This window comes from Pseudoalteromonas sp. 2CM36K (assembly GCF_023161865.1).
Lineage (GTDB): Bacteria > Pseudomonadota > Gammaproteobacteria > Enterobacterales > Alteromonadaceae > Pseudoalteromonas > Pseudoalteromonas tetraodonis.
On the sequence record NZ_JALNTK010000001.1, the window covers coordinates 173,552 to 231,222 of the forward strand.

Genomic DNA, 57,671 nt, shown 5'->3' on the forward strand with positions numbered 1-57,671 from the left:
GATCACGTAAGCTGGGATTTATCAGCTAACTACAAAATCAACGATGACGTAAACTGGTATGGTCGTATTGCTAACAGTTTCCGTGCACCAAGTCTTCAGGGTCGTATCTTATTTGGTGATGAAGTAACCGTTGCTGATTCAGAAACTGTTACGTCATACGAGACAGGTATTAAATCTGATGTGTTAGATGGCCAAGGCCGCGTAAATGCAACCGTATTTTATTACACTATGGATGACCAACAGCTAACTGCTGTAGGTGGTGGTGCTAACTTTAACCGCCTATTAAATGCTGATAAAACAACTGGCTACGGTTTCGAAATTGATTCTGAGTGGGTGTTAACGGATGAACTAAATGCTACATTTAATTTAAGCTACAACAAAACAGAGCTTAAAGACAAAGATTTAGCCGTTGCAGTGTGTGCACAGTGTACTGTTACTGATCCTACCTTCCAAGTACTAGGTGAATTTGGTCCTGAAGATCGTGCTATTTTAGATGGTAACAGCTTACCGCATGCACCAGAGTGGATCTCTAACATCACACTTCGTTACACTAAAGAACTCACTGAAGGTGATTTCTTTGCTTACGCTGATGTTTCGTACCGCAGTGAAATTGACTTTTTCTTATATGAATCAGTTGAGTTTGAAGGTAAGCCACTAACTGAAGTTGGTCTACGTGCCGGTTATGCATGGGCGCAAGGCGACTACGAATATGAAGTATCAGCATTCGTGCGTAACCTATTTGACGAGCAACAAGCAATTGGTGGTGTTGATTTCAACAACAACACAGCAATGGTTAACGAAGAGCGTTACATTGGTGCTGAATTTAAAGTTAACTTTTTCTAATCGAAAAGTTTAACGTTAAATTGTAATTATTGATAAAAGCCTGCCTAGTGCAGGCTTTTTTATTTTGGTAGAGCTGCTACAGTAGCGCTCATATGTTTATTAAAGAGAAAAAGTAATGGCTGGATTTTGGAATTACCGTGTAATTTTTTGTGAAGCAACCAAAGATGAAGCTGCGCAATATCAAATACACGAAGTGGAATATAACCTAAATGGTAAAGTAACTAACTGGTCAGAAACTGGTGCAGCACCATTTGGAACCACATTAGATGCGTTAAAAGATGATGCTGAGCGCTTAAAAACCGCCTTCGAAAAGCCGATACTTAAAGTAATGCGCAAAGCCCGAGGTTATGAGTTAGTTGATGTAGATACCGGCGAAGACGCTTATGCTGAGCCGCCAGCAGGTTTGGCTGAGTAACACAAATTATTAAAAGGTGCCTAGGCACCTTTTTTATTACCCAAAGTTTAGGTTAAATAACTAGGAGAAAAGAATGTCAATTGAAGCGGTATTATTTGATATGGATGGCACTTTGGTTGACTCGGAAAGTGTGCACTATAACTGCTGGAGCCAATTACTTGCGCCTTTTGGTGTGTGTTATAAAGAAGATGATTTTTGTAGGCGCTTTTCGGGACGTCCCACTATTGACGCTGCAAAGGAAATAAAACAAGTTCATAACTTGTCTGTAAGTAGCCGCTATTTAGCGGATGAAAAATACCGTTTGTTTAAGGGTCTGTTGACCTTTGCAGATTTAAATTTGTTCAAGCTAGGGGCGATTTAATCGCGGCGCGAGGTTTGTAACCTAGTGGGCTCGATAACTGCTCCTGCGTTATTCTATTGGCTTACATCCATGTAAGAATAAGTCAAAGCCGAGCAACAAAGAGTTAATCGCCCCTAGGCAGAACCCTTCGGGCAACGCCTATTTGGCATTGATGCTGCGTTATCGCCTATTTATGGGGAGTAACCACACCACATAGGCTCTGCCTTGCCTAAATACCAAATAGTCTGCTGCAAATTTAACCTTGAAAGATCAACAGACCCTAGCAAACGTTAAAACCAATTTACCGCCTTTAATGCCTTATGCTGCAGATATTTTATTCGCGGTTAAAGAGCAAGACTTAAAAATGGCGTTAGTAACAGGCAGCGCATGCCATGAAGCTGAGCCAATACTAAAAGGATTAGGGTTTTATGATTTATTTGATACGGTGGTTACAAAAGACGATGTAACCAATCCAAAGCCAGCCGGTGATCCCTATTTATTAGCACTTAAAAATATGCAGGTCGCTGCAAAAAATGCGATTGCCGTTGAAGATACCTTCACTGGCGTAACAGCAGCAAATAATGCAGCCTTATCCGTTGTAGCGATTGCTAATTAGCACACCGAGCAGCACGACTTCAGTAAAGCAACACAGCAAATGCATAACCTTGAAGAATTTTGGCAATGGCTTCAATCTCAACTATAGTTTAAGCCATATTTAAATTTGCAAGGATGCAGTTATGGTTACTATTCAAAGATACCTATTTATTTTTTTAACGCTTTTTAGTGCGAGTTTATTAGCGCAATTGCCGCAGGTGCAACTCGCTGATGTTTATGATGAAACTAAGCATAACGATATTCGCCAATATTTGGTGAGTGAAAAGTTTGACGGCGTTAGAGCAATATGGACGGGGAAACAATTTGTTACCCGCCAAGGTAATCCAATTAATCCTCCTAAGTGGTTTACCGCCCCTTTGCCTGATGTTTGGTTAGACGGTGAGTTATGGACCAAGCGGGGGCAATTTTCTGTTCTCAGTGGTATTGTTAGAACAAAAATACCCAACGACTTACTCTGGCAAACAGTGATTTATCAAGTATTTGATATGCCAGATACAAGCACGCCTTTTCATCGTCGCTATCAAAATTACCTGTCACTCATTACTAAGTTAAATAGCTCACATATTAAGGCGGTTAAGCAATATCAATTTAGCGACAATCAACAACTAAGTGATTACTTTAATGAGGTCACCAAACAAGGCGGGGAGGGCGTTATGCTTCATTTAGCAGAGGCTAAGCATTCGAGTGGTCGCTCTAGTGCATTGTTAAAACTCAAACCTTATTTGGATGCTGAAGCGCTAGTTATTGAACATTTACCAGGTAAAGGTAAATACACTGGTATGCTCGGGGCATTGCGAGTGCAAACCAAGCAAGGCGTAACCTTTTCTATTGGCACGGGCTTTAGTGATGAAGAACGCAAGCGTCCGCCAGCTATTGGTTCAACAATCACTTATCGATACCACGGATACACTAAAAATGGTTTACCGCGTTTTGCTAGCTTTTTGCGAGAAAGACCCGAAAAATAAAGAGTGTAGGCCAATTCAGTATATATTTTTTAGCAATTATGCTAAATTGCGCGGCCTTTTTGGTAATGTTTGGTGATCTATGTTTGTTGGTTTTGATTATGGTAGTTCTAATTGTGCTATGGGTGTTTTAAACGAAGAGCGTGTTCAGCTTATCCCTTTAGAGCAAGGCAAACATTATCTTCCATCAACTTTATACACTCATCATAGCGCCTTAGTCGTTGATTTTGTTGCGCAGCATTTGCAGGGCTCAGAGCATGAGCATGCCTATAAAACCGCGCGCCAACCCTTACTTAATACACTCCCGCGAATTAAATCAGACCTAGACTTACAAGCCGGCGACGACACCTTATTCATTGGCCGTGAGGCGATTAGTGAATATGTGCAATTTCCTGAAGAAGGTTATTTTGTAAAATCCCCTAAATCATTTTTTGGCGCAACGGGCTTAAAGCAAGGTCAAATCAATTTTTTTGAAGATATTGCCACAGCAATGATTTTAAAAATAAAACAACGTGCTGAATTATCGTTAGGGTATACGCTGAGCCAAACTGTTATTGGGCGCCCAGTGAATTTTCAAGCGGTTGGTGGTCAACAGTCAAACCAACAAGCCGTGGGTATTCTAACACGCGCAGCAAACCGGGCGGGCTTTAAAGATGTTGAGTTTTTATATGAGCCACTCGCCGCTGGTATTGATTATGAAAGTGATTTAACGCAAGACCAAAAAGTATTGGTGATTGATATTGGCGGTGGTACCAGTGACTGCTCATTTGTACAAATGGGGCCAAGCTTTAGAGGAAATAGCCAGCGAGATAGTGATTTTTTATCTCATAGTGGTAAACGTGTTGGCGGAAACGATTTAGATATTGCTTTGAGCTACCATGGTTTAATGCCGTTACTCGGGCTTGGCAGTACGTTTAAATCAGGTTTACCACTACCTAATCAAGCATTTTGGCAAGCTTGTAAAATTAACGATGTGAATTTACAGAGCCAGTTTTATAGTGCCCAGCATTATCGTGAACTCAGTGCGCAGTTACGCGATGTCAGTGTCCCTGAACTTTATAAACGACTTATTCACTTACAGCAAAATAAGCAAGGTCACCAATTAGTTCAACAAGCTGAAGCGGCTAAAATTGCATTAACATCCGCAAATAGTTTTAATTGTGATTTAGCCTTTTTAGATAACTCATTAAGCAAAGATATTTCAGTCGCTGATTTAGCGCTTGCTGTTGACGATAGCATTAGTCAGATTGTTACCTTAGCTAAACAGGCAATTACTGATGCGAATACCACTCCCGATGTGATTTACTTAACGGGAGGGAGTGCACAGTCTCCATTAATTAAAGCGGCGTTGAGTGAGCATTTAGGTAACATAAAAATGGTGAACGGTGATCACTTTGGTAGTGTAACTGCTGGCCTTACTAAATGGGCCAGCATGCTTTATAAGTAAGCTGCTATAGAGGTATTTGTCGGGTTGCGAGGTATTTTTCGTAATCTGGCAATGTTCGCTCAAGCTCTATATCCATTAATGGTGAGCTAAGTAGCATATCGGCACTCACTTCATTACACGCCACAGGAATATTCCACACAGCAGCTAAACGTAGCAGAGCTTTAACATCGGGATCATGAGGTTGCGAGGCTAAAGGGTCCCAAAAAAAGACTAATACATGTATTTCATGCTCCGCTATTTTCGCCCCGAGTTGTTGATCGCCGCCCATAGGGCCACTTAATAATTGAATAACATCAAGCCCTGTTGTTTTCTCAATTAAATGCCCAGTAGTCCCTGTGCCATATAAAGTGTGTTTACTTAGAATGGCCTTATGTTTTTCGCACCATAACTTAAGCGCGGCTTTTTTGCCGTCATGTGCTACTAAGGCTATATTTTTTTGCGCAGGTAGAGATTGTATTTTTTGATCCATGCTGATTCTTATTAGTTAGAGTAATAAATTGATAGCCAAGGCAATAAATACAATGCCTGTGAGCCTATCAATCCAGAGCTGGCTATTTGGGTGATTTTTAAAAAATTGAGCTATTTTATCGCCGAAATAAATATACGTGCAGTCTATCGGAAAAGCAAAGATTGGATACAGTAGCCCAAAAAACGCCAGCTGAAAGGTTGCAGATGACAAGCTATGGTCAACAAATTGTGGGATAAAAGCAATAAAAAATAAAGCCACCTTAGGGTTAAGCACTTCTGTCATCATAGCATGAAACATGACATTTTTGTTTTTATTGGTTGTAACATGCGGTTTATCGCTTTGCTCACAAGATGGTGGCATAAACGTGCCTTTAAGCATCATAAAACCTAAGTAACATAAATAGGCTGCACCTGCATATTGTACGCTGGCATAGGCTGTTTCAGAGGCTTTTAAAATAGCACTTAAACCAATAACTGCAAAAAATGTATGTACTACGCCACCTAAGGCAAAGCCAAAAGCACTTTGCATACCTGCTTTTCGCCCGTTAGCAAATGTTTGTGCCATTAAGAACGCGTTTGATGGCCCAGGCGCGACGGCCATTAAAAAGCTGGCGAGTAAAAATGAAAGTAAAAAATCAGGATTGATCATTGCTCTGAATCAAAAAGGGTTTGGTGGTTAATGTTATCAAGCATATAGAAAAATAAAAAGCGGGCATATTGCCCGCTTGGTAAAGAGTTTTAACTACAGTACTAATTGACTGTGATGATTATAATTCACAGGCTCAGTAAACGTGCATTTTATTAGGCATATTTAGCATAACGAAACAGTAAGTAAGAAAAGGGAATTAATAATAAAAAGTGTGTGCCTATAAGCTCTGGGGTTGATAAATTTAAATATTGAGTAATAAACACCAATAAACTTGCTCCACTCATTTGCATTGCTCCCAAAAGGGCAGAGGCGGTGCCTGCTTGTTTAGGAAATAAACTCAAAGCACGCCCGGCGGCAGAGCCAAGTGTTAAAGCAAAACCAAATGCTGCAATGAACATAGGGATCATTAATGCCAATGGCGTTTTAAATTGGCTTAATAACACCATAAGTAAGCCGGCACTCACTAGCACTAAAAGGCCTATTTTTAAGGCTCTTTTAGGTTGGCGTTTAATGTAAATAGGCATAATAAAACTAGCAAGAATACTAAGCACTGCATTGAGTGAGAACCAAAAGGTAAAGTCGGCTACGCTGCCACCTAATTCAGTAATGAGCCAACCGGGAGCCAGTGTTACAAACACCAATATAGCTGACATAGTGACCATACATAACAAGCTATTAAATAAAAATAATGGAGTTGAAATGATGGGGAGAAAGCGTCTTAAATCTAAAATATGCCCCTGGTAATGACTGTCTGCTGGTCGTGTTTCCCTAAACAAGAATAAGGTGACAATAAACCCCAGTAATGCAAAACCGGTTAAAAATAGAAAGTTCATTTGCCAACCAAACTGTACGGTTAGCCAAGCACCTAAAATGGGCGCTAATGCTGGAATAAAGCAAACTATACCGTTTAGATAGGTAATTATTTGGCCACTGCGTTCACTACCAAACTTATCTCTTACTATTGCAAAAGCAACAACAAAGGTAGCGCACGCGCCTAATCCTTGAATAGCACGAGCAAACATCAGTACTAAAAAGCTAGGAGTATAATATGCCCCCAATGCCGCCAGTCCGTACAAAGCGACCCCAGTTAAGGCGATGGGCTTTCTGCCAAAACGATCAGCGAGTGGACCTGCAATTAATTGCCCCAAACCAACAGTAAGCATAAAAATAGCCACCGTTTGCTGTACTTGCTTTTCGCTCACTGAGAATTGCTCTGCGATAGTGGGAAAGGCAGGCAGGTAAATATCAATGCCCATCGGACAAAAAATGACGAGTAACGCTAAGATAAGTAATAAAGTAAAATTAGGTTTAGCGGGCTGTGTATGCATCAGGTCTCCTTTTGTTAGTATTTTAAGTGGCGACTGATGAAAAAGAAAGGGCTTATGGCCGATGTATCAGCCAAGTTACCTACTTTGAACCTTATTATGATTATTTTTGTTTAAGTATCACACTTCTTTAAACTGATCCGATGTGTTAATTTGCTTTTTAAGCAAAGACAATGGAAAAATAATAATGAGTAATGAGTCTGCATTAATAAAAACATGGCATAAATTTAAAAAGTGGCCATGCGGTAACTGGCTTTTCAGTAAAGCCGTGTGTTTCAAGGCACCATATTTTGGCTCTATGAAACCCACTATTTTAGATTTAAAAGCAGGGCACTGTAGTGCTGTGGTTAAAAACACACGCCGTGTACATAATCACATTGGAACAATTCATGCTATTGCTCAATGTAATTTGGCTGAGCTGTGTGCGGGAGTGATGGTGGATGCGACGGTACCGCATAAAACACACCGTTGGATACCTAAAGGTATGACAGTACAATACTTAGCTAAAGTAGACACAGACGTTACTGCGATTGCTGAAATTGAGTTACCTCATCAATGGATTGATAAAGAAGATTTAGTGGTGCCGGTAAAGCTTTACAATACCCGAAATGAGTTGGTGTTTACTGCAGATATAACCATGTACATCACAAAGAAGAAGTAATTGCTAAATTATATTTTTTATATAAAGTATTAAAAACAATGGTTTAGTTTATTGACTAAACCATTTTTTGTTTAGGTTTAACCTTTTGCAGTAGACGACTTGTTTACAAACGAAAGGCCATTGTCTTCATTATCAACAATGGCTTTTATATCGTTAACCGGTTTTGGTTTATCTTTAGCATGCTCAATGACTTCTTTTTCAAAGCGCTGCTTTAAACTACCTTCAATAATCGCACCGGCTTCTATGCTCAGGGTGTCATGAAATATATCGCCAAGTACATGAGCGTTATTTTCGATCTTTACTTCACTTGCATTTAAAGAGCCGATGATTTTACCTTTAACAACAACGCTGCTTGCCTCAACAACGCCCTCAACAACACCTGAAGTGCCAATCACTAAATGTTCGGCCTTTATATCACCGTCTATTCGTCCATCTAGTTGTACTTCACCTTGGCTTACCAAAGAGCCCGTTATACGCACATCATTAGAAATGATTGAGGGAGTATGACTTACTCGCTTGATTGATGAGTCTGTTTTTGCTTGTTTATTTTTACCAAACACGAGAAAGCGCCTTTGTTATTTTTAGTGGATTGACATGCTTGTCGTCTATTAATACTTCATAGTGTAAATGAGTACTTGTACTTCTTCCGGTACTGCCCATTAAGCCAATGACATCGTGCTTTGTGACTAATTGACCTTTTTTAACATTAATTTTGTTTAAGTGACCAAAGCGCGTTACAACACCGTTTTTATGCGCTAACTCTATAAAGTTACCATAACCGCCATTACGGCCCGCTCGACGAACCGTGCCATCGGCAGGGGCAAAAATTTCTGTTTTATGCCAGCCAGCTAAATCAACGCCTTTATGAAAAGCGCGCCTTTTATTCATTGGGTCTTTTCTAAGTCCAAAATTACTGGAAATATAATATTTTGCGGCAGGTAAGGGTAATGTGTTCGGCAAGGCGGTTAAAAAGTTTTCTAGCTGATTTAACAGTAGTAGCTTATCGGCAATAGCAAGAAAAGTACTTGGAATTTTACTTTCATCGAGTATATCTAGCGGGCCACCTTGCGCCGTTGTCTGCGTGCTTAACGCGAGGTGCTGTGCCAGTGCATTTTCGAGACCTGTGTCTTGCAATATCTCTAAAATAGCGTCGTGGCGTTGATTAATTTGCGCAGCTAATAAGGTAAAATTAGTATCGTATTGCTGATTTAATAAAGTGTAGCGCTGCTCAAAACTGGTTAAACTGTTTTGTGCGTGTTTATTTTGTGTTTTATCTTCTTCGAGCGGCTCATGAAATTCGCTTTCGTTCTCATTAATAGGAGAAGATTCAAGCTCACCCTCTAATTTTATTACATCTTTGCTGATAGAAGCTGGGAGTGATTCAATCATACCTTGTAATAAAGCTTGTTTTTGTTCGAGTTCAGCTAACTGCTCTTGCTGCAATGCGTAGCGTTGTTGCTGTTGCTTTACTTTTTGTTGCCATTGTACTTGCTTATCAAGCTGAGTTTGCTCGATATGAGAAATTTGGTGTGTTTGCATATACACACGAATACTAGAGACACTCATCCACACAATAGCAATGAAAATAATAGCAAGCACAGAAACCTGTAGCCAAGGCGTCAAAACAACATGTTTTACTTCACCATTTTGGCGAATGAGCAGCTGACGAGCTGGGAAATGTTTATTAAAAAAAGACTTTATAAATAAAGGCATGTCACATAAATACTGGCTATTAAGGGGTTCAAGATAGCAATTTGAACTAAAAAAGCCAGAAAAAAATTGTAACTTCGGCTTAATTAATAGAAAAGGGCGGCTGATTCAGCAACCCTTTTTTACTAGTTTATTGATTTTATATATTATTTTGCTGGTAGTACGGTGCTCTCTACAAAGCCAAAGCCAATACGTGCAAAGCCTTCTTTTTCACACCAGCCACGCATTATAACGTTGTCGCCATCTTCCAAGAAGCTACGCTGCTCGCCGTTACTTAAAGTGATCTTTTCTTTACCACCACGAGAAAGCTCAAGTAATGAACCCGCTTCTTCATGAGTAGGTCCTGATTGCGTGCCAGAGCCCAGCATGTCGCCTGGCATAAAGTTACACCCGTTTACGGTATGGTGAGTTACCATTTGCGCTACAGTCCAGTATGAGTGCTTAAAGCTAGACTTAGACACTTGAGTTGGGTTGTAGCCTTCATCACGCATTTTTTGTGTTTGAATTTTAACATCCATTTGAATATCAAATGCACCTTGATCACGGTTAGCCGTTGATTCTAAATATTCTAATGGTTGCGGATCATTTTCATCACGCGTCCAGCTTGTTCTGAATGGTGCAAGTGCTTCGGTAGTTACAATCCATGGTGACACGGTTGATGCGAAATTTTTCGCTAAAAATGGACCAAGCGGTTGGTATTCCCATGCTTGTAAATCACGTGCTGACCAATCGTTGAAAACACAAAAGCCGAATACATGCTTTTCAGCATTTTCAATTGAGATTGCATCGCCCAGATCATTACCTTTACCTAGGTAAATACCTAGTTCCAGCTCATAGTCAAGGCGCTTACACGGACCAAATGAAGGAACTTCTGCATCTGGCGCTTTAGTTTGTCCTTTAGGGCGATGAAACTGCTGACCAGACACGCCAATAGATGACGAACGACCGTGATAACCAATCGGTACCCACTTGTAATTCGGTAGCAGTGGGTTATCAGGGCGGAATAAACTACCTACGGCAGTCGCATGATAAATCGAGGTGTAAAAGTCAGTGTAATCGCCAATGCGACACGGCAGAGCAAACTCAATCTCGCTTTGCGCAATAAGTGCGTGTGTAAGTTGTTCTTGATGCTCAGAACCTTCACGTAATGCTTTCGATAATGCTAAACGTAGGGCTGACCAATATTGCTCACCCAGACCCATAAATTCATTTAATGTAGCTTGGCTTGCAGCTTTAACGGCAATCTGTGCATCACCAGAGAATAAACCAAGTTCATTTACTTTTGCTAAATCAATAACCTGATCACCAATAGCTACAGCGCCACGGAACGCTTCATCTGAATTTTTACGACGTACTTCTGCAAAAGGAAGGTTTTGAATTGGGAAGTCACAGTTCGCTTCGTTAGCAGATGCAACCCAGCTTTTTAGATTAATATCGTGGGTTTCGTTAATTAGGCTCATACTCTTTCCTTATTGGTTCGCGCTGATTTATTAGTTATCTATATGGAGGCAATCAACGCAATTTAAACAGTTAGTTTAAAACAGAATTTAAAACGACAAAAAGCAGCGTGTTAAACGCTGCTTTTTAAGCGCAATATGGCGGTTTAGATTACACCACGACGCTCTTGATCACGTTCGATTGATTCGAACAGCGCTTGGAAGTTACCTTCACCAAAGCCACCATCGTCAACACGTTGAATCATCTCAATGAAGATAGGACCAAATAGGTTCTTCGAGAAAATTTGCAGTAGATAACAGTTTTCGCTTTGGCTATCTACAAGGATTTGATGCTCACGGATCTTCTCTTTATCTTCTTTAACCCAAGGCACACGGTCAAAAATGGTGTCGTAATATTCAGGAATGATATCAAGCGTGGCAATCGTTGATTTATCTAACTTATCAAGTGAGCTTACTAGGTCATTAGTTAGGAATGCTAAATGCTGTACACCCGGACCATTGTACTCATTTAAGTACTCATCGATTTGGTTGTTGTTGTTATCTTTACCTTCATTGATTGGAATCGAGAAAGTGCCGCACGGAGATTTAAGTGCGTAAGATAATAACGCTGTTTTTTGACCTTTAATGTCGAAGTAACGCACTTCTGTAAAACCAAATACGTCTTTATAGAAGTTAGCCCATGTTTCCATCGTGCCTTTATATACGTTATTGGTTAAATGGTCGATACGGATGAAGCCTTTGTCTTCAACAATGTTTTGCTCGCTTAAGTCTTCGAAATCTGACTCATAGATAGAACCTTTGTCGCCAAACTGTTCGATGAAGTAGATTAAGCTGTCGCCGATACCGTAAATAGCAGGGTATGGTAAATTTTTATGTGTTGAGTCTGTCGCAGGTTTTGCACCACGTTCAACAGCAACCTCGAATGCTTTTTGCGCATTCTCTACACGCCAACCCATTGAACAGATTGCTGGGCCATGGCTTTTAGCAAATTCAGCAGAAAAACCTTCACGCTCATTATTTAGTAAAAAATGAATATCGTTTTGGTTGTAATAAACAATGTCTTTACCCTTGAATTTTTTTAGCTTAGAAAAGCCAAAATCAGTAAACACTTTGTCCATGTAATCTGCATCCGGTGTTGCATATTCAGTGAATTCAATGCCCATTAGGCCTAACGGATTATTTACTTCGCTCATTGTCATTACTCCCGCAATTAAGCACTGCGATTATTAGTTATCGTATTGCCTTCATGATTAACCAGATTGGTGTTTTGGGGAAGAGGGTGTTGTTATTTAGTAAATAGCGCGTGTGTAAATTTTACGAGACGGTTATCAAAGTATGTTGTTTATTTACATACGAGCAGGTGAAAGTAAAAATTAGGAAGCGAGATAGAAGTGCAGACTTTATTATTAAGTTATTGATTATTAATAGTTTAATTTAATTTATTTATATGTGTTTTTAGTTTTTTTTCGCTAAAAAAAGTGCGGTTTTTGTATTTTATTATTTACACTTTTAATGAGTTTGGTTAGCTGCGATATATATAAAAACAAAGAGTATTGATGCTTTGCTGCTATAAACTCGTTTATGCACAGTGATGAGGTATAAATAATATACGGCTGAATGTAAAAATTGTGGGGTTTAATCTAGCGGCCATAAAAATACCCCCTGCAGTTAACTACAGGAGGTATTTGATATCATTTATCAAAGCTCATAATTATGCGTGTGATAAATCTAAATTATTGTGTTGGTGCGGTTTGTTCTAAACCTTGTTTTTCCCATATTTTAGCTTTAAAACTCATCAGTACTAAGATGATACCTACACCGATACTAAATAAGGCAATTTGTAGGTAAAGGTTCGGGATTTCTTCAACATTGTTAGGATCAAAGTTACCAGCAAGTAATCCTGAAATTACGTTACCAATAGAGTATGTAAGTACAAATACACCCATCATTTGACCAGTAAAGCGGCGAGGCGATAACTTACTTACAGCACTCAATGCAACTGGGCTTAAACAAAGCTCACCCACTGTGTGTAAGAAATACGTAGTAACAAGCCAATAAGGTGCTACTTTTAAGCCTTCAGCGGCATAGTGTGCTGCCATAAACATTACTAAAAAGCCTGAAGCCATAATAACGAGGCCCAACGCACATTTTACGCTGTAAGTAGGCGAGACCATTTTTTTAGATAAATTAATCCAAAAAGCGGCAAAGAATGGCGATAGCGCAATAATGAACAATGAATTTAGAGATTGGAACCAAGTCGTTGGAATTTCAAATGTGCCAACCAGACGGTCTGTGTAGTCACGAGCAAACAGATTTAATGAAGAACCGGCTTGTTCAAAGCCAGACCAAAAACAGGCTGAAGCGACACAGACTAAAAATAGCGCCCACATTCTTTGTTTTTCAGCATCGGTTAGTTTGCCTTTGAAGTATATAAGGCCAAAGTAAACGAAAAAGATAACAGTAAATATAACTGCGGTGTACCCTGCAACAATCGATGGGTTAATGACAATAGCACCTGTCATCGCAGCAGCGGTAACACCGGCGGTCGCGATAACAAATGCGGCAATACCACCCCATGCGCGCGAAGTACCTTTAGGACTTAATGGGTTAGCAGGTAAGGCGCTGTGATCTGGTAAGTTTTTAAGTGTACGCTTGTATTGAATTAAACCAATACCCATACCGACAGCCGCGGCACCAAATGCCCAGTGCCAACCTACGTTTTCCATAAAGTAACCACACACGTAGTAACCAATTAAAGAACCTAAGTTAATACCCATGTAGTAAATAGCGAAACCACCATCACGGCGCTCATCTTCGTCAGTATAAAGCTGACCAACCATGGCACTGATATTAGGTTTAAGTAAACCAGTACCAGTTGCAACAAAGATCAAACCAATAAAAAATGAATATTCATGTGGCACGGCTAAAATAATATGGCCACACATGATAATAATACCGCCATACCATACTGCTTTTTGACCACCAAATAATCTATCTGCTAACCAACCACCAGGTAAACCTAAAAAGTATACTGAACCTGTGTATAAGCCATAAATTGCAGCAGCAGAAGCAACGGTAAATCCTAGGCCTTCTTGTTGTAAACTTGCTGTCATAAATAATACGAGCATCGCTCGCATACCGTAGTAACTCATTCGTTCCCACATTTCTGTGAAAAACAGGGTTGAAAGTCCTTTAGGGTGACCAAACCAGCCACTGTCAGAATTTGAACTCATATTTACTTCCTAATTCATTATTGTTTTGATGACCTTGTGGTTTTTTATTTAGCTAAATTTTTACTTATAAAAAGTATAATAAATGCTCGATCATCAGTGTTTTTTATGCAGCTAAGGTAATGGTTTGCTAAACGCAGCTATACGTTTAGGTAAGAGTCACACCCTTATCCTAGTTACAATTGCGCCTAAGTATACATAGACCTTTGTGCTAGGGGAAGCGTTGAGCGCGCTATCATACATCGGTTATGTAATTGTTAAATACCAGTGTGTGAACCCCTATTTGCTGTAGTAAACACCTAAACTTATTAAAAAATATCTTTAACAGCATAGGTAATATTGTCATACCAACGTTATCTTTAATACCGCTTGAAAATAAATAAAAGCTTTCTTTTACGGGTAGTTACAGCTACTAATTTTTCAATAATAGTTAACCTTTACTACTTTAATTTAATAATCACCACTTAGATTAAACATGAGCGAATATTGGCGTATGGACAGTAATGATTCGCTCATTGCTGCATATAATTTATACAATGCCAGCTTGACGAAATTGAGTTGCAACAACCCCAACTTTTAGTGAACAGCCAAGCTTGAATGCGTTAAGTGCTTGAAAAAGCCCTCTAGTTAGTAAAAAACATTTTTTCGTCCAAATTTCTTTACAATAAACTATGCTCGTAAACAGAGTTAGCGTATTATTCACGCCAACTAGTTTTTCCTTACCTGAGGGTGTATGCGTTTAGATATTCACTGTGCAGACCGAGTTGGTATTGCTCAAGAGATTCTTAATATTTTAGTTAGCTACAATGTTGACTTAAAGGGGATTGAAGTCGACTCAGTAAATTGTCGTATATATGTGAGTTTTCCTGAGATTGAATTTGAACAATTTCAAAAAATTATGCCGTCTATTCGCTTAATCGATGGTGTACATGATGTACGAACAACCGCGTTTTTACCGTCTGAACGTGAGCACAACGAACTTAACACTTTATTAAGAGCACTTCCTGATGGCGTTATATCTATTGATGCTAAAGGGTGGGTACGCCTGTGTAACGACGCAGCCTGCAAAGATTTACAATTAACAGAAAAAGAAGTCACCGGTGCTAATATTAATAATTTGCTCAAAGGCTTTAACTTTACCCGTTGGTTAGAAGGCAAAGAAGTACTGGGGCAAACCACGCGTGTTGAAGTAGCTGGTGAAGATTTTATTGCTGATATTCTGCCTATTGCGGTCCCTCAAGGCAGCGAAGGCGATGTGTTAGCGGGCGCGGTAATTAATATAAAATCGCAAAGCCGTTTAGGCCAGCAAGTGAGTGCTTTTAGGCGTTATGGCCAAGAAAGCTTTGCGACTATTCATAACTTTAGCACGGCGATGCGCCGTGTTGTTCGCGAAGCGCGAAAAATGGCGCAACTTGAAGCCCCCATTCTTATTACGGGTGAAACAGGGACGGGTAAAGAGTTACTAGCGCGAGCTTGTCACTATGCATCTAACCGCTCAGTAAAACCATTTATTGCTCTATCGTGCGCCTCGTTACCAGATGATGTTGCTGAGTCCGAACTATTCGGTTATGCCGGGTATGAAGAAAACGCAGCGCCTAAACGTGGTGTACTCGAACAAGCGGATGGTGGAACGGTATTTTTAGATGAAGTAGGTGAAATGTCGACGCAGCTACAAACTAAATTGCTACGTTTTTTACAAGACGGTACATTTAGAAAAGTTGGCGACGAAAACGAAGTTAAAGTGAACGTGCGTATTATTGCTGCCACGCAAAAAGATTTACCAGCAATGGTGCAAGAGGGCGTATTTAGAGAAGATTTATACTACCGAATTAATGTATTAACACTGGAAATTGCGCCGCTTAGAGATCGTAAAGCGGATGTTGGGCCACTTGCTGAACACTTTATTCAAAAATATGCGCAGCAAAATGGCCATACAGTCCCCGAGTTATCTGAAGAATGTTTAACGTTTTTACAAGATTACCCGTGGCCTGGCAATGTACGCCAATTAGAAAACGCGATTTACCGTGCGGTATCGTTGTTAGAAGACAGTGAACTGCGCGTTGAACATTTACAGTTACCCACGTTTACCCATGATTTAGGCTATTTAGAGTCTGATTTTGAGGGCTCGCTTGATCAAGCGGTTAAGCGTTTTGAAGCCACCTTACTGCGTAAGCTTTATCCTGCCTATCCTAGCTCTCGTCAGTTAGCTAAACGCTTGGGACTAAGTCATACTGCAGTGGCTAATAAATTGCGTGATTACGGAATTAACCGCAAAACGGTTAAAGTTTAAAGATAGATACCCAAATATCCTCATTTAATGATTGATTCCTTGGTTTAAAAACAACTAAAGGAGTCAATCGCTATGATACACTGATAAAAACTCAACTGGTAAGACCTCTACTGTGAACTTATATTTTAGACTGCTGCTGTTATTTTTTAAAATTAAACGTAATCGTGACTATCAATCGTTGTTAGATACGGTTGATATAGACTACAAAGCATTACCAAGTGACTGCGATATTAATTTGCATTTAACCAATTCACGCTATTTAGCGATGATGGACTTGTCGCGTACCTGGATGACTGAACGGGTTGGTTTGCTTAAGCAAATAATGAAACGTCGTTGGTTTCCTATTGTTAATGCGACAGCTATTACCTACATCCGCGATATTAAGCCAATGCAACGTTTTACTATTAGTACGCGTTTGGTTGGCTGGGATCATAAATACTTTTACATTGAACAAAAGTTTCATTCTGAGCGGGGCTTACATGCCATTGCTTATGTGCGCGGCGTGTTTAAAAGTAAAAAAGGGGTGGTAAGCGTTGAGCATATGCTCGAGGTTGCAGGCTTTGACGGGGTTGCCCCCATTTTACCGGCTGAAATAATTCACTGGAAAGAAATGCTTGAGCAAAAAAAAGTAAATAACTTACCTCGCTAAACACAGGCAAAAAAAAAGGCCTAACGGCCTTTTTAACACACATAAACGTTATTAGAACGAGTATTTAAGACCAAACATAGCAACAACAGGGTCAAGTGACACGGTTGAAGTTAATGCTTTTGCACCATTAGCATAAACAGTCGCATCAGTATCAATATCCATGATAGATACCATAGCGTGTAGGCCCCATTTTTCATCAATCTTGTAGTTAGCACCTACTTGAGCAACAAAACCAAATGAATCATCTAGTTTTACTTCTACATCGTTAGTTCCTAACGTTGCTTTAAGTGCTGCAGAAGGCTGTTCGTCAAAGAACGTCGTATAGTTAATTCCCACACCTACAAACGGACGAAGTGCATAGCTGCTATCTAAAAAGTGGTATTGTGCAACCAGTGATGGTGGTAAATGTTTAATATCAGCAATTTTATTACCAGCTAAACCACCAGTACCTTCTACATCATGAGAAAACGGCGTTGCTGCAATAAGCTCTAATACCCATTGGTCGTTAAATGCGTAATCTACAGTAATACCTAACTGAGTATCTGAGTCGCCTTTTAAGCCTAGAGTGGGTGCTTCGTTAATTTTTGAACCATCGTTATCTGGATTAACATTAATTGCACCAACATTAACACTAAAGTTTGCGTGTGCTGCAGGAGAAAGAGCCAGTAAAGAAGTAAGTATTGCAATGCTTAGTTTAGTTTTCATGTTGTTCTCCGTGAACTACTGTGTGACTATTTGTTGATTGAGGCTATTATTGCTCGAGGTTAAAAATAAAAACCTGTTCTAGATCAAAGTTTCAAAAGCGGATGAGTAAAGAGCCTCTATTTATTGATTTAGATTAAACTTTTACTTAATTAGTGCTTAAAAATTATTGACTGATCACTTAAATACAAGCCGCAAACGAAGTATTCATAATATAATCAGCTAGTTTTGTTAAACTAAGGCTATGTTCACGGTTTAATAAAAGTAAGCGACCTCATGACTCCCTCTGGTCAACTATTTCTTCAAGGCTCCATTGCTAAAGCGCTGTTGAAATTAGGTATTCCTATTATCCTCATTAATATATTGCAGTCGGCTTATCAGCTTACGGATGCATTTTGGGTTGGGCGATTAGGAGCAACCCAAGTCGCTGCAGTGTCTATTAGTACCCCGATCACTTTTTTAGTCATTGCTATAGGCTCTGGGCTTGCAATGGCCGGTGTTATATTATCGGCGCAATACATGGGCGCAGGTCAGCAAGATAAAGTGAACCATGTTGCAGCGCAAACTGTGTTAATGGTTGCATTTACCGCCTTAGTGTTAGGGCTTCTAGGTTATGTACTTTCCCCATACTTTTTAAAACTGCTAGGCGTTGAGCAGGCGGTTTACAGTGATGCGCTTAAGTTTATGCATGTGTCCTTTATTGGCGTTATTTTTGTGTTTATTTACGCCATGTTCCAATCGCTAATGCGGGGCATTGGGCAAACTAAAGTACCTTTAATCATAGTTAGCACCACCGTGTTACTTAATTTTATTCTCGATCCGCTATTTATTTTTGGTTATGGCCGCTTTGAAGGGCTTGGCGTTATGGGCGCTGCGCTGGCGACTTTGGTTACACAAAGTTTAGCGGCACTGGCGGGCATTATTATATTTTTACGCGGTCGCCATGGTATTCAATTACAGCTAAAAAGCTTCTATCCCGATTGGCAATATATGAAACGGGCTTTTTTCTTAGGAGCGCCAGGCTCTATTGAATTATCAACACGTGCTTTTGGCTTGATCATCATGTCATTTTTAGTGGCAAGCTTTGGAACCGTTACTATTGCGGCTTATGGCGTGGGTTCTAATATTTTGCAAATGGTGATGATCCCTGCCATGGGTTTATCAATGGCGGTATCAACTTTGGTGGGGCAAAATATGGGTGCCGGAAATATTAAACGGGCTGAGCAAATAACGAAGCTTGCCAGTATGTGGGGATTAATAGGCCTTTCTTTTGTTGGGGGCATTGCTTATTTGTATGCAGATACGCTGGTGGCATTTTTTATTCCCGAAGATAGCAGTGTAATAAATAAAGGCGCGCAGTTTGTTCAAGTGATGTGTTTAAGCTGGGGGGGAATTGGTGTTCAGCTTTGTATTGTTGCTGCTTTTCGTGCCTCTGGAAATATGCTTAATGCCATGATTATCGCGTTATTATCACAATGCGTGGTGCAGTTTCCTGCCGCTTATATTCTTTCTAATCACACTTTGCTTGGCGATCAGGGAATATGGTATTCGTTTGCAATTACGAACATAACCATCGCACTGATAGCGTTCGCTTGGTTTATGCGTGGCGCATGGAAAAAAACCAGATTAACCAAAGAAGATAAACACATTGTGCAGGTGACACGAGAAACATTAATAGAAGAGGGCACACGTTAGCCTGTATTTTCATAATGCGGTCATAAAAAGTCGTTGTAATAAATACACTGCTAAAACGAGGTGTGTTTATTATGACAAAAGCTATCAACAAAAAAGTACCCGCGCCGTACTTAACTATTCCACAGTTAAAAACGCTCAGTCACTTACAAACGCTGGTCCGATTTAAGTCAATTACGCCTAATTCCGCAGGTGGTATTGAGTGGCTGGTACATCAGCTAACTGATTTAGGTTTTAGCATTGAGCAGTTTAGTGCCCATAATGTCACTAATTTAATTGCTAAAATATCTTTTGGAGCAGGCCCTGTGGTGGCATTTTCTGGTCATATTGATGTGGTCCCTGCTGCGCAAGGTGGCTGGTTAGCTGATCCGTTTGATGGAAAAATAATTAATGATGCGATTTATGGACGTGGTGCCGCCGATATGAAAGGGGGGATTGCAGCCATGCTCAGTGCAACGCAGTCGCTAATACATAGTGCGCGGCAAAAGCAGGGCACCTTGTATTGGTTGATCACCTCTGATGAAGAAGGTGAGGCAGAGCATGGCTCAGTGTTGATTGCGAAACGCCTAGCACAACAAGGTATTGTACTTGATGGCTGTATTGTTGGTGAGCCAACAAGTCATTTGCAAGTGGGCGACACCATAAAAAATGGCCGACGTGGCGCGGTGTCAGCGCGTTTAACCATTCAAGGAAAAGCAGGACACGTGGCCTATCCTGAAAATACCATCAATGCTGCGCATATCAGCGCTGAAATAGTGAATAGATTAACCCAAATTGATTGGCTTTTAGATGAGCCAAGCTCAAAAACAAGCTTGCAAGTAACCGGTATTAATATTGATAACGTGCTGGATAATTTAGTGCCTGCTCAATGTAATATTACGTTTAATATTCGCTACAGCCATGGGTATAAAAGTACAGATGTGAAACAGCTGGTACTTACTGCACTGAATGATTTAAACGAATATTTAACGGTGCAATGGGAGCGTCCATGTGAACCTTATTATACAAGCCATAGGGCAGAGCGCTGCTTACTCGCCCAGCTAGAGCAGGCAATATTTAACGTGACCGGAAGCTATCCGGTACTTAGTACCAGTGGCGGGACTTCAGATGGGCGGTTTTTTGCAAGTAAAAACACGCAAGTGATAGAGTGCGGGGTTTTAAACCAGACCATTCATCAAGTTAATGAACATGTGCCCATTAGCGACTTGTTACAAATAGAGAAAATATACACCCAACTATTAGTACATATATTTAGCCAATCTAATAATGAGGAGATTAGATAAATATTAAATTGCCTAAGTTTAAGTATTTAAGTTTAAGCGCCCAAGCTTAGGCGCTTAAGTTAATATTTAAACGGCAAAGCTTAGTTTATTGAGGCGGTGTTTTGTGCTCCCAAATAGCGTTTTGCTTTACTCGGTTTTACTTTCTCAAGGTCGACCAATACCAATCCATCAATACAATTATTAAATTGCGGATCAATACTAAAACTTAAAAACGTTACCCCATTTGGCTCACATAGCTCGGTGTATTGTTTAAATAGTGTGGGTACATGGGTGCCCATATTAGCCAGTATGTGTTTAAGTTCTACAAAGTCTTCTTTGATGTTGTTACCCATAAACAAATTAGTGCATTGAATCTGCTGCTCACGGGTGTGACGAAATGCATTGTTAGGCGTTGCGAGTGACTTTTCAGAGCCATAATAGTGCTGATAATAATGTACCAGTAAGGATTTTGCTTGCTCTGGCAGTGCGTTTGACACACTCACGGCACCAAATAAGTAACGATACTGGGGGTGGCGATTAATAAAAGCACCAATGCCATACCATAAATAGTCGAGGCTTTTTCTGCCCCAGTATTTGGGTTGTACAAAACTACGGCCTAATTCTATGCCTTGCTTGAAGTATGGCGTCATCTCTTGGGTATAATTAAATAAGCTATCGGTATAAAGCCCACGTTGAGAGTGCTGTTCAATCACATCCTGCGCGCAGGCTAATCTGTAAGCGCCAACTAGTTCGAGTGATTGTGCATCCCATAAGACTAAGTGTTGATAATGCATGTCGTATTTGTCTATATCACGGCGATTGCCACTGCCTTCACCTACTGCACGAAAGGCAATTTCCCGCAGGCGACCCAGTTCACGAAATAACGGTGAGCTGCCTTGGTATTGGTATAAGTAAATAACCATGCCATCACTGGTTTTACCTAAATGTTCGCAGCTTTCGATGGCTTTTTTTAATTCTTTTTTACACTCTGGTGAGGCAATAGGAGCATGAGTTTTTAGTGGCAGTGTTTTTTTAGTGGTTAAACGGTACAGCTGTTTTCGTATAAGCTCGACCACTTCCTTGTCTTTTAAATCGGGTATTAAATAAGATTCAGGAGCAATGGAGGCGCCTATTTCAAATTCGAGCGATTTTTGGCGCTGTTTAAACATTTCTTTGACTAGTAATAAACTAGCAAGCGGTTTATATAGCATAGAGGCTCCGTAAAAAAGCGGGCTGTTTCTGGCTTTTATATGTATGGGTAAAATTGGGCTATTAGCTTTTTTAGCGATACGTAAAAACCCGCTGTTCCATTTACAGTCTTTGATCCCTGTTGGTCGAAGTCGAGAAACTTCACCCGCTGGGAAAATAAGTAATGCTCCTTCATTTTTTAAATGCTGGTGGATATTACTCAACTCTTGTTTTTTACTTTGCCCCGACAAATTATCAACGGGTAGTAATAATGAATGCATTGCATCAACGGTCATTAGCATTCGGTTAGCCACGACTTTTAAATCGGCACGCACCGTCGATAACACATTAATTAATGCAAGCGCATCTAAGGATCCAATTGGATGATTAGCAATAATGACAATTTTCCCTTCACTGGGAATATTTTCTATTTGTTTTGCTTTGTATCGAGTGTCAAAATCAAGTTCATCAAGTACTTGCTCGACAAATTCTATTCCTTGAAGATGGGGATAAGTTGTTGCAAAGTTTGTAAACTCTTGTTCATGTAATAAGTAGCTAAGGCTCTTTTTTACCAGTTTTTTTATTTTAAATGAGTTAGTTAACTGTGGTAAGTTAGTCGCAATTACCTTATCTACACTGATCATACGCACCTCTTTGTTATACTAGGCTAAAGCCAATATGTTTAGCTTAGAGTGCGGATATGACAATACGCGGTCAGTTGTGTGACTTTTTAAAACCGTTTACATACTATTGAATTGAACCATACCAGTACTATTATTTAGGGTTACTTTTTAAGGAATCATCATGTCAGTTTTGGTGACTATAACAGGTCGAGACAACACAAAATTAATAGCAAAAATGAAATCACGATTGCCTAGTATTCGAATTGAAGAACTTGATGATTGCCAAAATTTAGAGAGTGTAGAGTTCGTTTTAGCGTGGAATGCGCCTGCATCACTGTGGCCCACGTTACCAAATTTAAAGGCTGTGTCATCATTTGGCGCAGGCGTTGATAGCATTGATTTAAGTTTATTACCTGCGGATGTAGAGGTCGTGCGTATTGTTGATAAACAGTTAGCCAACGATATGGCAGAATACGTACTTACCCATGTATTAGCACAAAAATTGCGATTAAAAGAATATGCAATAAAGCAACAGCAAAGTATATGGAAACCTAAAAGAGCGCATAAACATAATCAAGTAAGCATTTTAGGGTTTGGCGAACTAGGTCAAGCATGTGCACATAGGCTGGTTAATAACGGTTTTAACGTAAATGCTTGGAGCCGAAGCCCTAAAACATCAAACATTGCAACACTCTATCATGGTGATGACGGCTTAACACAGATGCTTGCGCAAACCGATTATTTAGTATGTTTATTACCGCTTACCAGCAGTACCCAAGGCATTATTAATAAACAGTTACTTGAGCAACTGCCTGAACATGCTGTGGTGATTAATGTGGCCAGAGGTGGGCATATAGTAGAAGCTGATTTACTTGATGCACTTAACAATACACGTATACGCGCAGCAGTGCTTGATGTGTTTGCCAGTGAACCACTGCCAAGCGAACACCCTTATTGGTTGCATCCAAGTATTACTTTAACACCGCACTGTGCTGCGTTGTCAGATCTGGATAGTGTTATTGAACAAATAGCAGAAAACATTTTGCGTTTAAAAGCGAAACAGCCATTAATAAATTGCATTAATAAGCAGCAAGGTTATTAATTAGCAGTTGTTGGCCTTCAAGGATTAAAATTTGTTTAATTTTTAAAAGAAACAGCTTGTTAACATTTGTAATTTTTATTATTGTTAAAAACAGTTCTAACAATAATAAAAAAAAGGATGAATTATGAAACCCAATCAAGGGGGCGCAAAAATTAGCATCGTGGTTGTATCTATCATTATATTAGGAATATCTGCCTGGTTTAATCAAGCCAATGCGGCAGCGCTGCTGATCTGACCCTTATTTTCACAGCAAGATTTAGCTACGCTTGCTGTGTATTTCTCTGTTTTGATGCTTTTTATCATCACTTTTCTTCAATAAAACATACGTCGCACCACTTCCCCCATGCTGCCTAAGTGCAGTATGAAACGCTAAAACGCATGGAATTGTTTGTAACCACTGATTTACGTAACTTTTTAATATCCCTGGCTTGGTTTTATTTTTAATACCTATGCCATGGCGAACGAGTACCATTCTTATATTGCGCTGATGGCAGTCTTGAACAAAGGCTAATAATGATGCGTGTGCATTTTTTAAAAGTTGCCCATGTAAATCAAGCGTCGCATCAAGCTGATATTTCGCTAATCTTACATTTTTAAAAACCGCGCTTTGTACGCCCTCTTTTTTAAAGCTTAATATGGCAAGTGGATCGAGTAATTCAAGTGGTTCATCCAACGGATTGAACTGTTCAGAAACTAAACCTGATTGTGCTGCTTTATTTTTTTCTTGCTGGGCGATGACCGCTTTATGGTTTTTAGGTGGTAAGGTCACAGTGTCATGCGTTATGGGGGTAACATCTTCCATAGAAGATAAGAATAAATCGAAATCTGACAATGGCATGGGCTTATCTCAAATTAGGCTAATACGAGATAAATTTTAACTTAGTTCAAACCCAGACCCAAGATTTTTAACAGTGAGATATAAAAAAGCCCAGAAAAACTGGGCTATAAAATATTCTAAGGGGAAGTAATTAATGCTGAGATACGCTAAATTGCCCAAACGTATAAACTTTGAACAAGTAAAATGTGTTGATCAACACTAAACTCATATTTGAAATAATACTCGACGACATAAGATCTAAGCTAAATGATAGGAATAACAAACCACACGCACTAATCGCAGCAACGCGAAGCAGTGTCAGCTGGTTGATAAAAAATGCACCTAAACCTAGTGCAAGTAGTAATGTATTTAAAAGCCAATCTAGCTCGTTTAGCATGGTCGTTTCAATAGTTCAGTTGTTGAAAAAAGGAGCGCCATTATGTTGATCTTTTGCACAGCTTTCAACCAAGTAATTTTAAATTTTCAGATTAGTTTTTTTAATGCTAAAAGTAGGTTATTAATACCGAAAATAATCTCTCTTCAACAATAACATGATATTTTTGGCAGCTTTGTGGTTGCTGAAGATCTACACAGAGGTATAGTGTTCTGCGATGCTTATCTAGTCTAGGGTGCAGCGTTGAATCCAGTAGCTTTGGTTTATTGGCAAATAGCCCTGGCCAATACACACTTTTGCTTACCATAGATGATTTTTTATAAGTAAGTAAACTCGGCTTTGGTATTAAAACAAGTATAAATAATAATATCGCGAAAATAAAAAGCATGGTCAACTTGATGCCACGCTTTGTGCTACTTGAGTGTGATTTTAATTGTGAACCAGGGTTTGCAAGCTTATTACTGGATCTTTGTTTAACAGTAGCGGCTTTATTTTTTGCGACGACTCTTTTTTGTGGTTTTCGACATAAAGCAAATCTGGTCTTTTTGGCTTAGCTCTCTATAATAAAGTAAATATCTGTATTTTAAGCAAATCACCAATTTCGCAGACACGGCTTTTAGCCTATAAGGATTATATATGAATACGCAGCTATCTATTTTAATAGTTGATGATGTTAGCACGGTGCGCAGCTTTCTAAGTCAAACATTGATGCATTTAGGGATAGAGAATGTAAAAGAAGCGTCTACGGCCGCGCAGTGCATAAGTGAATGCCGTGCAGCAAACTTTAACATTATATTTTTAGATATAGAGCTACCTGACGGTGATGGTAGAGAGCTTATTGCGCAGATAAATGAGTTATCACCAGAGACAAACGTGGTGATGGTGTCGGCGCATTCAGGCGTTGAAAATGTGAAGGATGCAATAGATAGAGGAGCAAAAGGATTTGTGGTTAAGCCATTTTCTCCGAAGAAAATTGCGGCGATGCTGAAAAAGTTTTATCCAGAGCTCGATAACGTTTAAAAAGCGTATTTATTTTGGGCAAAAAAAAACCGGCAAAAGCCGGTTTTTTTAATCTTGCAAAAACAATTATAGCGCTTTGATTTTAGCAGCTAAACGGCTCTTATGACGAGCAGCTTTGTTTTTGTGGATTAGACCCTTAGTTGCGTAACGGTCTAGGATAGGTGTAGCAACAGAAAAAGCTTGCTGTGCAGCTTCTTTATCGCCAGCTTCAATAGCTACGATTACTTTTTTGAAGTAAGTACGCATCATTGAACGACGGCTTGCGTTGTGCTGACGATTTTTTTCGCTTGTGATAGCGCGTTTTTTTGCAGACTTGATGTTAGCCAAGGTTTGCTCCTAACAATCTTAAATAAAGCTTAAATTAAAGGCCGTGGAATATGCCTGTTTTTATCATGAATGTCAATTTAATTTTAACAATCCAAGAAAAACTGCTCCTTATAACGAACATCAATTTGCCGCTTTAGCAGTTAATGGCGCTATTGTAACAAAGCAAGGGGTTCCAGCCTAGTGCTTTAAAGCGATTTATAAAAAAGACTATGGCATAATTAACTTAATTGCTGATTTTTAATATGGATTTATAGTGTCAAAAGGTTTGTTTCGTTCCGGGATGATTGTAAGTGCAATGACAATGATCTCGCGTATTTTAGGGCTAGTGCGTGATGCTGTTGTTGCTAACTTGTTGGGGGCAGGGGCTGCTGCCGATGTGTTTTTATTTGCAAACCGTATTCCTAATTTTTTACGCCGTTTATTTGCTGAAGGGGCTTTTGCACAGGCGTTTGTACCTGTATTAAGTGAAATCAAAGAACAACAAGGCGATGATAAAGTCAGAATATTTGTTGCGCAGGCGGCAGGTACACTCGGCACAATTTTACTACTCGTTACGCTTTTTGGTGTTGTGGCATCCCCCGTTATCGCCGCTTTATTTGGTACTGGTTGGTTTATTGATTGGTGGCAAGGTGGCCCTGACGCAGAAAAGTTTGAGCTTGCCAGTTCACTATTAAAGCTGACCTTTCCTTATTTATTTTTTGTAAGCTTAGTGGCGCTTAGTGGCGCAGTAATGAATGTGTACAACCGTTTTGCAGTTGCCGCATTTACTCCTGTATTACTTAATGTTTCTATTATTGGTTGTGCCATTTTATTGCATGACCAATTTTCTGTTGGTGCATATGCATTAGCAATAGGCGTATTTTTAGGGGGCGTGGTACAGCTATTATTTCAACTGCCGTTTTTATACAAAGCAAAAATGTTGGCCCGCCCGCGTTGGGCGTGGCAAGACGAAAATGTTAAAAAAGTGCGTAAATTAATGCTCCCAGCGTTATTTGGTGTATCAATTAGTCAAATTAACTTATTACTCGATACGGTAATAGCTTCATTATTGATGACAGGCTCTATCGCTTGGCTGTATTACTCAGATAGACTGATTGAATTCCCACTTGGTTTATTTGGTATTGGTATTGCGACGGTTATTTTACCTGCGCTATCAAAATTACACAGCAGTAAAAAAAGTAGCGACTTTCAACATACCCTAGATTGGGGAGTGCGATTTGTGATTTTTTTAGGGCTCCCGGCCATGATAGGGTTGATGATTATTAGCCCGTTGATTATTACTGTGCTGTTTGATCACGGCGCATTTAAAGGGGCTGGCATTGATCACGTTAAGGCTGTGAGCTTAGGGGTGGTTGCCTACTCGGTGGGATTAGTCAGCTTTATGTTAATTAAAGTGTTGGCGCCTGGGTTTTATTCTCGCCAAGATACGAAAACACCGGTGCGCATTGGCATTGTCACTTTGGTGCTTAACATGGTGTTTAATATTATGCTGGCCCCCTTTATTGGCTATTTAGGCTTAGCACTGGCAACCTCTATGTCGGCTAGTTGTAATGCCTACTTACTGTACCGACAGCTTAAAAAAGAGAATGTTTACCAGTTCTCCAGCATGAGTGGCTACTTCACTTTGAAGTGTTTGCTGGCGAGTGTGACGATGGGCGCACTAGTGTGGTTTACCAGTAAACACTATGATTGGCCTAGCTGGCACTTTAGTGAACAAGTTATGTTGTTGGTTGTGTTATTAATTATTGCGGTTGTTAGTTACTTTTTTATGTTGTTTTTGATGGGCGTTAGACTAAATACGATAAAAAGTGTAGCAATTACTGAATCAAATTAAAAAAAAGATTATAATCGGACACTCTGCGACCCAAGGTCGCATTTTATCGCTCGCTGAAAAAGGCATTAGGTGGCATGGAGTTAATTAGAGGTATACACAATATACGCCCACAACATTTTGGTTGTGTGCTAACCATTGGTAATTTTGATGGTGTTCATTTGGGTCATGCTGCCGTATTAAAAGGGCTGTTAGCGGATGCCAAAGAAAATAATTTACCCAGCACTGTAATGTTATTTGAGCCTCAGCCACAAGAGTTTTTTGCAAAAAACAATGCCCCGGCTAGGCTTACTCGACTGCGTGATAAACTTCGTCTATTGAGTAACTTGGGGATTGAGCGCGTTATTTGTATTAGCTTTAATCAAGCGTTTGCAAATATGCATGCAGAGCAGTTTGTGAGCGATATTTTAATTAAAAAGCTGGGCGTTAAAGCATTAACGGTTGGCGATGATTTTAGATTTGGTAAACAGCGCCAAGGAAATTTTAGCCTATTGGCTAATATGGGTACTCAAGCGGGAATGAGTGTTAAAAGCACTGCCAGCTTTAGGCAATTAAATGCTAGAGTAAGCAGTACCTTAATACGAGAAGCGCTTGCTGAGGGTGACTTGGTTAGTGCAAAAGTCATGCTTGGGCATAATTATGCGATATCTGGGCGAGTTATTCACGGCTGGAAAAAAGGCCGGGAACTAGGTTTTAGAACGGCAAATATTGCGCTAAAGCGTCAAGTTTGTCCGGTTAATGGCGTATTTGCGGTTCAAGTAATGATCGCAGGAAAACACGTTTTTGGGGTAGCTAACATTGGAAACAAACCCACATTTAATGGAACTCGTGCCTTATTAGAAGTACACCTTTTTGATTTTGCACAAGATATTTATGGACAATTTATGCATGTGGAGTTGATTGAAAAACTCCGCAACGAGAAAAAATTCGAGACATTAACACAACTGACGGCACAAATAGCAACCGATGTTGCCGCCGCTAAGCAGTGTTTTGGTTTAAATTAGGTAGCCGATAGAGACGGAAAGTAGGATTAATGAGCGACTACAAACATACTTTGAATTTACCGGAAACAATGTTTCCAATGCGTGGCAATTTGGCACAACGTGAACCAAAAATGCTTAAAGCATGGTATGAAGACGACCTGTATGGTCAAATTCGCAGCGCAAAGAAAGGTAAAAAAACTTTCATTTTGCATGACGGCCCTCCGTATGCAAACGGCGATATCCATTTAGGCCATTCAGTAAATAAAATATTAAAAGATATTATTGTTAAGTCTAAAACCTTATCAGACTTCGATGCGCCATACGTACCGGGTTGGGACTGTCATGGTTTACCAATCGAGTTAATGGTTGAGAAAAAAGTCGGTAAACCCGGTGTTAAGGTAACTGCTGCAGAATTTCGCGAAAAATGTCGTGCCTATGCTAAAAAGCAAGTAGAAGGCCAAAAAGTAGACTTTAAACGTTTAGGCGTTTTTGGTGATTGGGATAAGCCTTACCTAACCATGAACTTTGACTTTGAAGCCAATGCAATTCGTGTATTAGGTCGCATTATAAAAAATGGCCATCTACATAAAGGCGCAAAACCTGTGCATTGGTGTACAGATTGTGGCTCTGCATTAGCAGAAGCAGAAGTTGAATACCAAGATAAACAATCGCCAGCTATCGATGTACGTTTTACTTTTGCTGATCAAGACGCAGTAGTAAATGCGTTTAACTTAGCTGATGGTCATCAAGGCACTGGCAGTGTAGGGACTGTTATTTGGACTACGACACCGTGGACTTTGCCAGCTAACCGTGCGGTTGCTGTGCATGCTGATTTAGAATACGCGCTAGTACAAGTAGACGATGAAGGTGCTCAGCAGCGTCTGATTTTAGGTTCTGAGCTTGTTAAAGATGCGATGGATCGTTTTGGCTTTAACCACTTCCATATCCTTGGCTATGTTAAAGGTGCAGCACTTGAAAACTTAAACGTTGCACACCCATTTTATGACTTTAACGTACCGGTTATTGTAGCTGAACACGTAACCACAGATTCTGGTACGGGTGTTGTACATACTGCACCTGGTCATGGTCAAGAAGATTTCGTGGCAGGCCTTGAGTATAATCTTGAAGTAGCTAACCCAGTTGGCGCAAACGGAGTGTACTTACCTGACACTGAATTATTTGCCGGTCAGCATGTGTTTAAAGCCAATGCGAGTGTAATTGAGGTATTAAAAGAAAATAATGCCCTAATGCATCATCATGCATTAACTCACAGCTACCCACATTGTTGGCGCCATAAAACGCCTATTATCTTCCGTGCCACACCACAATGGTTTGTTAGCATGGATCAGGCTAACTTACGCAAAGATTCACTGGCTGAAATTAAAAATACTCAATGGTTACCTGAATGGGGCGAAAGCCGTATTGCCAACATGGTTGAAGGCCGCCCTGATTGGTGTATTTCGCGTCAACGTACGTGGGGTGTACCTATTGCATTGTTTGTTGATAAAGACACGGGTGCATTACACCCAAATACTCAAGAGCTGATTGAACAAGCAGCAGTACTTGTGGAAAAATCAGGTATTCAAGCATGGTATGACCTAGAGCCTGCTACTTTGCTAGGTGAAGAAGACGCTAAACAGTACATGAAAGTACAAGACACGCTAGATGTGTGGTTTGACTCAGGTGTGACTCATGCCTGTGTTGTTGATGCGCGTGAAGATTTAGTTGGTCCTGCAGATTTATACCTTGAAGGTTCTGATCAACACCGTGGTTGGTTTATGTCATCAATGATGACTTCAGTGGCAATTAATGGTCATGCACCATACAAGCAAGTGCTTACGCATGGCTTTACGGTTGATGAAAACGGCCGCAAAATGTCTAAGTCATTAGGCAATGTTATTTCGCCACAAAATGTGATGAATAAACTGGGCGCTGATATTTTACGTTTATGGGTAGCATCAACTGATTACACGGCAGAAATGACCGTATCCGATGAAATATTCAAACGTTCGGCAGATCGTTACCGTCGTATTCGTAACACCAGCCGTTACTTACTTGCTAACCTAAGTGGTTTTGATCCAAAAACGGATCAAGTTGCTGTTGATGATATGGTTGAGCTGGATAAGTGGATTGTAGGGCGCGCAGCACAGTTACAAGATGATATTTTAGCGGCTTACGATAGCTACCAAATGCTATTAGTAACGCAAAAGCTAATGAACTTCTGTACCGGTGAGCTTGGTTCGTTCTACTTAGACGTTATAAAAGACCGTCAGTACACGGCAAAGAGCGACAGCCATGCACGTCGTTCTTGTCAAACAGCGCTTTATCATATTGCTGAAGCAATGACGCGTTGGATGGCGCCAATCATGAGCTTTACTGCTCAAGAAATTTGGGAGGCACTGCCGGGTGAGCGCAGTGACTATGTATTTACTTCAACATGGTATGAGGGATTACAAGCACCAACTACGACCAAGTTTAGTAATGAAGACTGGCAAGCTATTTTAAATGTGCGTGACGAAGTGAACCGTCTGTTAGAAGCTGCACGTAAAGAAGAAGTGATTGGCGCAACATTACAAGCAACCGTAAACCTGTTTGCCAGCAAAGAGCTTGCAGCAAAACTTGCGGCGTTAGGCGATGAGCTACGTTTTGTGTTGTTAACCTCTGCGGTTAACGTTACCGAGGTAGATAGTCAACCTGCAGATTCACAAACTACTGAAATTGATAGTTTATACATTAGCGTATCAGCAACAGATGCTAAAAAGTGTGAGCGTTGTTGGCATTACAGTGAAGATGTAGGTGTTGAGCCAGCTCATCCTGAAATTTGTGGTCGCTGTGTAAGTAATGTTGACGGTGAAGGTGAGAAACGTCAATTCGCTTAGGAGTTGTTTTTAGTGAGCAAACTAGCCCAAAAAAGTGGTTTAGTGTGGCTTTGGTTAAGTCTATTACTGCTTGTAATAGACTTTGCCAGTAAAACACTGGTTGTTAACACCATGGCCTATGGCGAGTCAATTAATTTGCTGCCTGTTTTTAGCATTACTTATGTGCATAACTACGGTGCAGCCTATAGCTTTTTAAGCGAAGCAGGAGGCTGGCAGCGTTGGTTTTTAAGTGCAATAGCAATCGCGATTAGTTGTTTGTTGGTGTGGTGGTTAAAACGTCTTCCAGCGTCTAATAAAGTATTATGTGGTGCTTACTCGTTAGTTTTAGCCGGTGCTATTGGTAACTTGTACGACCGCATTGCCTATGGTTACGTTATTGATTTTTTACATGTGTTTTACGAAGACTCACATTTTCCCGTATTTAATATTGCAGACTGCGCTATTTGTATTGGTGCTGCATTATTACTATTTGACGCCTTTACAGGCGAAAGTCCGAAGGAGCATAAAGCATGAGCCAAGCTGTAATTGGTGAAAACTCAGAGGTTATTTTTCACTTTTCTATTAAACTAGAAGATGGCTCTGCCGCAGACTCAACCAAGGTGCATAACAAGCCGGCTAAGCTCACTATGGGTGATGGCAGCTTAACGGCTAATTTTGAAAAGTGCTTACTAGGTTTAAGTGCAGGCGAAAGCAAAACGTTTGAGCTTGAGCCAGAAGACGCCTTTGGCCAACCTAATCCAGATAATATTTACTATGTAGAACGCAGTAAATTTGGTGCAGAAACACCCGCTAAAGTCGGCGCTATTATTGCCTTTACTCAGCCAGATGGTACTGAGCTGCCAGGACTGGTTCGTGAAGTGCAAGGCGAGTCAGTTACTATCGATTTTAATCATCCGTTAGCAGGGCAACGTTTAACGTTTGAAGTAGACATTATTGAGGTGCAAGGCTAATGGATATTTTATTAGCTAATCCACGAGGCTTTTGTGCAGGGGTAGACCGCGCAATTAGTATTGTTGAGCGCGCTTTAGATATTTTTGAGAAGCCAATTTACGTACGCCACGAGGTCGTTCATAACCGCTATGTAGTAGATGGTTTAAAAAATCGTGGTGCCGTGTTTGTTGAAGAGCTAGACCAAGTACCTGATGACAGCATTGTTATTTTTAGCGCCCATGGAGTATCGCAAGCAGTTCGTTCTGAAGCGAAGCGTCGTGATTTAAAAGTATTTGACGCAACATGCCCATTAGTGACTAAAGTGCATATGGAAGTAACGCGCGCAAGCCGTAAAGGCATTGAATGTATTTTAATTGGTCACCATGGTCACCCAGAAGTAGAGGGGACTATGGGCCAGTATGACAATAACGACGGTGGTATTTACCTTGTAGAGACCGCAGAAGATGTTGCCAAACTTAACGTTAAAAATGCTAATAACCTATTTTATTGTAGCCAAACCACGCTTTCGGTTGATGACACTGCAGATGTAATTGATGCGTTGCGCGAAAAATTCCCCGCAATTGATGGCCCGCGCAAAGATGATATTTGTTATGCCACACAAAACCGCCAAGATGCTGTACGTGATTTAGCAGATAAAGTTGATGTGCTATTAGTTGTGGGGGCAAAAAACAGCTCTAATTCCAATCGTTTACGAGAACTAGCTGATAAAATGGGCACGCGTGCGTACTTAATTGATGATGCCAGCAATGTTGAAGCGCCATGGTTTGATGGTATCAATAGTGTGGGGGTTACCGCAGGCGCGTCAGCACCTGAAGTGCTAGTTCAGCAAGTGATTACCCGCTTAAAAGAGCTCGGTGGTAACCAAGTAACAGAAAACCCTGGTGAAGAAGAAAACATTGTTTTTGCTGTACCAGTAGAGCTGCGTTAATTTAGAGATAAATCATAAAAGGAGGGTTGGAATGGGTAAGCAACTGTCACCAGATGCGTTACTTTTTTCGGCCCTTTTTAATGAGCGTGGTGTGCTTGCATCCCTCGTAGTAACACAAGTTGTGGCTATTATATTAGCTTTTGCTCCTAATGCTGGCGGTGATATATGGCTGCATTTGGGGGGGATCAGTTTGTTTCTTCATGTAACTGTGCTGGTCAGTACCTCTTTTTTATATCTTTGCCGTCGACTTCTTGCAAAACAGACTCAGTTTATTCAGATCAGTTTTTTTATTGCTTCATATAGTCTCAGTACTGCTGTATTTAGTCTGGTGTTTTCTCATATTGCTTTTGATATTGAAAACGAAAAACTACTGACGTTATTTGTGCTGCGTAATTGCATTATTGTATTTTTGCTTACCTTACTGTTTGTACAATTTTTGCTTATTCATTTTGAAAAAGAGCAGCAAACCAAAGCACTTTCTCGTGCAGAACTTGATGCTTTGCAGGCACGGATCCGACCCCACTTTTTATATAATAGTTTGAATACGGCGGCAGAGTTAACGCATCATGACGTTGAGGCTGCAGAGCATGCAATTTTAGCACTGGCAGCGCTGTCTCAAGCTGCAATGCGTTCAGGTCAAAGTGTATTGCTCAGTGATGAAATAACATTAACTAAACAGTATATTGCGCTTGAATCATGGCGATTTGCAGAGCGCTTAAAGGTTGAGTGGTTATTACCAGAACATCTCCCTGCGCTATATATTCCATATCTAACATTACAACCTTTGGTAGAGAACGCAGTATGTCATGGCATTGAGCCAAGCCAAAGTGGTGCTACTATAAGTATTGAACTGCATGTGACAACACATTATTTAACCTTAATTGTAACTAATCCTGTACCTACTGAAACTGAAAATACTAGAGAGCATAACGGTATGGCTCTTGATAATATTCGTTCTCGTTTAAGTATTTATTACAAAGGTCGGGCGCAACTGACAATAACCAACAAAGATAATCAATTTAGAGTCAAAGTGGTTATCCCAAAACAAACAGAGAACATGTTATGAATGCCCTGATTGTAGATGATGAACCCTTAGCAAGAGCACGCTTGAAGCGTTTACTTGCTGAGAATCATACATCCATTCATGTGCAAGGAGAGGCCAGTAATGGCAATGACGCTTTAACACAAATGAAAAAGCAGCAGTCTGACTTAGTGTTTTTAGATATTGATATGCCCGGTATGAATGGTTTACAAGTTGCTAATGAGCTCAATAGTTTAACTCTACCTCCTGCTATTGTTTTTATAACTGCTCACCCTGAGCATGCTTTCGATGCTTTACAATTAAGCGCTGCAGGCTATTTAGTTAAACCTATTTCAGAGCAATCATTGCAAAAGATGCTTAAGCAAGTCGGGCGCTTAAATAAAGTACATATTCAAAAACAACAAAATGTAAAAATCTCTTATCAGCTAGCTGGTACTCTACGCAGTGTTGATATAAATGATGTTTTGTATTTTAGTGCCGAAGAAAAGTATACCAAAATGATATTCTGTGGTGGAGAAGCTTTACTTGAACAAAGTCTAAAACAATTAGAGTTACAATTTCCTACACATATTTTGCGAATTCATCGCAATACACTGGTTAATAAACAAAAAGTAATTGCTTTGCATTCAAAAGCGAATGGCAATCATATGATTGAGCTACAAGGGTGCAGTGAGTTATTGCCAGTGAGCCGCCGTGAGCTTAAATTAGTAAAAAATTCGCTTTAGGCTTACCTTGCAATTAACCTCCCCCTGATTTAAATACATTTGAGTCTTAATTATCAACGGTGTTATTGAATAAACAGGTTTAATTAACCGTTTATCAACAAATATAACCGCTTGTCTTAGTCCTCATTGATTCCTCAAATAAATAGCATAAACTTATAATCAGATAATTTTTATTTGGTTCTATTATGCAGTCATCTCAAACAAAAGTGCAAAGAGGCTTCACTCTAATTGAAGTGTTAATTGCATTTATTATTCTTAGTTTTGGTCTTTTAGGCGCAGTTGCCTTGCAAGCAAAAGCAAAGCAGGCGAGCTTTGACTCTATGCAGCGTGCAGCCGCCGTTGCGCTTGGTACTGATATTGTGCAGCGCATACGAGCTAACGATACCATTACCTCTATTAAACTTTATGGTTCTTATAACGGCGATAAAGCAATAAAAAGTGATAGCAAGGAGACCGAATCATCAGCTTGCTTTGCTAGTGATAGTGAGTGTGACACTGAGCAGATAGTATCTCTGGACGTGGCACAATGGAAGCGTGCTATCAGCGCACGTAGTACTGAGGATAAATATAGTACCGGCTCCTTAGATGATGCCACCGTGTGTATTAGCCAAACCTCAGCCGCTAATACGGGCGGTAAAGGGTTTAATATTGAAGTCGTTATATCGTGGCAAGGGCGACAAGAGTTTAAAGCAAATACAGATACTGGAAAAGTAGCTTGTGGCGATAAGGCTAATAACAAACGTCGCTTAGTGGTTTTAACCAGCTACATATATGTGAGGAGCTAACATGAAGCAAAAAGGGTTTACTCTTGTAGAAGTTATGATTTCACTATTTATTGGTGGTTTGATTTTAGGTGGCGTTATGTTTACTTTTATTAGTATGAAATTAACCACAAAAGACACAATGGCAATAGGTGAACTCCAAGAGTCAGGACGCTTAGCTATAAATATTATGCAACGTGATATTGAGCAAGTAGGTTTTTGGGGAACTTATTACGATGACTCGTTCACAGCTGTAAATACAACAGTTAGCTCTTTAGCACCCACTAAAGATTGCGTTGGTGCTGATGGAACTAATAACGGAAGTTTTCCAGATTTAACCAGTAGTAGTAATTTTCGTACTATATATGCAGAAACAGCTGAAAGTACAAGTGAATTAAACTGTATAGGTGATGCAACTCAAGGGAGTGATATTCTTCAACTCAAGTTTCTACAAGGTAACTTACAATATGTGCCTACCTATAATGATGATGGCACAATTACTTATGAAAACAAAACAACGGGTAAAGATAATAGCGCAGTCTATTTCTTTATTGCTGAGCAAGAGCAAGCGAAATTTGTAACTGGTGAATATACTCCGACAAACGATAATGTAACTATATGGCCATATACTCATCACGTTTATTATATTTCAGAGCAAGAGTATGAAGTTAATAATAAAAAAATAAAAGTACCTGTATTAAAACGAAAACGATTAGTAAAAGGAAAAATGACCAATGAAACGATAATGGAAGGTGTTGAAAACATGCGTTTTATTTTTGGTCTTGATACTAACAGTGATAGCAAGGTTGACACTTATAAAAGCATTGAAAAAATAGCCTCTTCTGAATGGGAAAACCGTAAAGGTATTTTAACTGTACAAGTGTTTTTACTAGTTAGAGCATTGCAACCAGATCCGGGCTTAAAAATAAAAAATCAAAAATATACCTTAGGTGAAGGTGCAGGTAAACGAGATCTAACTTTTAATGATAATTATAGACGCACTGTTTTTACAACAACTATTCGTTTAAGTAATGTTGGAGGTAATCTATGGAAAATTTAAAGTTGTTACCAAGTAAGCAACAAGGTGTCGTGCTTATCACAGCATTAATTATGGTGATAGCTGTTACCGGCATTGCAGTTACTCTTATGAGTAGCAGTACGATTGATATTAAAATTACCAACGCAGCCCAAGAGCGCGAGGTTGCAGAAAATCAACTAATTGGTGAAGTGCTAAGAGTGATTGCGTCAGAAGCTAAAAAGGGTGCTGATAGTAACTTTTTTCTTACTCGAGATGAGACAAAAACAGATACCGGTAAGTTTGATAGTGACGGCAAAAAAAAATATAAATTCGAGAAAGATATTACAGAGGCAGGAAACGATATGAAAAGCATAATGACGAACATGAATCGTGGTTCCTTAGAGCTTAACTGCCCTCGTAGCTATAGTTATACTGCCGGGGTTTCGTGCAACATGATTCAAGTGGCTACTACTATAGAGTATGGCTCTAAAAGTAAACACTCTCTCACTATAGTTACAGGAATTGCGCAAGAAATGGCTGATAAAGGTAAGGGGATTTAACATGAAACGAGCAACTAATTTAGTACTTACCTATATTATGTGCCTTTTTTTTACAATGACCGCAGCCGCGGAAGACATAGAGTTGTATGTAAACAAGAATGCCAACATAGATGAAAAGCCACGGGTACTATTTATTTTTGACACATCAGGGAGTATGGCGTGGGATGTGACCGATGGAGGGCAGTGTTATAAATGGGATGGGAGATCGGTAAATTACCCTGATTTTTATCAAACAACTTGTTTTGAGAGCTCAGGCCCCAATAACACAGAGCAATGCTTCAAAAAAGCTGATACAGGCTCACGGTGGGGGCGTTTTTATAATGGACCATCAACAAGTGCTGGATATAGTTACAGTGATGGATATTATAGTGCTACGTGTAATGAAAGTCGCTTAAATGTTGCAAAAACTGCAGTGAAACAACTGGTTAAAGATAACGACGACATTGATTTTGGTCTGATGCGTTTTAATTATAACGCTGATAATGAGCCAGGTGGTGGCTATGTGCTTGCTAGAATTGGTGCAAATGAAAATACACTAGTTAAGGAAATTAATGAACTACCTGCATATGGTTCAACTCCATTAACAGAAACTTTGTGGGAGGCATATTTATACATTACAGGAAAAAGTATTAAGTTTGCAGATGGTGTTCAAGACAGAGATAAAAGTGTTGATAATAATCAAAATTACAAATCACCTTTTAGAAAAAATAAAGGGAATAAACTGCGCTGTGATAACTCCATAAACGTTATATTAATGACTGACGGCGAGCCGCAAAATGATGGTGAAGCGAATACGGATATAAATAATATTCATAAAAGCTTGTTTAATCGTGATGCTAATTCGTTTGGTTATTATAATAGTTACTTAGTCGCTTTGGCGAGAATATTACATGGTACTGAAGATAAGCAAGTTGATCTCTATCCATCTACAACAGAGTCTATTGATACGGCTCGCTTATTTACCATTGGTTTTGGTAATAGTATGAGGGTAGAGGCACTTGATCTACTTGAAGAGGCTGCAAAAGTAGGGGGGGGTAAATATCTTCATGCAAATTCGGCGGATCAACTATCTGAGGCGTTTAAAAATACTATTACATTAATACGCGAGGAGAACAGTACATTTACCTCTCCGTCTTTTGCAAGTAATAACGTGGATCAAACCCGTAGCAAAGATGCGGTATACCTTGCGATGTTTTATCCAGAGGTAGGCACTCGGTGGCGCGGTAATTTAAAAAAAATAAAAGTGATGGGAAATAAACTTATAGATTCAACATCAACGCTTGCATTAAATAGTGACGGATTAATTAAAAAAGATGCTAAAACATTTTGGACGAAGGGCAATTTAGCTGACGGCAACTCCGTTGAAAGCGGTGGAGTAAATGCGATGCTGACAAGTTTAGATCCGGGTAAGCGTAAATTAATTTCAGATATTGGGGTATTTAATATATCTAACCTTGTGAAAGTTTATGGTGACAAAGAAAAAGCTGCTGGTGTTTTTAATGTTTCTGAAAGCGTTTTTGATTCAACAATAAACTGGGCACGTGGTGTTGATGTTGATAATGAGAATAGTACAAGCACCCAGCGAGCTGATATTTTTGGCGACCCTTTACATTCAAAACCTGTGGCGATTGATTATGGCAATAATGATGTTCGTATACTTGTCGGTACAAACGCAGGCTTTTTACACATGTTTAAAGATGATGATAGTAAGAATGAAGTAACTGAAAGCTGGGCATTCATACCTTCAGCGTTATTTAATATTATTAAGCCGCTTAGAGCCAAAGAGGCCGGAAAAAAATATGGCATGGATGGCCCTATTAGCGTGTACTCTAAAAATGAGAGTTTAGATGCCGATGGTATTAATGATGGCATTGTTAATGCGGGTAAAGGTGATGCTGTATGGGCGTTTGCAGGCATGCGACGTGGTGGTAGAAACTATTATGGGTTAGATATTACTAAGCCTGACTCACCTTCTTTAATGTGGAGTATTAAAGGCGGGGTAGATTCAGGCTTTGAAGAGCTTGGTCAGTCTTGGTCGAAACCACAAGTTGCGTTTATAAAGGCCTTTGGTGATAAGCCCGTTTTGATTTTTGGCGGTGGCTACGACACCATTAAAGATAAAGACAAAGGGAATAAACGCGATGCAGACTCAATGGGTCGAGATGTGTTTATTGTTGATGCTAAAACCGGTAAAAAGCTTTGGTCACTGCGCAGTAGTAACAATAGCTTTACTGGTAAACACAGTATTGCCGCAGACGTTACATTGCTTGACTCTGATTATGACGGTTATATTGATAGAATATATGCAGCAGATACTGGCGGTGATATCTGGCGCATTGATATGCCTAGCGATGATAAAAATGAATTTAGTCACTTTAAATTGGCTGAGCTAGGTGCTGGAGCAGATAGACGTTTTTTTTACAAACCAGTCGTGGCTAGAACCATGTTTAGTAAAGTAACAATAAAGGGAGGTGTTACCACTAGACTAGACACCCCATTTGATGCAATTGTTATCGGCAGTGGGAAAAGAACAAACCCTAAGGATGCTGAAACAGCAGATCAGTTGTTTATGATACGAGACGAAAATACAGTTACACAGTCATTTAAAGGTAAAAAGCCTGAGGTTATTAAACCAGATGATTTAATGAGTATGAATGATGATAAATTTGGTAGTGCATTAGATAGTGTTCCGTCAGATGATAAAGAAGAGGGGCCAACAGACTTTGAAGTATTAGAAGATGAACTTGCTAATGATTATGTTGGTTGGCGTTACAGCTTGGCAGCAGGAGAGAAGTCATTAGCTGCTGCAACCGTTGTTGGTGGCGTTGCTTATTTTACATCTTTTACCCCCACATTAGAGTCATCAATTAAAAATCAATGTTCATTGAGTGGAGGAGGGGGCTCTCTTTACGCTTTTCATCTTCATTATGGTACTAAGGTATATGATAAACTTAAGTTTGATACAGGTAATGAAGTACCCGATACGCCACAACTTTATTTTGGTTCTTCATGTGCAGATAGTGATGATAACGGAAAGTGCGATGATGATCCTGATGAGGAAGTAAAAAGTCAGTTTTATCTAATTGGGCCGGGTATCAAAGGTGAAAATGCAGAAAACCCGCTTCAACCACTTGAAATTACAGGGCCAGGATTAAAAGTTGTTGATGGTAAAATACAACTTGTAAAAGATAAAGCGCTAGGGTTTGGTTTTAAAACCCAGCAAACTTACATTTATAAGCGCGAAGAAAACGACGAAATCAAATCTAATTAAGATGATTAAGGATGTTTAAATGAATAAAAAGCAACATGGATTTACCTTAATTGAGCTGATGATAGCAGTTGCTATCGTCGGTATACTTGCAGCAATTGCATTGCCTAATTATACAGAATATGTAAAACGTGCCTCACGTGCAGAGGCAGTTGCAGCATTGTTAGATGCTGCAAACAAGGAGGAGCAGTATTTTGTGGATAATAGGGAATATACAGAGACATTTACTGATTTAGGATTGCAAGACAAAACCGAGAATAAACATTTTGAATTAACGATTACAGTGACCGATAAAAACGCTTTTACAATCACTGCTAAACCCGTGGCAGGGCCGGTAAAAGGAGATGGTGATTGCACCGAGCTATCTATAAATGATATAGGTACTAAAGGCGCGCAAGGGGCAAAAACAAACGAAGGAAAGGATGTTGACTACTGCTGGGGAAGATAACTAGAGTTACTTTTTCTGGCATTTATCAGTTGATTTAATACGAATTCTACCCGTTTGACTTACAGATAAAGCCAATCCTTTGAGATTGGCTTTATCGCTATTAGGGCAATATATAAAAGTCCCATTTTGGAAGCCATTTAATGACCCGTCAGGACGAAACGTAATAGCGCTACGGGGGTACTCTAAAGTATCGGCCTCATTAACATCCTCGAAAGTGCTTAAGAGTAGTTCATCATCATCTAGAGTCGTTGATTTATCTTTGTCGATAAACAGTGACATGTGACCATCCCACTCATCTTTTGTACATTGACTGTCTTTTAGTGCGCAAAGCGTGACGTAAGTAGCATTTTCAATTGCGTAAAGGCGGCCATAATTTATATTTCGGTGTAGCAGATTCACATGGTTATCTAATCGGTTTTTAGCCAATAAGTCTGGATAAAACCACATCGATAATTGACTGATTACACTGACAACAGCAATTGAAACCATTAATTCGAGAAGTGTCACTCCTTTGTTTTTTGATATTGATAATCTCATCCTTGAAGACCTGAGTTAATAAATGATTAGCTCAGTCTAGTAAATGATACAAATATGACAAGATAAGTTTGTATGTTTTTTAGTCGCACGTTTCGTCAGTATCACCAAGATAAAAAGCTGTACCAGAGACAGATACGCTAAGTGCTTTATTGCTTTTGTTATCACTATTAGGACAATAAATAAAACCGGTCAACTCATCAATTTCTGGGTCGATAAGATTTGTTGTAATTCGTCCGCTAGTATCAAAACGAAGATAGCTATCACCCGTGAATTTTATTTTGTCATTAGAAGACACATCCGACATTACGCGTAGTAGGCTATCATTTGCACTATCATAGTTATCATTATTATTAGCATCTATAAATAAGATCACAGTATTAGTTGAGCCCCACCCACTTTTACATGTGAGATTGGAAGTGCCAAGATTTTTTGCACTGGGAACAGGACACACAATGACTATTTCATCTGTACTTGCTGCTTGAGAGCGTGCATAGCTAATATTTCTTTTTAACTCCAACAAAAAGTTCTCAGCTCTATTTTCTTCTAGCATATCGCTGCTATTCCAAAGTGCAATTGAGGCAATAATGCCAACAATAGCCACGGTTACCATGAGTTCTAAAAGAGTGAATCCGTTTTGTTTGTTTTTCATATTAATCTCATTTACTGCTAGTTATCTAAGTATGCTATTTTTATATAATAAATTATATCATGATCGGTTGTTTTATCACCGTAATTCAATCGCTTTGTTTGCTATGAACCTCATGATTGTCTAAAATCGAGGCAACTGTAGCTTTAAAAAGTAATTACTATGAAAAAAATAGAAGCAATCATTAAACCGTTTAAGCTCGATGATGTGCGTGAAGCGTTATCTGATGTAGGTATTACGGGGATGACGGTAAGCGAAGTTAAAGGCTTTGGGCGTCAAAAAGGCCACACAGAGCTATACCGTGGTGCTGAGTACATGGTTGACTTTTTACCTAAAGTAAAACTAGATATTGTGCTCGGTGATGAAGACGTAGAACGTGCTATTGATGTTATTGTTAAAACAGCACAAACAGGCAAAATTGGTGATGGTAAAATATTTGTCACTGACGTAGAACGTGTGGTTCGAATTCGTACTGCAGAAGAGGATGAAGAGGCTATATAGTCGAGTAAACCTCGTAAAAAAAGGCGCTAATTTTATAACTAGCGCCTTTTTCGTGTTATTTATTTCTGCTATTAAATTTACGCGTTTGCTCTGCATGCTGACTTAGTTCAGTCAAGCCAAGCTTCTCGTAACTTTTTTCCATCATGGCGAGTGCCGCATCAAGATAACTACTTTGTGAGTAGTGCTCTACCACATATTTACCGCGATTTGCGGCTGCTAAATAGGCTTCACGTTCGTAATAGTAAGTTGCCACTTTTAGCTCATAACGTGCCATGCGGTTTAATAACCAAACTAAACGACGTTTTGCTTCTGGCGCATAATCACTTTCTGGAAAACGTTTAACCAAAGTTGATAAGTCGGTATAAGCAACACGGGTGCGTTTAGCATCTCTGTCGGCTCTGTCTACGCCAAAGTATTCTTGGAAAGCATTTTTATCCGCCTTAATATTAACCAAGCCACGCATGTAGTACATGTAATCTAAATCTTTGTGGTTTGGGTTTAAGCGAATAAAACGGTCGATTGTAGCAAGTGCTTGCTCTGTATTACCTGATTGGTAATGTGCATACACTAAATCCATTTGGACTTGTTTTGAAAACGGACCAAACGGATAGCGAGAGTCAATTGCCGTTAATAATTCAATTGCACGAGCGTATAAACCAGAATCAAGCGTTTGTTTTGCATCTTCGTATAGTGCTTGTGCCGATCTGTTGGGTACGCGTTGAATATCTTCTTGGTCAGGTGCAGACGAGCAGGCCCCTAAACTAAGCACTGAAACTGAAAAAACAATGGCGAATGCACGTTTCCCTATTTTATTTATCATTTTATTTGTTACCTTCGATGTCTTCGGCTAGGCCAAGTGGGTAAAACCGAGTAAACTATGCGTATTATGTTATGCTTTTATTAAAAGCGATTCTAACCCAGTCAAGCAAAGCTTGCACTGGTAAATTGGGTAAAGTTACTAATGTCAGAGCAAATATCTCTCCAAGCCGAGGTCCCAACAGACTTAGGTGGTAAACGTCTAGACCAAGTATTAGCACAATTGTTCCCTGATTATTCACGATCACGGATAAAAACGTGGATTTTAGATGATAAAATCACCGTTGATGGTGAAATTTTCAACACCCCGCGTGAAAAACTACTCGGTGGTGAAGTTGTAGCTGTTGAAACAACAATAGAAGCACCTCGTGAATACGAAGCACAAGATATCAAATTAAACATCGTTTATGAAGACGATGATATTTTAGTGATCAACAAACCAATGGGATTAGTGGTTCATCCTGGCGCAGGTAACCCTGACGGTACGGTGTTAAATGCTTTATTACACTACTACCCAGAAATTATTAATGTGCCACGAGCGGGTATTGTGCATCGTTTAGACAAAGATACAACAGGTTTAATGGTTGTCGCTAAAACGATTCAGGCACAAACACATTTAGTTAAAGCACTGCAAAAGCGCGAAAACTTCACACGTGAATATGAAGCGTTATGTAATGGCACTATGACAGCCGGTGGTATGGTTGAAAAACCAATTGGTCGTCATGCAACGCAGCGTACGCATATGGCAGTTCATGAAATGGGTAAACCAGCTATTACGCATTACCGTGTTGCCGAAAAATTCCGCGCCCATACACGTTTGCGTTTACGTCTTGAAACAGGGCGTACACACCAAATTCGTGTGCATATGGCGTACTTAAACCATCCATTAATTGGCGATCAATCTTATGGCGGTCGTCCTCGTCCACCAAAAGGGGCAACGCCTGAGTTATTTGAGTTACTGCGTAGCTTTAAACGCCAAGCGCTTCATGCCGTTAAATTAAGTATTGCGCATCCAATCACCGGTGAAATGATGACCTGGCAAGCGCCTATCCCTGATGATATGGTCCAAATGACTCAAGCATTGCGCGAAGACACAAAAGCAAACCCTGATATAGCGAGTTAACAATGTTCGGCTTATCAGCTACATGGCAATCTCTTCATGGTGTAGATACATTGAGTACTACACGTGAAGGGGGCGTATCTCAGCCTCCATTCGGTAGTTTGAATTTAGGGTTGCATGTAGGTGATAACAGCCAAGATGTATTAAATAACAGAGCACGTGTAAATGCTCATTTGCCTAAACCGGCAATTTGGTTAAATCAGGTTCATAGCGCTGATGTAATTACAGTGGATGAGCGATTTGACCCCAATCAAATACTCACAGGCGATGCGTTATATACGCAATTACGCAATCAACCTTTAGCCATAATGACCGCTGATTGTTTACCTATTTTACTCTCATCGAGTGACGGGCAAGAAGTGGCCGCAATTCATGCCGGTTGGCGAGGGTTAGAGCAAGGGGTGATAAACAATGCGCTGGCATGTTTTAAAAATGCCTCGGCGAATATACATGCTTGGTTAGGTCCTGCAATAGGGGCTAATCAATTTCATGTCGGTCAAGAGGTAGTCGAGTTATTTACAGCAAATAACCCCCTAATGCACAGCGCGTTCAAAGCTCAAAATAATGAAAAGTATTTAGCTGATATCTATCTAATAGCAACTATTTTACTTAATCAACAGGGCGTTATAAACATTAGCGGGGGTGAGCATTGCACGGTTTCTCAAGCTAACTTGTTTTTTTCTTATCGGCGCGATGGCCAAACCGGTCGTATGGCAAGTTTGATCTGGCGCAAGTAAATAATCATTAGGTGATTATTTTTCCCTTAATACCTTGATCAAACCCGCTAATATACCCATCTATTAAGTAATTCTTTTTTTTATAGGTAAACCCCCATGCGTTTAGATAGATTTACAAGTAAATTTCAGTCTGCGCTTTCAGATGCGCAATCATTAGCCCTAGGTCGCGATCATCAATTTATTGAACCTGTGCATCTAATGTACGCTTTGTTAAAACAAAGCGGCTCAAGTGTGCGTGCACTATTTGCACAAATGAGCATCAGCGTTGATGAACTCAACACTAAGTTATCACAAGAGATAGAAAAGTTATTTAAAGTGGAAGGTGTTGGTGGCGATGTACAGTTGTCAAATAACATGGTTTCACTGATAAACTTATGTGATAAGTACGCCCAAAAACGTAAAGATAAATACATTTCAAGTGAGTTGTTTGTATTAGTTGCGTGTGAAGATAAAGGCCCGCTTGGCAGTGTTTTTAAAGCACTTAACATTACTGCGAGTAAGGTTGAAACGGCAATTGAAGCGATTCGTGGTGGTCAAAAAGTTGACGATCCTAATGCGGAAGAAACACGTCAAGCACTTGAAAAGTACACCATCGATTTAACTGAGCGTGCAGAGCAAGGTAAGCTTGACCCTGTAATCGGTCGTGATGATGAAATTCGCCGCACTATACAAGTATTACAACGCCGTTCCAAAAATAACCCTGTGTTAATTGGTGAGCCAGGGGTGGGTAAAACAGCCATAGCTGAAGGGCTTGCACAGCGTATTATTAATGGTGAAGTGCCTGAGGGCTTAAAAAACAAGCGCGTATTATCACTTGATTTAGGCGCATTAGTTGCTGGTGCAAAATACCGAGGTGAATTTGAAGAGCGTTTAAAATCAGTACTTAATGAGTTGGCTAAAGAAGAAGGCCAAGTTATTTTATTTATTGATGAAATTCATACCATTGTTGGTGCTGGTAAAAGTGATGGTGCTATGGATGCGGGTAACATGTTAAAACCTGCCTTAGCACGCGGTGAACTCCATTGCGTAGGCGCAACCACTTTAGATGAATACCGTAAATACATTGAAAAAGATGCTGCGCTTGAGCGCCGGTTCCAAAAGGTATTAATAGAAGAACCTTCAGTAGAAGACACCATTGCTATTCTGCGTGGCTTGAAAGAGCGTTACGAGTTACACCATTCAGTGGAGATCACCGACCCTGCAATCGTTGCCGCAGCGCAGTTATCGCATCGTTATATTAGTGATCGCCAATTACCCGATAAAGCAATCGATTTAATTGACGAAGCGGGTTCTTCTATTCGCTTGCAAATTGATTCAAAGCCAGAAGCTTTAGATAAATTAGAGCGTCGCATTATCCAATTAAAAATTGAAGATAACGCATTGGCCAAAGAGAAAGATGAAGCAAGTCAAAAGCGCCGTACAGAAATGCTCGAGCTGATCACTGAGCTTGAAGGGCAATACCGTGAACTAGATGAAGTATGGAATGCAGAAAAAGCGTCTTTACAAGGCACGCAGGTTATTAAAGCTGAGCTAGAGCAGGCACGACTTGATTTAGAAGTGGCTCGCAGAGCAAGTGACTTGCAGCGTATGTCTGAACTGCAATATGGACGTATACCTGAGCTTGAGCGCAAACTCGATTTAGCATCACAAGCAGAAATGCAAGAAATGAGCTTGCTTAAAAATCAGGTGGGCGAAGATGAAATTGCAGAAATTTTATCACGTTGGACCGGGATCCCAGTGGCGCGTATGCTCCAAGGTGAACGTGAAAAACTATTACAAATGGAAGAGCAGTTACATAACAAAGTCATTGGTCAAGATGAGGCCGTCGTTGCGGTGGCTAATGCCATTCGTCGTTCGCGTGCAGGGCTTGCTGATCCCAATCGTCCAATTGGCTCGTTCTTATTTTTAGGGCCTACAGGGGTTGGTAAAACAGAACTTACCAAGGCACTAGCAGGCTATATGTTTGATACCGAAAGTGCCATGGTGCGTATAGATATGTCTGAGTTTATGGAAAAACACTCAGTCGCACGTCTAGTCGGTGCGCCTCCAGGGTACGTCGGTTACGAAGAAGGTGGTTATTTAACCGAAGCTGTTCGTCGTAAACCTTATTCGGTTATTTTGCTTGATGAAATAGAAAAAGCGCATCCAGATGTGTTTAATATTTTATTACAAGTCCTTGATGACGGTCGTTTAACGGATGGCCAAGGGCGTACGGTTGATTTTAAAAACACGGTTATCATTATGACCTCCAACTTGGGCTCAGATATCATTCAAGAGCAAGCGGGAAGTAATGATTATGACGAGCTTAAAGCAAAAGTTATGGGTGTTTTACATAATGAATTTAGACCCGAGTTCATTAACCGTATTGATGAAACTGTGGTATTTCACTCACTTTCACATAGTCATATTAAAGAAATTGCAGATATTCAGTTAAGCAAATTACGTCAACGATTGACAGAGATGGGGTATTTACTTGAGTTGACAGATGCTGCTCTTGAGCGAATTGCTGCCAGTGGCTTTGATCCTGTCTATGGCGCTCGTCCACTTAAACGGGCAATACAGCAAACCATTGAAAATCCATTAGCACAAAAACTGCTTAATAATGAATTTCAACCAGGTTGTATCATTGTCATTGATGCTAACGAAGACGGCTTAGTGTTTACGAGTCGATAATCTGAGCACAGCAAAAAGCCGCTGTTCACAGCGGCTTTTTTGTTTCTATTTTAGGGCGTTTGTTAAACTTTAAAAGTCAGTAATAAATCATTCACTTTTCTTGAGCCTTCCACTAGTTCAGCCGCACCACGTGCTACGCTAAAACTCAATTGTAAATTGTCATCCCCTAAGTCTTTAATCTTTTCAACATTGCTACCAATGTCTTTACTTACAACCTGTTGCTGTTCTGCTGCGGCTGAAATATCCGTGGCGAGCTGTGAAATTTCACTAATTTGAATAAAAATACTATCAAGCTCTTGTTGTGTTTGTCCTGTTGTATTAACACAGTCATCGGCTTGTTGTTTTGTGCTCTGCATGATTTTAGACCAGCTAAACAAGGTATCTTGAATTTCTTTAATTGAGCTATGAATTTGTGCCGTGGCGTTTTGAGTTCGTGACGACAGCGCTCTTACTTCATCGGCAACGACTGCAAAACCACGCCCATGCTCACCGGCGCGTGCCGCTTCAATAGCCGCATTGAGTGCCAATAAGTTAGTTTGTTCAGCAATCCCTTCTATTTCACTCATGACTTGGCCAATTTTATCCGCTTCAGAGGCAAGCCCCGTTGCTGTGGCGGCCGCTTGCTCAACTTGTACAGCTAAGTCAGACACCATTTTACTGTTATCTGCAATATGATTCTTGATATCAGAGCAGCTTTGATAAGTAATGCCCACTTTATCAGCCGTGTTATTGGTATTATTAGAGATTTCACCAATCGTGGTACTCATTTGTGACATGGCTGAAGCAATTTGTTCTAGCTGAGTGCCTTGAGAAGAAATACCTTGCTCGGTCAACGTCGATTGTTGATCTAACCCTTGGGCAATCGTATTAAAACTCATGGTTGAATCTTTTACCCGCCCTAGTACCGTTCTTAATTTAGCACTGAGCATCTGCTCTCTATACTCACTAATGCTGTGTGGGTGCGAGCCACTATACACATAACGAGATACAGAGTCTGCTTGGTTTTTTTGTTGTTTGAGGGTTGCAGGTGTGATTACCAGCTCATCATAATTTAAAACTAAAATAACAATACATACTAATAAGTTAATCGCGGCAAGCGAAAGAGAGCCCCACATTGCGACACTGGCTAACCAAATTAAAATACCCGCAATGCTCAAACCTTGTCTTAATGATGTGCGTTCGCGCCAGCTGAATAATGATTTATTAGCGTTAATTTTGGCATAGAGCTTTTGTGCTCTGCGTTTTGCGCGTTGCTCTAGTTTTATTCGCACAGACTGATAACCAATCAATTGGCCATGCTCAAAAATAGGCGTTACAAATGCATCAACCCAATAATAGCGGCCGTCTTTACATAAGTTTTTGACTGCGCCACGCCACGAATGGCCTTGTTTTAAGGTGTCCCACATTTCTTTAAATGCCGCTTTTGGCATATCAGGGTGGCGAACGATATTGTGATTTTTATTTATCAGTTCATCCATCTCGTAGCCTGCGATACTACAAAACTCATGATTGGCATAAGTAATAACACCGCGTAAGTCAGTGGTTGAAACCAACTCTTGGTGTTCTTCGAAGTTAACTTCTTCATCTATTAAGCTTTGATTACGACGCATAGTGACTCTTTATCATTCTTTGTTATGGCGGCTATTGTAATTACTAAAACTAATGTACGTTAGTGATATGTGTAAAATAGCAGGAATAAGACATTTTATTGATATTTATATGATCTTTATCAATATTAAGGGTAATTGAATTTTTCAGTTATGACAAACTTTTAGGGTTTAATTCTATCTTGTCAAAGCGTTTTAAAACGCCATGTTGTCAGCGGCGGATTATGGCAAATAATATGTAAAAGAAATTGTATATTCGTAGTGGCAATGGCAAGATTATCTTTTATAGCGTGAAACAAAGCGTGTTTAAAATCCAGTAAAAACTATATCTAATAAATTCATATAGTTTTTTCATCGTTTAATCTTGAGTAAAGGTAAAAAGACCCCATAACCTTATGATTAAGCCACTTGGCTCGAGGAAACTTTTTTTGACAACTTATAATTTAAAGAACACGCTCAACGCGCTATCTAATGCAGATAATCAACAGGCTATTAAAGGCATTATGCGCGGTATTGAGAGAGAATCATTAAGAATTAATCACGATGGTTCCATTTCAAAACAGGCTCATCCTCAAGGGGTGGGCTGTGCGCTCACCAATGGGCATATTACCACTGATTTTTCTGAATCTTTACTTGAGTTCATTACACCGGTTAGCGAGTCATCAACGCAAACCTTACAGCAGCTAAAAGATTTACAAAAGTTCACCCTAGAACATATGGGCGATGAATTGTTGTGGCCAATTAGTATGCCGTGCTTTATAAATCATCAAGACGATATTGTATTGGCACAATTTGGCGACTCTAATGTCGGTAAAATGAAAACCCTATATCGCGAAGGCTTGAAGAACCGTTACGGCAGTATGATGCAAGCGATTGCTGGCGTACATTTCAATATTTCTTTTCCACAAACGCTATGGCAGTCACTGCATTCATTAAAGCAAAGTAATGCGAAACTTGAAGATTTTATATCGGATAGTTACTTGGCGTTAATTCGTAACTTTAAACGTGAACTGTGGTTAATTAGTTACATGTTTGGCGCATCGCCGGCATTATGTAGCTCTTTTTTACAAGGGCGTAAAAGCGATTTACCGTTTAAAAAACTCGGTAAAGGCACTTTATATTTGGAAGTGGGTACCGCATTGCGTTTAGGCAACTTAGGCTATACCAATAGCGCACAATCGTCATTACGAGTAATGTATAACTCATTAGATGAATATGTCGCAGGACTTAAAAAAGCCATAAATACGCCTTCAGATATTTACGGCAGTATTGACGATTACACTAGTGCTACGCCAAAGCAATTAAATAAAAACATTTTGCAAATAGAGAACGAGTTTTACTCGCCAATTCGTCCTAAACGTAATGCAAAAAATGGTGAAACGCCCACTGATGCATTGCTAAGAGCGGGTATAGAATATATTGAAATTCGTGCATTGGATGTTAACCCGTTTAGTGAAGTTGGCATTGACTTAGAGCAAATACACTTTTTAGATGTGTTTTTAACTTATTGTTTATTAAAAGATTCAGCGCCTATGGATTGGAAAGAGCAAACTCGTAGCACTGAAAATCTTGATACTGTGGTTAACCAAGGTCGAGAACAAGGCTTGATGCTTAATTTTAATAATGAGCAGCGCAGCCTAGAATCTTGGGGTGATGAAATATTTAGTCAGTTGAGTGATGTTGCTCAGTGGATGGATACGGCTTACGATGTTGACTACTACTCAAACACCATTAAGCGCATGGCGACTTGGATTCATGATCCGACATTAACGTATTCTGGTCGTTATGTTGAGCAGTTAAAAGCATCAGGGTTAGATAATGGCCACTTTGCACTCTCACTTGCTCAGAAGTACAAACAAAGCCATGAAACAGCAAGTTATACTGAATTTTCAAAATCGTGGCTAGAGCAACAAGCTGCAGAGTCGTACCAAGCTCAAAAGGCAATTGAACAAGCTGATAAACAATCATTTACCGCATTTTTAGATACATACTTCAGGGTCTGTTGACCTTTTCAAATTACAATTTGTTCAAACTAGGAGCGGTTTAATCGCGGCGCGAGGTTTGTAACCTAGTGGGCTAAGTAAAAACCGAGCAAAGCTTCCGCGTCCTGCTCACGCCCCTTACCTACATCCATGTAGGCAACAAAGAGTGAATCGCTCCTAGGCAGAACCCGAAGGGTAGCACCTGTTTAGCATTGATGCTGCGTTATCGCCTGTTTATGGGGAATAACCACACCACATAGGCTTTGCCTTGCCTAAATACCAAATAAGCTGCTGAAAATTCAACCTTGAAAGGTCAACAGACCCAAGTAAGTAGCAGGCAAAAAAAACGCAGCTCATAGTAGCTGCGTAAATATTCTTTAGGGATGAAACAATGCTGTACTGCTGCATTCATAGATTCAGACCCACACTTTTTTAAAAAGTTCAGTGAGATCTTAAAAAATGAAAAAAAATATTATTACCTTATCTTTGTTGCTCACTATAGCTGGGTGTGCAACAGCTCCCCCAAAGCAACCAGAAGATATTTGTAAAATTTTCGAAGAGAAATCTGACTGGTATTTTGATGCCAAAGACGCGCAGGAAAAGTGGGGCTCCCCAAAACATGTGTTAATGAGCATGATGTATCAAGAAAGTTCTTTTCGCCACGATGCAGCACCGCCTATGGAATACTTCTTATGGATAATTCCTACTGGTCGTGCAAGCGATGCCTATGGCTATTCTCAAGCTAAAACACCTACTTGGTCTGATTATATTCGTGAAACAGGTAACAGTGGCGCCGACAGAGACGAATTTGAAGATGCGATTGATTTTATGGCGTGGTTTGTTTATAAAACCCATAAAGTTAATGGTGTGTCTAAGTGGGACGCCTACGCACAGTATTTAAATTATCATGAGGGATGGGGCGGTTATAAACGAGGCACCTATCGTAAGAAAAAATGGCTAATGAGCGTTGCCAATAAAGTAAAACATCGGGCAAGCCGTTATGGCGCACAGCTAAGACGCTGCGAAGATGATTTAGATAAAGGTTGGTTAGAGCGATTGTTCTTTTAGATTAGATTAAAAAGGAGCCAGTAGGCTCCTTTTTCTATTGGTTTATTTTTTACGTTTGTTTGGTTGAATTTTGACTTGTTTAATCATGTTTTCTTTTACCTCAAGTACTTCAACCGGATAGCCTGCAATACGAATACTTAAATTAGCATCAGGGATATCTTCTAAGTACTCAACAATCAAGCCACTTAATGTTTTAGGGCCGTCTAATGGGAATTCCCAGCCCATTTCTTTATTTAAGTCGCGAACGTTAGCACCGCCGTCGACAATATAAGAGCCATCGTTTTGTGTGGTTACTTCTTCACTCGGTGTCCGAGTTTGAGTGGTAGTAAAATCACCCACAACTTCTTCAAGAATATCTTCAAGAGTGACTAAGCCCTGAATGTCGCCATATTCATCAACAACAATACCAATACGTTCTTTTGATAACTGAAATTTTAGTAGCTGAGTGTTAAGCGAGGTGCCCTCAGGGATAAAGTAAATTTCACGTACCGCACGCAATAGCGAAGGCTTATCAAATTGCTCTTTAGTTAAAAGGCGAAGTGCATCACGAGAGTGAATAAAGCCAACAGCATCATCAATATTGTCGCGGTATAAAAGCACTCGAGTATGTTGAGCGTGAGTAAGTTGTTTACTGATTATTTTCCAATCGTCATTAATATCAATCGCCACAATTTCATTGCGAGGGATCATAATATCTTCGACGGTAACTTGTTCTAAATCTAAAATAGAGGTCAACATACTTTGATGACGAGCGGGGATCAGCGCCCCCGACTCATTTAGCACGGTTTTTAATTCTTCTTTACTCATGCTGTGCTCATCTATTTGTGCAGCGCTAATACCAAATAAGCGCAATATACCATTGGTCATCCAGTTAACAACGACAACAAATGGGAAGAGAATTTTTAGTAACCCTTTGAGTATCACCGAACTTGGAAAAGCGACTCGCTCAGGATAGAGGGCGGCCAGTGTTTTTGGCGTTACCTCAGCAAAAATCAGCACCACAAGTGTTAATGCACCTGTTGCTATAGCAATACCTAAATCACCATACAAACGAATACCAATAATGGTGGCAACTTGGGCAGCCGCAATATTGACAAGGTTATTGCCAATGAGGATAAGACCTATCAACCTGTCAGGTCGACTGAGTAATTTACTAACGCGTTTCGCAGCACGATGATTCTCTTTAGCGAGGTGTCGTAAACGAATACGGTTGATTGACATGATTCCGGTTTCTGACCCGGAGAAGTAAGCAGAAAAAAGTACTAATAAACCTAAAATGATAAACAGCGTACTTGTCGATATGTCGTCCAACGATGGATCCTTTTTTTATAAACCAATGCTTATTAAGCTAGAGTGAGCTTTCAGAGTCAAGTTAAAACTTATTTAGAATCACTTCTTGTATAAAACGGCTGCCAAAATAAGCGAGTGTGAGTGTAAATGCGGCCATCATAATACTCACTACCACCATTTTCCCTCGCCAACCTCGTTTTATATGGCCAACGGCAATCGTAGCAAAAATAGCCCAAGCAACTAAAGATAAGATTGTTTTATGAATAAACTCTTTGGCAAACATGCCATCAAGAAATACAAACCCTGTAATCAGCGCCACGCTTAATAATACTGTGCCTAAATTTAATAGTTGATAAAGTTGACGCTCTACCACCATTAGTGGCGGTAAATGGCTATGTACTATTGCTAAATCTTTACGTTTCAAACGTTTATCAATAAAGTAAAATTGTACGCCGTAAAGGGTGGCAATAATTAAGGTACAGTAGGCTAATAACGACAGTGAAATATGCGCAACTAACGCAAGCTCTACATTAATGCTATTAAGTAAAATGTGATGAGGAATAAACAGGCTAGCAATAGTTAACAGGGCAGCAAAGCCGTATACAACAGGTAATAGCAGTGTTGCTGGGAACTTTAAAGAGACGGTGGTGACACAAAGCACTATTACCCAACAAGTCAGTAATGCAACATTAACAATACTTAAATCTTGGCCATCGACTCTAAACACTGAGTTTACTAAAAGCAGCATATGCGCCAAAATAGCGACAGTGCTCAGTATTATGGTAATTTTTTGGCTTGGTCCCTGACGATGAAACAATCGCGAAAGCACGTGAGACGTTGCTAACACATAAAATAAACTGGCAATAATAGTTAAACTAATAATCAGCATTTTGCTTTGGCCACTTAATTGAAGTCAAATAATTCGTGTTCGTTATCTGGGCATTGTATTTTATAGCAACGCAAATGCATAGACCCTGTAAAAAGAAACTCAATAAGCCGCATTTCAGCACTGTATTGTATGCCATCATTTACGGTATACTATTCTTAATTGAATTTTAATAACATCGACCTTATTAATAGAGTTGATATAAACGTCTTTTCGGAACCGTTACATGTTTGAGAACCTCCAAGAACGATTAGGTAAAACCCTAAAAAATATTAGTGGCCGTGGTCGCTTAACTGAAGACAACATTAAAGATACACTTCGTGAAGTGCGAATGGCATTTTTAGAAGCCGATGTGGCGTTGCCTGTTGTTCGCGAGTTTGTAAAGCAAGTTAAAGAGCGTGCGGTTGGTGTTGAAGTCACCAAAAGCTTGAGCCCTGGCCAAGTATTTATAAAAATTGTTCGTGAAGAACTTGAAAAAGCCATGGGTGAAGCCAACGAAGAGCTAAGCCTTAACGCACAGCCACCGGCGGTAGTGATGATGGCTGGTCTTCAAGGTGCGGGTAAAACCACCAGTGTAGGTAAGCTGGCTAAGTTTTTAAAAGAGCGCAAGAAGAAGTCTGTGCTAGTGGTGAGTGCCGATGTGTATCGTCCAGCAGCAATTAAGCAATTAGAAACCTTAGCAACAGAAGTTGATGTAGAATTTTTCCCAAGTGATATTTCGCAAAAACCAGTTGATATTGCAACTGCTGCCATTTCTCATGCGAAAAAGAAATTTATTGATGTTGTATTAGTCGATACTGCGGGTCGTTTGCATGTTGATAGCGACATGATGGATGAAATTAAAGCCTTGCATCATGCAATTAATCCAATCGAAACGCTATTCGTTGTTGATGCAATGACAGGTCAAGATGCGGCAAATACAGCAAAAGCATTTGACGAAGCTCTACCGTTGACCGGTGTGATACTGACTAAAACAGATGGTGATGCCCGAGGTGGTGCTGCTTTATCTATTCGTCATATTACTGGTAAGCCAATTAAGTTTATGGGGGTGGGTGAGCGCACTGATGCCCTTGAGCCTTTCCACCCAGACCGAATTGCTTCACGTATTTTAGGCATGGGTGATGTACTTTCATTAATCGAAGAAGTCGAGATGAAAGTAGACAAAGAACAAGCGGCAAAAGTAGCACAAAAAGTATTTAAAGGTGATGGCTTTACGCTGGATGACTTTGCTGATCAACTAAAGCAAATGAAAAACATGGGTGGCATGATGTCGATGCTCGATAAACTGCCTGGCATGCAAAACATCCCAGATGCGGTTAAAGGGCAAATGGGTGATAAAACCTTTATTCAAATGGAAGCGATTATTAGCTCTATGACCAAAAAAGAGCGTGCACGCCCAGAAATCATCAAAGGTTCGCGTAAAAAGCGTATTGCTGCGGGCTCTGGTACTCAAGTACAAGAGATCAATAAACTGCTTAAGCAATTTACGCAAATGCAAAAAATGATGAAGAAGATGAAAGGTAAAGGTGGCATGCAAAAAATGATGCGTGGCATGAAAGGGATGTTACCACCTGGCATGATGGGTGGCGGTGGTCCAAAATTTTAATAATTTAACCTTCAACACCTCCAATACGAGATAAAAAGTAATCAATAAAGAGGCAAAATGCCTCTTTATTGTTGGATAAACTATGCACAGAATAGCTTATTCATATACTTTTTCATCTTGGATCACGGTTTAATCTACTAAACTGGCTTTTTGCATCACTTCTTACTTGCATTGTTGCTAAAAACTCGTACAATTCACCGGCTCCCCATACTGGGGAGTAAATCTTATTAATGAAAACAGTCAATCTATTTAGAGGACGGTATGGTAACTATTCGTTTGCAACGTGGTGGCGCTAAAAAACGCCCTTTCTATCAAATTGTGGTTGCGGATAGCCGTTTCTCGCGTGACGGTCGCTTCATCGAGAAAGTAGGTTTCTTTAACCCAATTGCTTCAGGTCAAGAAGAAAAACTTCGTTTAGATTTACCACGTGTTGAACACTGGTTAGGTCAAGGCGCAGGTCTTTCAGATCGTGTAGCTAAATTAGTTAAAGACGCTCGTAAAGCGGCTTAATAGGCGTAAGTGTAACCATGAGTCAAGAGAACACCTCATCAATAATTGTCGTAGGAAAGCTCGGCGCCCCATATGGTATAAAGGGCTGGCTTAAGGTGCATTCATTTACT

53 protein-coding genes and 1 pseudogene (2 of these 54 running past the window's edge) are annotated in these 57,671 nt (G+C 39.9%); 35 read left to right on the forward strand and 19 right to left on the reverse strand.

The genetic code is table 11. The features are described from left to right. The 6 genes and pseudogenes from MTN97_RS00785 to yegD all read left to right on the forward strand — a co-directional run. On the forward strand, positions 1 to 843 hold the end of the coding sequence (locus tag MTN97_RS00785; RefSeq protein WP_248473381.1) for a TonB-dependent receptor. 1,446 nt of this gene lie to the left of the window's left edge; 843 of the gene's 2,289 nt are visible here — the last part of the coding sequence; its start codon lies beyond the left edge, outside the window; the stop codon is at positions 841 to 843. A 115-nt stretch (positions 844 to 958) separates the two neighbouring features. Continuing rightward, positions 959 to 1,258: a hypothetical protein gene (locus MTN97_RS00790; protein WP_248473382.1), complete on the forward strand. Its 300-nt coding sequence runs from the start codon at positions 959 to 961 to the stop codon at positions 1,256 to 1,258. 73 nt (positions 1,259 to 1,331) lie between these two features. Next, the gene (locus MTN97_RS00795) at positions 1,332 to 1,619 is read left to right on the forward strand and encodes an HAD hydrolase-like protein (RefSeq protein WP_248473384.1); all 288 of its coding nucleotides are present in this window, start codon (positions 1,332 to 1,334) and stop codon (positions 1,617 to 1,619) included. A gap of 268 nt (positions 1,620 to 1,887) precedes the next feature. Beyond that, positions 1,888 to 2,301 (forward strand): annotated as a pseudogene (locus tag MTN97_RS00800) (HAD family hydrolase); the annotation flags it as partial. A gap of 34 nt (positions 2,302 to 2,335) precedes the next feature. Then, positions 2,336 to 3,178: a DNA ligase gene (locus tag MTN97_RS00805; protein WP_248473387.1), complete on the forward strand. Its 843-nt coding sequence runs from the start codon at positions 2,336 to 2,338 to the stop codon at positions 3,176 to 3,178. Between the two features lie 79 nt (positions 3,179 to 3,257). Next, the gene (gene yegD, locus MTN97_RS00810; RefSeq protein ID WP_248473388.1) at positions 3,258 to 4,622 is read left to right on the forward strand and encodes a molecular chaperone; all 1,365 of its coding nucleotides are present in this window, start codon (positions 3,258 to 3,260) and stop codon (positions 4,620 to 4,622) included. Between the two features lie 4 nt (positions 4,623 to 4,626). Here the strand turns inward: yegD and MTN97_RS00815 are convergent, their stop codons facing one another. The 3 genes from MTN97_RS00815 to MTN97_RS00825 form a co-directional block, all read right to left on the reverse strand. Then, the gene (locus tag MTN97_RS00815; RefSeq protein ID WP_036983260.1) at positions 4,627 to 5,091 is read right to left on the reverse strand and encodes a methylglyoxal synthase; all 465 of its coding nucleotides are present in this window, start codon (positions 5,089 to 5,091) and stop codon (positions 4,627 to 4,629) included. Between the two features lie 15 nt (positions 5,092 to 5,106). Beyond that, positions 5,107 to 5,739, reverse strand: a complete 633-nt coding sequence (locus MTN97_RS00820) for a LysE family translocator (RefSeq protein WP_248473390.1) — start codon at positions 5,737 to 5,739, stop codon at positions 5,107 to 5,109. Between the two features lie 152 nt (positions 5,740 to 5,891). Beyond that, entirely contained in the window at positions 5,892 to 7,067 is a 1,176-nt protein-coding gene (locus tag MTN97_RS00825) for a multidrug effflux MFS transporter (RefSeq protein ID WP_036983258.1), read from the reverse strand. Positions 7,068 to 7,251: 184 nt separating this feature from the next. On the opposite strand from MTN97_RS00825, the gene MTN97_RS00830 reads away from it, so the two are divergent. Next, positions 7,252 to 7,725 (forward strand): hotdog fold domain-containing protein, encoded by a 474-nt coding sequence (locus tag MTN97_RS00830; protein WP_138561908.1) that lies wholly within the window; start codon positions 7,252 to 7,254, stop codon positions 7,723 to 7,725. Positions 7,726 to 7,802: 77 nt separating this feature from the next. Here the strand turns inward: MTN97_RS00830 and MTN97_RS00835 are convergent, their stop codons facing one another. The 5 genes from MTN97_RS00835 to MTN97_RS00855 form a co-directional block, all read right to left on the reverse strand. Then, positions 7,803 to 8,285, reverse strand: a complete 483-nt coding sequence (locus MTN97_RS00835) for a polymer-forming cytoskeletal protein (protein WP_248473392.1) — start codon at positions 8,283 to 8,285, stop codon at positions 7,803 to 7,805. Next, positions 8,275 to 9,438, reverse strand: a complete 1,164-nt coding sequence (locus MTN97_RS00840; protein WP_248473394.1) for a M23 family metallopeptidase — start codon at positions 9,436 to 9,438, stop codon at positions 8,275 to 8,277. Before MTN97_RS00840 ends, MTN97_RS00835 begins: the two co-directional genes overlap by 11 nt. 143 nt (positions 9,439 to 9,581) lie before the next feature. Next, the gene (fahA, locus tag MTN97_RS00845) at positions 9,582 to 10,895 is read right to left on the reverse strand and encodes a fumarylacetoacetase (protein WP_036983254.1); all 1,314 of its coding nucleotides are present in this window, start codon (positions 10,893 to 10,895) and stop codon (positions 9,582 to 9,584) included. A 143-nt stretch (positions 10,896 to 11,038) separates the two neighbouring features. Next, positions 11,039 to 12,085, reverse strand: coding sequence for a 4-hydroxyphenylpyruvate dioxygenase (gene hppD / locus MTN97_RS00850; RefSeq protein WP_138626841.1), 1,047 nt, complete (start codon positions 12,083 to 12,085; stop codon positions 11,039 to 11,041). Between the two features lie 540 nt (positions 12,086 to 12,625). Further along, on the reverse strand, positions 12,626 to 14,125 hold the full coding sequence (locus MTN97_RS00855) for a peptide MFS transporter (protein WP_013464455.1): 1,500 nt from the start codon (positions 14,123 to 14,125) through the stop codon (positions 12,626 to 12,628). Positions 14,126 to 14,855: 730 nt separating this feature from the next. Here MTN97_RS00855 and tyrR point away from each other — a divergent pair. Both tyrR and MTN97_RS00865 read left to right on the forward strand, forming a co-directional pair. Beyond that, positions 14,856 to 16,412 carry a transcriptional regulator TyrR gene (tyrR, locus tag MTN97_RS00860; RefSeq protein ID WP_248473395.1) on the forward strand — a complete coding sequence of 519 codons (1,557 nt, stop codon included), beginning with the start codon at positions 14,856 to 14,858 and terminating at the stop codon, positions 16,410 to 16,412. Positions 16,413 to 16,524: 112 nt separating this feature from the next. After that, on the forward strand, positions 16,525 to 17,061 hold the full coding sequence (locus tag MTN97_RS00865) for a thioesterase family protein (RefSeq protein ID WP_016899430.1): 537 nt from the start codon (positions 16,525 to 16,527) through the stop codon (positions 17,059 to 17,061). Positions 17,062 to 17,112: 51 nt separating this feature from the next. Here MTN97_RS00865 and MTN97_RS00870 read toward each other — a convergent pair whose 3' ends face one another. Then, positions 17,113 to 17,766 (reverse strand): OmpW/AlkL family protein, encoded by a 654-nt coding sequence (locus tag MTN97_RS00870; protein ID WP_013464458.1) that lies wholly within the window; start codon positions 17,764 to 17,766, stop codon positions 17,113 to 17,115. 273 nt (positions 17,767 to 18,039) lie between these two features. Between MTN97_RS00870 and MTN97_RS00875 the strand changes: the two genes are divergently transcribed. Then, positions 18,040 to 19,458, forward strand: a complete 1,419-nt coding sequence (locus tag MTN97_RS00875) for an MATE family efflux transporter (RefSeq protein WP_248473397.1) — start codon at positions 18,040 to 18,042, stop codon at positions 19,456 to 19,458. Between the two features lie 71 nt (positions 19,459 to 19,529). Then, the gene (gene dapE, locus MTN97_RS00880; protein ID WP_248473399.1) at positions 19,530 to 20,738 is read left to right on the forward strand and encodes a succinyl-diaminopimelate desuccinylase; all 1,209 of its coding nucleotides are present in this window, start codon (positions 19,530 to 19,532) and stop codon (positions 20,736 to 20,738) included. 80 nt (positions 20,739 to 20,818) lie between these two features. Here dapE and MTN97_RS00885 read toward each other — a convergent pair whose 3' ends face one another. Further along, the gene (locus MTN97_RS00885; RefSeq protein ID WP_248473400.1) at positions 20,819 to 22,549 is read right to left on the reverse strand and encodes a lysophospholipid acyltransferase family protein; all 1,731 of its coding nucleotides are present in this window, start codon (positions 22,547 to 22,549) and stop codon (positions 20,819 to 20,821) included. A gap of 160 nt (positions 22,550 to 22,709) precedes the next feature. Here MTN97_RS00885 and MTN97_RS00890 point away from each other — a divergent pair, with 160 nt between their 5' ends. Next, positions 22,710 to 23,630 carry a glyoxylate/hydroxypyruvate reductase A gene (locus MTN97_RS00890; RefSeq protein WP_248473402.1) on the forward strand — a complete coding sequence of 307 codons (921 nt, stop codon included), beginning with the start codon at positions 22,710 to 22,712 and terminating at the stop codon, positions 23,628 to 23,630. A gap of 256 nt (positions 23,631 to 23,886) precedes the next feature. Here the strand turns inward: MTN97_RS00890 and smrA are convergent, their stop codons facing one another. Continuing rightward, positions 23,887 to 24,468 (reverse strand): DNA endonuclease SmrA, encoded by a 582-nt coding sequence (smrA, locus tag MTN97_RS00895; RefSeq protein ID WP_214551844.1) that lies wholly within the window; start codon positions 24,466 to 24,468, stop codon positions 23,887 to 23,889. Positions 24,469 to 24,598: 130 nt separating this feature from the next. Then, the gene (locus tag MTN97_RS00900; protein WP_013464466.1) at positions 24,599 to 24,844 is read right to left on the reverse strand and encodes a hypothetical protein; all 246 of its coding nucleotides are present in this window, start codon (positions 24,842 to 24,844) and stop codon (positions 24,599 to 24,601) included. 633 nt (positions 24,845 to 25,477) lie between these two features. Here MTN97_RS00900 and MTN97_RS00905 point away from each other — a divergent pair. Then, entirely contained in the window at positions 25,478 to 25,861 is a 384-nt protein-coding gene (locus tag MTN97_RS00905) for a response regulator (RefSeq protein ID WP_248473404.1), read from the forward strand. 66 nt (positions 25,862 to 25,927) lie between these two features. On the opposite strand, the gene rpsT is transcribed toward MTN97_RS00905, so the two are convergent. Next, positions 25,928 to 26,188: a 30S ribosomal protein S20 gene (gene rpsT, locus MTN97_RS00910; protein ID WP_008114420.1), complete on the reverse strand. Its 261-nt coding sequence runs from the start codon at positions 26,186 to 26,188 to the stop codon at positions 25,928 to 25,930. Positions 26,189 to 26,483: 295 nt separating this feature from the next. Here rpsT and murJ point away from each other — a divergent pair, with 295 nt between their 5' ends. The 13 genes from murJ (at position 26,484) to MTN97_RS00975 (ending at position 41,582) form a co-directional block, all read left to right on the forward strand. Further along, positions 26,484 to 28,022 carry a murein biosynthesis integral membrane protein MurJ gene (gene murJ / locus MTN97_RS00915; protein WP_409418101.1) on the forward strand — a complete coding sequence of 513 codons (1,539 nt, stop codon included), beginning with the start codon at positions 26,484 to 26,486 and terminating at the stop codon, positions 28,020 to 28,022. A gap of 74 nt (positions 28,023 to 28,096) precedes the next feature. After that, positions 28,097 to 29,023: a bifunctional riboflavin kinase/FAD synthetase gene (gene ribF, locus MTN97_RS00920; RefSeq protein ID WP_024602833.1), complete on the forward strand. Its 927-nt coding sequence runs from the start codon at positions 28,097 to 28,099 to the stop codon at positions 29,021 to 29,023. Positions 29,024 to 29,052: 29 nt separating this feature from the next. Further along, positions 29,053 to 31,881, forward strand: coding sequence for an isoleucine--tRNA ligase (gene ileS, locus MTN97_RS00925; protein ID WP_248473406.1), 2,829 nt, complete (start codon positions 29,053 to 29,055; stop codon positions 31,879 to 31,881). 12 nt (positions 31,882 to 31,893) lie between these two features. Further along, entirely contained in the window at positions 31,894 to 32,394 is a 501-nt protein-coding gene (gene lspA, locus MTN97_RS00930) for a signal peptidase II (RefSeq protein ID WP_036983244.1), read from the forward strand. Continuing rightward, on the forward strand, positions 32,391 to 32,831 hold the full coding sequence (gene fkpB, locus MTN97_RS00935) for an FKBP-type peptidyl-prolyl cis-trans isomerase (protein ID WP_004588360.1): 441 nt from the start codon (positions 32,391 to 32,393) through the stop codon (positions 32,829 to 32,831). Before lspA ends, fkpB begins: the two co-directional genes overlap by 4 nt. After that, positions 32,831 to 33,760 carry a 4-hydroxy-3-methylbut-2-enyl diphosphate reductase gene (gene ispH, locus MTN97_RS00940; RefSeq protein ID WP_036983242.1) on the forward strand — a complete coding sequence of 310 codons (930 nt, stop codon included), beginning with the start codon at positions 32,831 to 32,833 and terminating at the stop codon, positions 33,758 to 33,760. Before fkpB ends, ispH begins: the two co-directional genes overlap by 1 nt. Positions 33,761 to 33,791: 31 nt before the next feature. Further along, the gene (locus tag MTN97_RS00945; RefSeq protein WP_248473408.1) at positions 33,792 to 34,826 is read left to right on the forward strand and encodes a sensor histidine kinase; all 1,035 of its coding nucleotides are present in this window, start codon (positions 33,792 to 33,794) and stop codon (positions 34,824 to 34,826) included. Continuing rightward, positions 34,823 to 35,527, forward strand: a complete 705-nt coding sequence (locus tag MTN97_RS00950) for a LytTR family DNA-binding domain-containing protein (RefSeq protein WP_248473410.1) — start codon at positions 34,823 to 34,825, stop codon at positions 35,525 to 35,527. Before MTN97_RS00945 ends, MTN97_RS00950 begins: the two co-directional genes overlap by 4 nt. A gap of 185 nt (positions 35,528 to 35,712) precedes the next feature. After that, complete coding sequence (pilV, locus tag MTN97_RS00955) at positions 35,713 to 36,312, forward strand: type IV pilus modification protein PilV (protein ID WP_039487075.1); 600 nt, start codon at positions 35,713 to 35,715, stop codon at positions 36,310 to 36,312. Position 36,313: 1 nt separating this feature from the next. Beyond that, on the forward strand, positions 36,314 to 37,348 hold the full coding sequence (locus tag MTN97_RS00960) for a PilW family protein (RefSeq protein ID WP_010555105.1): 1,035 nt from the start codon (positions 36,314 to 36,316) through the stop codon (positions 37,346 to 37,348). Next, complete coding sequence (locus tag MTN97_RS00965) at positions 37,336 to 37,866, forward strand: pilus assembly protein PilX (protein ID WP_248473412.1); 531 nt, start codon at positions 37,336 to 37,338, stop codon at positions 37,864 to 37,866. Before MTN97_RS00960 ends, MTN97_RS00965 begins: the two co-directional genes overlap by 13 nt. A 1-nt stretch (position 37,867) precedes the next feature. Beyond that, positions 37,868 to 41,137: a pilus assembly protein gene (locus MTN97_RS00970; RefSeq protein WP_248473415.1), complete on the forward strand. Its 3,270-nt coding sequence runs from the start codon at positions 37,868 to 37,870 to the stop codon at positions 41,135 to 41,137. A gap of 19 nt (positions 41,138 to 41,156) precedes the next feature. Further along, a complete protein-coding gene (locus tag MTN97_RS00975) occupies positions 41,157 to 41,582 on the forward strand; it encodes a type IV pilin protein (protein ID WP_248473416.1) in 426 nt (141 codons plus the stop codon). A 6-nt stretch (positions 41,583 to 41,588) separates the two neighbouring features. On the opposite strand, the gene MTN97_RS00980 is transcribed toward MTN97_RS00975, so the two are convergent. Next, on the reverse strand, positions 41,589 to 42,119 hold the full coding sequence (locus MTN97_RS00980; RefSeq protein WP_165734754.1) for a GspH/FimT family pseudopilin: 531 nt from the start codon (positions 42,117 to 42,119) through the stop codon (positions 41,589 to 41,591). A gap of 79 nt (positions 42,120 to 42,198) precedes the next feature. Then, a complete protein-coding gene (locus MTN97_RS00985) occupies positions 42,199 to 42,768 on the reverse strand; it encodes a GspH/FimT family pseudopilin (RefSeq protein ID WP_248473418.1) in 570 nt (189 codons plus the stop codon). A 159-nt stretch (positions 42,769 to 42,927) separates the two neighbouring features. Here MTN97_RS00985 and MTN97_RS00990 point away from each other — a divergent pair, with 159 nt between their 5' ends. Then, the gene (locus MTN97_RS00990) at positions 42,928 to 43,266 is read left to right on the forward strand and encodes a P-II family nitrogen regulator (RefSeq protein ID WP_013464483.1); all 339 of its coding nucleotides are present in this window, start codon (positions 42,928 to 42,930) and stop codon (positions 43,264 to 43,266) included. 55 nt (positions 43,267 to 43,321) lie between these two features. On the opposite strand, the gene MTN97_RS00995 is transcribed toward MTN97_RS00990, so the two are convergent. Next, entirely contained in the window at positions 43,322 to 44,086 is a 765-nt protein-coding gene (locus tag MTN97_RS00995; RefSeq protein WP_013464484.1) for an outer membrane protein assembly factor BamD, read from the reverse strand. Between the two features lie 141 nt (positions 44,087 to 44,227). Between MTN97_RS00995 and rluD the strand changes: the two genes are divergently transcribed. From rluD to clpB, 3 genes are all read left to right on the forward strand, one after another. Continuing rightward, positions 44,228 to 45,205: a 23S rRNA pseudouridine(1911/1915/1917) synthase RluD gene (gene rluD, locus MTN97_RS01000; protein ID WP_013464485.1), complete on the forward strand. Its 978-nt coding sequence runs from the start codon at positions 44,228 to 44,230 to the stop codon at positions 45,203 to 45,205. Positions 45,206 to 45,207: 2 nt separating this feature from the next. Next, complete coding sequence (pgeF, locus tag MTN97_RS01005; protein ID WP_248473420.1) at positions 45,208 to 45,939, forward strand: peptidoglycan editing factor PgeF; 732 nt, start codon at positions 45,208 to 45,210, stop codon at positions 45,937 to 45,939. A 96-nt stretch (positions 45,940 to 46,035) separates the two neighbouring features. After that, a complete protein-coding gene (clpB, locus tag MTN97_RS01010; RefSeq protein WP_036983227.1) occupies positions 46,036 to 48,612 on the forward strand; it encodes an ATP-dependent chaperone ClpB in 2,577 nt (858 codons plus the stop codon). A gap of 62 nt (positions 48,613 to 48,674) precedes the next feature. Here clpB and MTN97_RS01015 read toward each other — a convergent pair whose 3' ends face one another. Continuing rightward, positions 48,675 to 50,222, reverse strand: coding sequence for a methyl-accepting chemotaxis protein (locus MTN97_RS01015; protein WP_248473422.1), 1,548 nt, complete (start codon positions 50,220 to 50,222; stop codon positions 48,675 to 48,677). A 425-nt stretch (positions 50,223 to 50,647) separates the two neighbouring features. Here MTN97_RS01015 and gshA point away from each other — a divergent pair, with 425 nt between their 5' ends. Then, positions 50,648 to 52,225 carry a glutamate--cysteine ligase gene (gshA, locus tag MTN97_RS01020; protein ID WP_248473423.1) on the forward strand — a complete coding sequence of 526 codons (1,578 nt, stop codon included), beginning with the start codon at positions 50,648 to 50,650 and terminating at the stop codon, positions 52,223 to 52,225. 435 nt (positions 52,226 to 52,660) lie between these two features. Further along, entirely contained in the window at positions 52,661 to 53,269 is a 609-nt protein-coding gene (locus MTN97_RS01025; protein WP_013464490.1) for a transglycosylase SLT domain-containing protein, read from the forward strand. A gap of 42 nt (positions 53,270 to 53,311) precedes the next feature. Here the strand turns inward: MTN97_RS01025 and MTN97_RS01030 are convergent, their stop codons facing one another. Both MTN97_RS01030 and MTN97_RS01035 read right to left on the reverse strand, forming a co-directional pair. Then, positions 53,312 to 54,580: an HlyC/CorC family transporter gene (locus MTN97_RS01030; protein ID WP_013464491.1), complete on the reverse strand. Its 1,269-nt coding sequence runs from the start codon at positions 54,578 to 54,580 to the stop codon at positions 53,312 to 53,314. Positions 54,581 to 54,641: 61 nt separating this feature from the next. Continuing rightward, on the reverse strand, positions 54,642 to 55,448 hold the full coding sequence (locus MTN97_RS01035; protein ID WP_069440272.1) for an inner membrane protein YpjD: 807 nt from the start codon (positions 55,446 to 55,448) through the stop codon (positions 54,642 to 54,644). Between the two features lie 223 nt (positions 55,449 to 55,671). Here MTN97_RS01035 and ffh point away from each other — a divergent pair, with 223 nt between their 5' ends. The 3 genes from ffh to rimM form a co-directional block, all read left to right on the forward strand. Further along, positions 55,672 to 57,051 (forward strand): signal recognition particle protein, encoded by a 1,380-nt coding sequence (gene ffh, locus MTN97_RS01040; protein ID WP_008464738.1) that lies wholly within the window; start codon positions 55,672 to 55,674, stop codon positions 57,049 to 57,051. Positions 57,052 to 57,312: 261 nt separating this feature from the next. Beyond that, positions 57,313 to 57,561: a 30S ribosomal protein S16 gene (gene rpsP / locus MTN97_RS01045; RefSeq protein WP_008114468.1), complete on the forward strand. Its 249-nt coding sequence runs from the start codon at positions 57,313 to 57,315 to the stop codon at positions 57,559 to 57,561. Positions 57,562 to 57,578: 17 nt separating this feature from the next. Further along, positions 57,579 to 57,671, forward strand: partial view of a ribosome maturation factor RimM gene (rimM, locus tag MTN97_RS01050; RefSeq protein WP_008114470.1) — the 5' end (the start) only. The gene runs 444 nt beyond the window's last position; only the first 93 of its 537 coding nucleotides appear in the window; the start codon lies at positions 57,579 to 57,581; the stop codon falls past the right edge of the window.

Coding starts and splice junctions, on each gene's coding strand:
- MTN97_RS01025 (WP_013464490.1), top strand. CDS start 52,661: ATGAAAAAAAATATTATTACCTTATCTTTGTTGCTCACTATAGCTGGG.
- fahA (WP_036983254.1), bottom strand. CDS start 10,895: ATGAGCCTAATTAACGAAACCCACGATATTAATCTAAAAAGCTGGGTT.
- clpB (WP_036983227.1), top strand. CDS start 46,036: ATGCGTTTAGATAGATTTACAAGTAAATTTCAGTCTGCGCTTTCAGAT.
- MTN97_RS00885 (WP_248473400.1), bottom strand. CDS start 22,549: ATGATCAGTGTAGATAAGGTAATTGCGACTAACTTACCACAGTTAACT.
- MTN97_RS00820 (WP_248473390.1), bottom strand. CDS start 5,739: ATGATCAATCCTGATTTTTTACTTTCATTTTTACTCGCCAGCTTTTTA.
- ffh (WP_008464738.1), top strand. CDS start 55,672: ATGTTTGAGAACCTCCAAGAACGATTAGGTAAAACCCTAAAAAATATT.
- pilV (WP_039487075.1), top strand. CDS start 35,713: ATGCAGTCATCTCAAACAAAAGTGCAAAGAGGCTTCACTCTAATTGAA.
- pgeF (WP_248473420.1), top strand. CDS start 45,208: ATGTTCGGCTTATCAGCTACATGGCAATCTCTTCATGGTGTAGATACA.
- MTN97_RS00855 (WP_013464455.1), bottom strand. CDS start 14,125: ATGAGTTCAAATTCTGACAGTGGCTGGTTTGGTCACCCTAAAGGACTT.
- ileS (WP_248473406.1), top strand. CDS start 29,053: ATGAGCGACTACAAACATACTTTGAATTTACCGGAAACAATGTTTCCA.
- MTN97_RS00805 (WP_248473387.1), top strand. CDS start 2,336: ATGGTTACTATTCAAAGATACCTATTTATTTTTTTAACGCTTTTTAGT.
- MTN97_RS01035 (WP_069440272.1), bottom strand. CDS start 55,448: ATGCTGATTATTAGTTTAACTATTATTGCCAGTTTATTTTATGTGTTA.
- rluD (WP_013464485.1), top strand. CDS start 44,228: ATGTCAGAGCAAATATCTCTCCAAGCCGAGGTCCCAACAGACTTAGGT.
- MTN97_RS00795 (WP_248473384.1), top strand. CDS start 1,332: ATGTCAATTGAAGCGGTATTATTTGATATGGATGGCACTTTGGTTGAC.
- MTN97_RS00990 (WP_013464483.1), top strand. CDS start 42,928: ATGAAAAAAATAGAAGCAATCATTAAACCGTTTAAGCTCGATGATGTG.
- MTN97_RS00900 (WP_013464466.1), bottom strand. CDS start 24,844: ATGCTAAACGAGCTAGATTGGCTTTTAAATACATTACTACTTGCACTA.
- ispH (WP_036983242.1), top strand. CDS start 32,831: ATGGATATTTTATTAGCTAATCCACGAGGCTTTTGTGCAGGGGTAGAC.
- yegD (WP_248473388.1), top strand. CDS start 3,258: ATGTTTGTTGGTTTTGATTATGGTAGTTCTAATTGTGCTATGGGTGTT.
- smrA (WP_214551844.1), bottom strand. CDS start 24,468: ATGCCATTGTCAGATTTCGATTTATTCTTATCTTCTATGGAAGATGTT.
- MTN97_RS00815 (WP_036983260.1), bottom strand. CDS start 5,091: ATGGATCAAAAAATACAATCTCTACCTGCGCAAAAAAATATAGCCTTA.
- MTN97_RS00975 (WP_248473416.1), top strand. CDS start 41,157: ATGAATAAAAAGCAACATGGATTTACCTTAATTGAGCTGATGATAGCA.
- MTN97_RS00825 (WP_036983258.1), bottom strand. CDS start 7,067: ATGCATACACAGCCCGCTAAACCTAATTTTACTTTATTACTTATCTTA.
- MTN97_RS00890 (WP_248473402.1), top strand. CDS start 22,710: ATGTCAGTTTTGGTGACTATAACAGGTCGAGACAACACAAAATTAATA.
- MTN97_RS00945 (WP_248473408.1), top strand. CDS start 33,792: ATGGGTAAGCAACTGTCACCAGATGCGTTACTTTTTTCGGCCCTTTTT.
- MTN97_RS00995 (WP_013464484.1), bottom strand. CDS start 44,086: ATGATAAATAAAATAGGGAAACGTGCATTCGCCATTGTTTTTTCAGTT.
- MTN97_RS00950 (WP_248473410.1), top strand. CDS start 34,823: ATGAATGCCCTGATTGTAGATGATGAACCCTTAGCAAGAGCACGCTTG.
- rpsP (WP_008114468.1), top strand. CDS start 57,313: ATGGTAACTATTCGTTTGCAACGTGGTGGCGCTAAAAAACGCCCTTTC.
- MTN97_RS00980 (WP_165734754.1), bottom strand. CDS start 42,119: ATGAGATTATCAATATCAAAAAACAAAGGAGTGACACTTCTCGAATTA.
- MTN97_RS00870 (WP_013464458.1), bottom strand. CDS start 17,766: ATGAAAACTAAACTAAGCATTGCAATACTTACTTCTTTACTGGCTCTT.
- MTN97_RS00970 (WP_248473415.1), top strand. CDS start 37,868: ATGAAACGAGCAACTAATTTAGTACTTACCTATATTATGTGCCTTTTT.
- hppD (WP_138626841.1), bottom strand. CDS start 12,085: ATGAGCGAAGTAAATAATCCGTTAGGCCTAATGGGCATTGAATTCACT.
- MTN97_RS00830 (WP_138561908.1), top strand. CDS start 7,252: ATGAGTAATGAGTCTGCATTAATAAAAACATGGCATAAATTTAAAAAG.
- MTN97_RS00905 (WP_248473404.1), top strand. CDS start 25,478: ATGAATACGCAGCTATCTATTTTAATAGTTGATGATGTTAGCACGGTG.
- tyrR (WP_248473395.1), top strand. CDS start 14,856: ATGCGTTTAGATATTCACTGTGCAGACCGAGTTGGTATTGCTCAAGAG.
- MTN97_RS00965 (WP_248473412.1), top strand. CDS start 37,336: ATGGAAAATTTAAAGTTGTTACCAAGTAAGCAACAAGGTGTCGTGCTT.
- ribF (WP_024602833.1), top strand. CDS start 28,097: ATGGAGTTAATTAGAGGTATACACAATATACGCCCACAACATTTTGGT.
- MTN97_RS00960 (WP_010555105.1), top strand. CDS start 36,314: ATGAAGCAAAAAGGGTTTACTCTTGTAGAAGTTATGATTTCACTATTT.
- dapE (WP_248473399.1), top strand. CDS start 19,530: ATGACAAAAGCTATCAACAAAAAAGTACCCGCGCCGTACTTAACTATT.
- MTN97_RS00840 (WP_248473394.1), bottom strand. CDS start 9,438: ATGCCTTTATTTATAAAGTCTTTTTTTAATAAACATTTCCCAGCTCGT.
- murJ (WP_409418101.1), top strand. CDS start 26,484: ATGACAATGATCTCGCGTATTTTAGGGCTAGTGCGTGATGCTGTTGTT.
- MTN97_RS00985 (WP_248473418.1), bottom strand. CDS start 42,768: ATGAAAAACAAACAAAACGGATTCACTCTTTTAGAACTCATGGTAACC.
- MTN97_RS00790 (WP_248473382.1), top strand. CDS start 959: ATGGCTGGATTTTGGAATTACCGTGTAATTTTTTGTGAAGCAACCAAA.
- fkpB (WP_004588360.1), top strand. CDS start 32,391: ATGAGCCAAGCTGTAATTGGTGAAAACTCAGAGGTTATTTTTCACTTT.
- MTN97_RS01015 (WP_248473422.1), bottom strand. CDS start 50,222: ATGCGTCGTAATCAAAGCTTAATAGATGAAGAAGTTAACTTCGAAGAA.
- MTN97_RS00875 (WP_248473397.1), top strand. CDS start 18,040: ATGACTCCCTCTGGTCAACTATTTCTTCAAGGCTCCATTGCTAAAGCG.